This window comes from uncultured Acidovorax sp. (genome assembly GCF_964021665.1).
GTDB classification, from domain to species: Bacteria; Pseudomonadota; Gammaproteobacteria; order Burkholderiales; family Burkholderiaceae_C; genus Acidovorax; species Acidovorax temperans.
This window is the reverse complement of sequence record NZ_CAXIAK010000015.1, coordinates 1-57,128: the sequence shown is the minus strand read 5'-3', so window position 1 is coordinate 57,128 and position 57,128 is coordinate 1. Positions and strand designations below refer to the sequence as shown.

Annotated in this window: 53 protein-coding genes and 1 pseudogene (1 of these 54 running past the window's edge); 20 read left to right on the top strand and 34 right to left on the bottom strand. The window is 62.2% G+C overall.

The genetic code is table 11. From position 1 onward, the window contains the following. The 6 genes from AADJ04_RS05530 to accD all read left to right on the top strand — a co-directional run. Positions 1 to 72, top strand: partial view of a FimV/HubP family polar landmark protein gene (locus AADJ04_RS05530; protein ID WP_341238997.1) — the end only. 2,475 nt of this gene lie to the left of the window's left edge; the window shows 72 of its 2,547 coding nt (coding positions 2,476-2,547); the start codon falls outside the window, past its left edge; its stop codon occupies positions 70 to 72. A 56-nt stretch (positions 73 to 128) separates the two neighbouring features. Next, positions 129 to 947, top strand: a complete 819-nt coding sequence (gene truA, locus AADJ04_RS05525; protein WP_066694916.1) for a tRNA pseudouridine(38-40) synthase TruA — start codon at positions 129 to 131, stop codon at positions 945 to 947. 68 nt (positions 948 to 1,015) lie between these two features. Further along, on the top strand, positions 1,016 to 1,744 hold the full coding sequence (locus AADJ04_RS05520) for a phosphoribosylanthranilate isomerase (RefSeq protein ID WP_341239002.1): 729 nt from the start codon (positions 1,016 to 1,018) through the stop codon (positions 1,742 to 1,744). Beyond that, complete coding sequence (gene trpB / locus AADJ04_RS05515) at positions 1,722 to 3,005, top strand: tryptophan synthase subunit beta (protein WP_341238996.1); 1,284 nt, start codon at positions 1,722 to 1,724, stop codon at positions 3,003 to 3,005. The genes AADJ04_RS05520 and trpB overlap by 23 nt, the downstream gene beginning before the upstream one ends. Continuing rightward, entirely contained in the window at positions 3,002 to 3,826 is an 825-nt protein-coding gene (gene trpA / locus AADJ04_RS05510; protein WP_341238995.1) for a tryptophan synthase subunit alpha, read from the top strand. The genes trpB and trpA overlap by 4 nt, the downstream gene beginning before the upstream one ends. 171 nt (positions 3,827 to 3,997) lie before the next feature. Next, positions 3,998 to 4,870 (top strand): acetyl-CoA carboxylase, carboxyltransferase subunit beta, encoded by an 873-nt coding sequence (accD, locus tag AADJ04_RS05505; RefSeq protein ID WP_066784768.1) that lies wholly within the window; start codon positions 3,998 to 4,000, stop codon positions 4,868 to 4,870. 219 nt (positions 4,871 to 5,089) lie between these two features. Here accD and AADJ04_RS05500 read toward each other — a convergent pair whose 3' ends face one another. Beyond that, positions 5,090 to 5,653, bottom strand: coding sequence for a YggT family protein (locus AADJ04_RS05500; RefSeq protein WP_207373478.1), 564 nt, complete (start codon positions 5,651 to 5,653; stop codon positions 5,090 to 5,092). Between the two features lie 192 nt (positions 5,654 to 5,845). Between AADJ04_RS05500 and AADJ04_RS05495 the strand changes: the two genes are divergently transcribed. The 8 genes from AADJ04_RS05495 (at position 5,846) to AADJ04_RS05460 (ending at position 14,544) form a co-directional block, all read left to right on the top strand. After that, a complete protein-coding gene (locus tag AADJ04_RS05495; protein ID WP_207373477.1) occupies positions 5,846 to 6,481 on the top strand; it encodes an LON peptidase substrate-binding domain-containing protein in 636 nt (211 codons plus the stop codon). A 40-nt stretch (positions 6,482 to 6,521) separates the two neighbouring features. Then, the gene (locus AADJ04_RS05490) at positions 6,522 to 7,655 is read left to right on the top strand and encodes a glycosyltransferase (protein WP_341238994.1); all 1,134 of its coding nucleotides are present in this window, start codon (positions 6,522 to 6,524) and stop codon (positions 7,653 to 7,655) included. Next, the gene (locus AADJ04_RS05485) at positions 7,652 to 8,974 is read left to right on the top strand and encodes an exopolysaccharide biosynthesis polyprenyl glycosylphosphotransferase (protein ID WP_341238993.1); all 1,323 of its coding nucleotides are present in this window, start codon (positions 7,652 to 7,654) and stop codon (positions 8,972 to 8,974) included. The genes AADJ04_RS05490 and AADJ04_RS05485 overlap by 4 nt, the downstream gene beginning before the upstream one ends. Before the next feature lie 49 nt (positions 8,975 to 9,023). Beyond that, a complete protein-coding gene (locus AADJ04_RS05480) occupies positions 9,024 to 10,046 on the top strand; it encodes a glycosyltransferase family 4 protein (protein ID WP_341238992.1) in 1,023 nt (340 codons plus the stop codon). Next, positions 10,046 to 10,966: a glycosyltransferase gene (locus tag AADJ04_RS05475; RefSeq protein ID WP_341238991.1), complete on the top strand. Its 921-nt coding sequence runs from the start codon at positions 10,046 to 10,048 to the stop codon at positions 10,964 to 10,966. The genes AADJ04_RS05480 and AADJ04_RS05475 overlap by 1 nt, the downstream gene beginning before the upstream one ends. Then, positions 10,963 to 12,183 (top strand): hypothetical protein, encoded by a 1,221-nt coding sequence (locus tag AADJ04_RS05470; RefSeq protein ID WP_341238990.1) that lies wholly within the window; start codon positions 10,963 to 10,965, stop codon positions 12,181 to 12,183. The genes AADJ04_RS05475 and AADJ04_RS05470 overlap by 4 nt, the downstream gene beginning before the upstream one ends. Positions 12,184 to 12,332: 149 nt before the next feature. Then, positions 12,333 to 13,889: a lysine--tRNA ligase gene (gene lysS / locus AADJ04_RS05465; protein ID WP_341238989.1), complete on the top strand. Its 1,557-nt coding sequence runs from the start codon at positions 12,333 to 12,335 to the stop codon at positions 13,887 to 13,889. Positions 13,890 to 13,908: 19 nt separating this feature from the next. Further along, positions 13,909 to 14,544 carry a mechanosensitive ion channel family protein gene (locus AADJ04_RS05460; protein WP_341238988.1) on the top strand — a complete coding sequence of 212 codons (636 nt, stop codon included), beginning with the start codon at positions 13,909 to 13,911 and terminating at the stop codon, positions 14,542 to 14,544. A gap of 34 nt (positions 14,545 to 14,578) precedes the next feature. Here the strand turns inward: AADJ04_RS05460 and nagZ are convergent, their stop codons facing one another. The 21 genes from nagZ to AADJ04_RS05355 form a co-directional block, all read right to left on the bottom strand. Further along, positions 14,579 to 15,670, bottom strand: coding sequence for a beta-N-acetylhexosaminidase (nagZ, locus tag AADJ04_RS05455; RefSeq protein ID WP_341238987.1), 1,092 nt, complete (start codon positions 15,668 to 15,670; stop codon positions 14,579 to 14,581). A gap of 48 nt (positions 15,671 to 15,718) precedes the next feature. Further along, the gene (acpS, locus tag AADJ04_RS05450) at positions 15,719 to 16,141 is read right to left on the bottom strand and encodes a holo-ACP synthase (RefSeq protein ID WP_341238986.1); all 423 of its coding nucleotides are present in this window, start codon (positions 16,139 to 16,141) and stop codon (positions 15,719 to 15,721) included. A gap of 57 nt (positions 16,142 to 16,198) precedes the next feature. Beyond that, complete coding sequence (locus AADJ04_RS05445; RefSeq protein ID WP_341238985.1) at positions 16,199 to 17,002, bottom strand: pyridoxine 5'-phosphate synthase; 804 nt, start codon at positions 17,000 to 17,002, stop codon at positions 16,199 to 16,201. After that, positions 16,999 to 17,763: a DNA repair protein RecO gene (gene recO, locus AADJ04_RS05440; protein WP_066696437.1), complete on the bottom strand. Its 765-nt coding sequence runs from the start codon at positions 17,761 to 17,763 to the stop codon at positions 16,999 to 17,001. Before recO ends, AADJ04_RS05445 begins: the two co-directional genes overlap by 4 nt. A 116-nt stretch (positions 17,764 to 17,879) precedes the next feature. Further along, positions 17,880 to 18,917, bottom strand: a complete 1,038-nt coding sequence (gene era / locus AADJ04_RS05435; RefSeq protein ID WP_066696434.1) for a GTPase Era — start codon at positions 18,915 to 18,917, stop codon at positions 17,880 to 17,882. Continuing rightward, positions 18,914 to 19,597, bottom strand: coding sequence for a ribonuclease III (gene rnc, locus AADJ04_RS05430; RefSeq protein ID WP_044397894.1), 684 nt, complete (start codon positions 19,595 to 19,597; stop codon positions 18,914 to 18,916). The genes era and rnc overlap by 4 nt, the downstream gene beginning before the upstream one ends. Positions 19,598 to 19,600: 3 nt before the next feature. Continuing rightward, positions 19,601 to 19,966: a DUF4845 domain-containing protein gene (locus tag AADJ04_RS05425; RefSeq protein WP_341238984.1), complete on the bottom strand. Its 366-nt coding sequence runs from the start codon at positions 19,964 to 19,966 to the stop codon at positions 19,601 to 19,603. A 39-nt stretch (positions 19,967 to 20,005) separates the two neighbouring features. After that, positions 20,006 to 20,980, bottom strand: a complete 975-nt coding sequence (gene lepB, locus AADJ04_RS05420; RefSeq protein WP_198846617.1) for a signal peptidase I — start codon at positions 20,978 to 20,980, stop codon at positions 20,006 to 20,008. Next, entirely contained in the window at positions 20,980 to 22,788 is a 1,809-nt protein-coding gene (lepA, locus tag AADJ04_RS05415; RefSeq protein WP_044397890.1) for a translation elongation factor 4, read from the bottom strand. Before lepA ends, lepB begins: the two co-directional genes overlap by 1 nt. Positions 22,789 to 23,206: 418 nt before the next feature. Continuing rightward, positions 23,207 to 24,667 (bottom strand): DegQ family serine endoprotease, encoded by a 1,461-nt coding sequence (locus AADJ04_RS05410; RefSeq protein WP_341239001.1) that lies wholly within the window; start codon positions 24,665 to 24,667, stop codon positions 23,207 to 23,209. 184 nt (positions 24,668 to 24,851) lie between these two features. Continuing rightward, entirely contained in the window at positions 24,852 to 25,757 is a 906-nt protein-coding gene (locus tag AADJ04_RS05405; protein WP_341239000.1) for a MucB/RseB C-terminal domain-containing protein, read from the bottom strand. 184 nt (positions 25,758 to 25,941) lie between these two features. Continuing rightward, entirely contained in the window at positions 25,942 to 26,541 is a 600-nt protein-coding gene (locus tag AADJ04_RS05400) for an RseA family anti-sigma factor (protein ID WP_044397889.1), read from the bottom strand. Between the two features lie 66 nt (positions 26,542 to 26,607). Beyond that, a complete protein-coding gene (gene rpoE / locus AADJ04_RS05395) occupies positions 26,608 to 27,234 on the bottom strand; it encodes an RNA polymerase sigma factor RpoE (RefSeq protein WP_341238983.1) in 627 nt (208 codons plus the stop codon). A gap of 759 nt (positions 27,235 to 27,993) precedes the next feature. After that, positions 27,994 to 29,238: a beta-ketoacyl-ACP synthase II gene (gene fabF / locus AADJ04_RS05390; RefSeq protein WP_066696426.1), complete on the bottom strand. Its 1,245-nt coding sequence runs from the start codon at positions 29,236 to 29,238 to the stop codon at positions 27,994 to 27,996. Between the two features lie 47 nt (positions 29,239 to 29,285). Continuing rightward, on the bottom strand, positions 29,286 to 29,525 hold the full coding sequence (gene acpP, locus AADJ04_RS05385) for an acyl carrier protein (protein ID WP_044397886.1): 240 nt from the start codon (positions 29,523 to 29,525) through the stop codon (positions 29,286 to 29,288). Positions 29,526 to 29,628: 103 nt separating this feature from the next. After that, complete coding sequence (gene fabG, locus AADJ04_RS05380; RefSeq protein WP_066696424.1) at positions 29,629 to 30,375, bottom strand: 3-oxoacyl-ACP reductase FabG; 747 nt, start codon at positions 30,373 to 30,375, stop codon at positions 29,629 to 29,631. Further along, complete coding sequence (fabD, locus tag AADJ04_RS05375; RefSeq protein WP_338820687.1) at positions 30,372 to 31,316, bottom strand: ACP S-malonyltransferase; 945 nt, start codon at positions 31,314 to 31,316, stop codon at positions 30,372 to 30,374. The genes fabG and fabD overlap by 4 nt, the downstream gene beginning before the upstream one ends. Positions 31,317 to 31,480: 164 nt before the next feature. Further along, on the bottom strand, positions 31,481 to 32,458 hold the full coding sequence (locus AADJ04_RS05370; RefSeq protein ID WP_066784720.1) for a beta-ketoacyl-ACP synthase III: 978 nt from the start codon (positions 32,456 to 32,458) through the stop codon (positions 31,481 to 31,483). Further along, complete coding sequence (gene plsX, locus AADJ04_RS05365) at positions 32,458 to 33,510, bottom strand: phosphate acyltransferase PlsX (protein WP_288481803.1); 1,053 nt, start codon at positions 33,508 to 33,510, stop codon at positions 32,458 to 32,460. Before plsX ends, AADJ04_RS05370 begins: the two co-directional genes overlap by 1 nt. Positions 33,511 to 33,614: 104 nt before the next feature. After that, positions 33,615 to 33,797 (bottom strand): 50S ribosomal protein L32, encoded by a 183-nt coding sequence (gene rpmF, locus AADJ04_RS05360; RefSeq protein WP_044397881.1) that lies wholly within the window; start codon positions 33,795 to 33,797, stop codon positions 33,615 to 33,617. Positions 33,798 to 33,898: 101 nt separating this feature from the next. After that, positions 33,899 to 34,450, bottom strand: coding sequence for a YceD family protein (locus tag AADJ04_RS05355; RefSeq protein ID WP_066696462.1), 552 nt, complete (start codon positions 34,448 to 34,450; stop codon positions 33,899 to 33,901). Between the two features lie 25 nt (positions 34,451 to 34,475). Here AADJ04_RS05355 and AADJ04_RS05350 point away from each other — a divergent pair, with 25 nt between their 5' ends. Then, positions 34,476 to 35,075 (top strand): Maf family nucleotide pyrophosphatase, encoded by a 600-nt coding sequence (locus tag AADJ04_RS05350; protein WP_066696412.1) that lies wholly within the window; start codon positions 34,476 to 34,478, stop codon positions 35,073 to 35,075. Beyond that, complete coding sequence (locus AADJ04_RS05345) at positions 35,072 to 35,896, top strand: SAM-dependent methyltransferase (RefSeq protein ID WP_198846623.1); 825 nt, start codon at positions 35,072 to 35,074, stop codon at positions 35,894 to 35,896. Before AADJ04_RS05350 ends, AADJ04_RS05345 begins: the two co-directional genes overlap by 4 nt. A gap of 92 nt (positions 35,897 to 35,988) precedes the next feature. Here AADJ04_RS05345 and AADJ04_RS05340 read toward each other — a convergent pair whose 3' ends face one another. From AADJ04_RS05340 to AADJ04_RS05325, 4 genes are all read right to left on the bottom strand, one after another. After that, a complete protein-coding gene (locus AADJ04_RS05340; protein WP_341238982.1) occupies positions 35,989 to 37,056 on the bottom strand; it encodes a S49 family peptidase in 1,068 nt (355 codons plus the stop codon). Positions 37,057 to 37,144: 88 nt separating this feature from the next. Beyond that, positions 37,145 to 37,513, bottom strand: a complete 369-nt coding sequence (locus AADJ04_RS05335) for a Rieske 2Fe-2S domain-containing protein (RefSeq protein ID WP_207373463.1) — start codon at positions 37,511 to 37,513, stop codon at positions 37,145 to 37,147. A 43-nt stretch (positions 37,514 to 37,556) separates the two neighbouring features. After that, positions 37,557 to 38,228: an HAD-IA family hydrolase gene (locus AADJ04_RS05330; RefSeq protein ID WP_207373516.1), complete on the bottom strand. Its 672-nt coding sequence runs from the start codon at positions 38,226 to 38,228 to the stop codon at positions 37,557 to 37,559. 11 nt (positions 38,229 to 38,239) lie between these two features. Further along, a complete protein-coding gene (locus tag AADJ04_RS05325; protein WP_207373462.1) occupies positions 38,240 to 39,250 on the bottom strand; it encodes an RluA family pseudouridine synthase in 1,011 nt (336 codons plus the stop codon). A gap of 582 nt (positions 39,251 to 39,832) precedes the next feature. On the opposite strand from AADJ04_RS05325, the gene AADJ04_RS05320 reads away from it, so the two are divergent. The 4 genes from AADJ04_RS05320 (at position 39,833) to queF (ending at position 45,811) form a co-directional block, all read left to right on the top strand. Then, positions 39,833 to 42,901, top strand: coding sequence for an Rne/Rng family ribonuclease (locus AADJ04_RS05320; protein ID WP_341238981.1), 3,069 nt, complete (start codon positions 39,833 to 39,835; stop codon positions 42,899 to 42,901). A gap of 281 nt (positions 42,902 to 43,182) precedes the next feature. Further along, positions 43,183 to 43,959 carry a peroxide stress protein YaaA gene (yaaA, locus tag AADJ04_RS05315; protein WP_066789301.1) on the top strand — a complete coding sequence of 259 codons (777 nt, stop codon included), beginning with the start codon at positions 43,183 to 43,185 and terminating at the stop codon, positions 43,957 to 43,959. 45 nt (positions 43,960 to 44,004) lie between these two features. After that, positions 44,005 to 44,901, top strand: a complete 897-nt coding sequence (locus AADJ04_RS05310) for a 2OG-Fe(II) oxygenase (protein WP_066789299.1) — start codon at positions 44,005 to 44,007, stop codon at positions 44,899 to 44,901. 61 nt (positions 44,902 to 44,962) lie between these two features. Further along, the gene (queF, locus tag AADJ04_RS05305) at positions 44,963 to 45,811 is read left to right on the top strand and encodes an NADPH-dependent 7-cyano-7-deazaguanine reductase QueF (protein WP_066789296.1); all 849 of its coding nucleotides are present in this window, start codon (positions 44,963 to 44,965) and stop codon (positions 45,809 to 45,811) included. 80 nt (positions 45,812 to 45,891) lie between these two features. Here queF and AADJ04_RS05300 read toward each other — a convergent pair whose 3' ends face one another. The 8 genes and pseudogenes from AADJ04_RS05300 to AADJ04_RS05265 form a co-directional block, all read right to left on the bottom strand. Beyond that, the gene (locus AADJ04_RS05300; RefSeq protein ID WP_066789293.1) at positions 45,892 to 47,454 is read right to left on the bottom strand and encodes a PAS domain-containing methyl-accepting chemotaxis protein; all 1,563 of its coding nucleotides are present in this window, start codon (positions 47,452 to 47,454) and stop codon (positions 45,892 to 45,894) included. 238 nt (positions 47,455 to 47,692) lie between these two features. Continuing rightward, a pseudogene (locus AADJ04_RS05295) lies at positions 47,693 to 49,252 on the bottom strand (methyl-accepting chemotaxis protein). Positions 49,253 to 49,435: 183 nt separating this feature from the next. Next, positions 49,436 to 50,647 (bottom strand): DNA polymerase IV, encoded by a 1,212-nt coding sequence (locus tag AADJ04_RS05290; protein ID WP_341238999.1) that lies wholly within the window; start codon positions 50,645 to 50,647, stop codon positions 49,436 to 49,438. Positions 50,648 to 50,790: 143 nt separating this feature from the next. Further along, entirely contained in the window at positions 50,791 to 51,831 is a 1,041-nt protein-coding gene (locus AADJ04_RS05285; RefSeq protein ID WP_044395424.1) for an IS630 family transposase, read from the bottom strand. A 218-nt stretch (positions 51,832 to 52,049) separates the two neighbouring features. Next, positions 52,050 to 53,735 carry a thiamine pyrophosphate-binding protein gene (locus AADJ04_RS05280; RefSeq protein WP_207375280.1) on the bottom strand — a complete coding sequence of 562 codons (1,686 nt, stop codon included), beginning with the start codon at positions 53,733 to 53,735 and terminating at the stop codon, positions 52,050 to 52,052. A 29-nt stretch (positions 53,736 to 53,764) separates the two neighbouring features. Further along, positions 53,765 to 54,991, bottom strand: a complete 1,227-nt coding sequence (locus AADJ04_RS05275) for a pyridoxal phosphate-dependent aminotransferase (protein ID WP_207375279.1) — start codon at positions 54,989 to 54,991, stop codon at positions 53,765 to 53,767. 77 nt (positions 54,992 to 55,068) lie between these two features. Continuing rightward, complete coding sequence (locus AADJ04_RS05270) at positions 55,069 to 56,262, bottom strand: FAD-dependent oxidoreductase (protein ID WP_341238980.1); 1,194 nt, start codon at positions 56,260 to 56,262, stop codon at positions 55,069 to 55,071. A 35-nt stretch (positions 56,263 to 56,297) separates the two neighbouring features. After that, positions 56,298 to 57,128, bottom strand: an 831-nt coding sequence (locus tag AADJ04_RS05265) for an aldehyde dehydrogenase family protein (protein WP_341238979.1), incomplete at its 5' end; no start/stop codon positions are given.

Genomic DNA, 57,128 nt, shown 5'->3' with positions numbered 1-57,128 from the left:
GAGGAAGTGGTGGCAGAGGCAACAGGCGCACTCAAAACCCGCGCCCAGCGCTTGCTGGCTGATCTGGGCTGATGCCGCCAGAGCTGACACCCGAGAGCCCGACCAACGCCTCCTCCTCCAACGCCACCGTGAGGATGGCGTTGGGCGTCAGCTACAACGGGCAAGGCTACAACGGCTGGCAGAGCCAGTTATCTGGCAACACTGTTCAAGACAAGCTCGAAGCAGCCCTGGGCCGCTTTGCTACGCATACAGTGAGCACCCTGTGTGCGGGCCGCACCGACAGTGGGGTGCATGGGCTGATGCAGGTCGTGCACTTCGACACCCCCCTGCGCCGCCCCAACGCATCGTGGGTTCGGGGCACCAACACCTTTTTGCCACCCGACATTGCGGTGCAATGGGCACAGCAGGTGCCTGACAGCTTTCACGCGCGCGCCAGTGCAACGGCCAGGCGCTACGCTTACGTGCTGCTGCAGTCACCCGTGCGCCCCAGTGTCGAGTCTGGTCGCGTGGGCTGGGTACACACGCCACTCAACGGCGATGCAATGCGGCAAGCCGCCAGCATCTTGCTCGGTGAACACGATTTCACATCGTTCAGGGCATCTGCCTGCCAGGCTAAGACGCCGGTCAAAACGATCAAACGCATAGAGATCACTGACAGCCGTGCAGTAGCGCCGCACCCCGAACTGGGCTGGAGCCCCTGCTATTGGCGTTTCGAGTTCGAAGCCAACGCCTTTTTGCACCACATGATCCGCAACATCATGGGCTGCCTGATCGCCGTCGGAAGTGGCAAGCAGCCAGTAAGCTGGATGCAGAGCGTGCTCAATGCGCGGTCGCGCGATGCGGCAGCACCCACCTTTTCCCCAGACGGGCTGTATTTTCTGGGCCCGGTCTACGATGCGCAGTGGAAGCTTCCTCAAAGCACCCCTCCCTTTGCCTGGCTGCCATGACCACCCACCACTCTGCTGAAACCGCCTCCACACCCCACCCGCATGGCTTCGCAACGAAACCCCGTGCCATGACCAGCGAGCGCACGCGAATCAAAATCTGCGGCCTGACCCGGGAACAGGATGTGGATGCCGCCGTGGCGGCGGGTACCGACGCTGTGGGTTTCGTGCTGTATGCACCCAGCCCCCGCGCAGTCACCCCTGAGCGCGCTGCGCAATTGGCACGCAGACTCCCACCATTCGTCACCCCCGTGCTGCTGTTCGTGAACGAAAGTGCTATTAAAATAATAGCTACTAGCGCAATGGTGGCGGGCGCTATCGTGCAATTTCATGGTGATGAAGCGCCGGCCGATTGCCTGCTGGCCACAGGCCACGGGTTGCGTCCATTTTTGCGGGCAGCGCGCATACCCCTAGGCGATGGGGCTGAACGCTTCGACCTCGTAAAATACGCGCAGGATTTTTCACACGCCCAGGCCATCCTGCTCGACGCCCATGTCGACGGTTATGGTGGTGGCGGCAAGGCATTCAATTGGTCACTCCTTCCACCAAGCGTCAGCTCTCACCTCGTTTTGTCTGGTGGACTCACGCCTGCAAACGTGACCGATGGCATTTTGCAAGTCCGCCCGCGAGGCCTCTCGCTGGCGGTTGATGTCAGTTCCGGCGTTGAAGCCGATGGCCCCGATGGCAAACCCATCAAGGGCATCAAAGACGCCGAAAAAATCCAACGCTTCGTTGCCGCCGTGCGTGCGGCCGATGCCCAACTTGCAAAGAATCCCCATGAGCTCTTATCAGCAACCTGACGCCTCCGGGCACTTTGGCCCCTACGGTGGCAGCTTCGTCAGCGAAACCCTGACCCACGCCATCCAGGAACTGCGCGAGGCGTACGCCCGCTACCAGAACGACCCAGAGTTTCTGGCGGAATTCCAGTACGAACTCAAGCATTTCGTGGGCCGCCCCTCGCCCATCTACCATGCCGCGCGCACCAGCCGTGAAATGGGCGGTGCGCAGATTTACCTCAAGCGCGAAGACCTGAACCACACCGGCGCGCACAAGATCAACAACGTGATTGGCCAGGCCATGCTGGCCAAGCGCATGGGCAAGCCCCGCGTGATTGCCGAAACCGGCGCAGGCCAGCACGGCGTGGCAACGGCCACCATCTGCGCCCGCTACGGCCTGGAATGCGTGGTGTACATGGGCGCCGAGGACGTGAAGCGCCAGAGCCCCAACGTGTACCGCATGAAGCTGCTGGGCGCCACCGTGGTGCCCGTCGAATCTGGCAGCAAGACCCTGAAGGACGCCCTGAACGACGCCATGCGCGACTGGGTGGCCAATGTGGACAACACCTTCTACATCATCGGCACCGTGGCGGGCCCACACCCCTACCCGATGATGGTGCGCGACTTCCAGAGCGTGATTGGCAAGGAATGCATTGAACAGATGCCCGCCATGCTCGCTGAGCAAAAAGTGCTGGGCCAGCAGCCCGACGCCGTGATCGCCTGCGTGGGTGGCGGCAGCAATGCCATGGGCATTTTCCACCCCTACATTCCGTTCGAGAAAACCCGTCTGATTGGTGTGGAGGCTGCGGGCGAGGGGCTGGACTCTGGCCGCCACTCCGCATCGCTGCAAAAAGGCAGCGCCGGCGTGCTGCACGGCAACCGCACCTTCATCCTGCAGGATGACAACGGCCAGATCACCGAAACCCACAGCATCAGCGCAGGCCTGGATTACCCCGGCGTGGGGCCAGAACATGCGTGGCTGCAGGAAATCGGCCGCGCCGAATACGTGGGCATCACCGACAAGGAGGCGCTGGACGCCTTCCACTACCTGTGCCGTACCGAAGGCATCATTCCCGCCCTTGAATCGAGCCATGCCGTGGCCTATGCCATGAAACTGGCCAAGACCATGCGCCCTGACCAATCCATTCTGGTCAACCTCTCAGGCCGTGGCGACAAGGACATCGGCACCGTGGCCGACCTCAGTGGTGCCGATTTCTACTGCCGCCCCAGCTGCCAGGGGCAGTCCGTCAAGGGCGGCGAGCAACATGTCAAGGTGGTCAAATGAGCCGCATCGAAGCAACGTTTTCCGCCCTCAAGGCCCAAGGCCGCAAGGCTCTGATTCCCTATGTGACCGCCGGCTTTCCGTTCGCCGACATCACGCCTGCCCTCATGCACGGCATGGTGGAAGCGGGCGCTGACGTGATCGAACTGGGTGTGCCTTTTTCAGACCCCATGGCCGATGGCCCGGTGATCCAGAAGGCGGGCGAGAAGGCTCTGAGCCTGGGCGTTGGCATGGTGCAGGTGCTGGACCAGGTGCGCGAATTCCGCAAACGCAACAACACCACCCCTGTAGTGCTGATGGGCTACGCCAACCCCGTGGAACGCTACGACCAGAAGCACGGCACCCCGGGCACAACTGGCAGCGCCTTTGTGCGCGACGCCGCCGCAGCCGGTGTGGATGGCGTACTGATCGTGGACTACCCACCCGAGGAATGCGAGGCCTTCGCCGCCGATCTGCGCGCCCACGGCATGGATCTGATCTTTTTGCTAGCTCCCACTTCTACCTCCGAACGCATGGCCCAGGTGGCACGGGTGGCCAGCGGCTACGTGTACTACGTGTCGCTCAAGGGCGTCACAGGCTCGGGTGCGCTGGACACAGCGGCTGTCGAACAGATGCTGCCCCGCATTCGCCAGCACGTTCACATTCCGGTGGGCGTGGGCTTCGGCATCCGCGACGCAGCCACCGCCCAGGCGATTGGCAAGGTGGCTGATGCCGTAGTGATCGGCAGCCGCATCATCCAGCTGATTGAAGACCAGGAACACGCCAAGGTCGTCCCCATGACCATAGATTTCCTGCGCGGCGTGCGCAAGGCGCTCGACGCATAATAGAGGGCATCCCCCTGAGCGGCTTTGCCGCTTCCCCCTTCTCCTTGTGCTGCGCACAGGAAGGGGGACGCTCCCAGCGCGGCGGGGCGGCCCTTGCGCGGGAGCCCTGATTGATGGGCAGCGCTAGCGTTAAGGCCGCGCCGCCACAGGCTCATTCATACAGAGGAAACCATGTCCTGGCTCGAAAAACTCCTGCCCTCCAAGATCCAGCAAACCAACCCCACCGAGCGCCGCCAGGTACCCGAAGGGCTGTGGATCAAGTGCCCGAGCTGCGAAACCGTGCTCTACAAGGCCGACCTGGAGCAAAACCAGAATGTCTGCCCCAAGTGCAGCCACCATCACCGCATTGGCGCCCGCGCACGGCTGGACGCCTTTCTGGACGCCGAAGGCCGCTATGAAATCGGCCAGGAAGTGCTACCCGTGGACGCCCTCAAGTTCAAAGACAGCCGCAAGTACCCCGAGCGCCTGAAGGAAGCCCTGGAGAACACGGGCGAAACCGATGCCCTCATCGTGATGGGCGGCGCGGTCAAGAGCATCAACGTGGTGGCCGCCTGCTTTGAGTTCGACTTCATGGGCGGCTCCATGGGCTCTGTGGTGGGCGAGCGCTTTGTGCGCGGTGTCGAAACTGCCATCGAACAAAAGGTGCCTTTCATCTGCTTCACCGCCACCGGCGGTGCCCGTATGCAGGAAGGCCTGCTGTCGCTCATGCAGATGGCCAAGACCAACGCAGCGCTGACCCGCCTTGCCAAGAAGGGGCTGCCCTACATCAGCGTGCTGACCGACCCGACCATGGGCGGCGTGAGCGCTGGCTTTGCCTTCGTGGGCGACATCGTGATTGCCGAGCCCAAAGCCCTCATCGGCTTTGCCGGCCCCCGCGTGATCGAATCCACCGTGCGCGTGACCCTGCCCGAGGGCTTCCAGCGTGCTGAATTCCTGCAGACCAAGGGTGCTGTGGACTTCATCTGCGACCGCCGTGAACTGCGCAGCACCGTGGCCAGCAGCTTGGCCATGCTGCAGCGCCTGCCAGCCGACGCGGTGGTGTAAGGCCACGCTACTGCGGTGCGGGGCGATTTTGAGAGATCGCCCTACCGCAAACGCTATTAAATTCATAGCTGCTAGCGCTTATCCAGTAAGCGCTAGCAGCTATTTTTATTGATATTCAGGGAAAGGAGTCGCAAAGCGTCAACCAAGCGCCTTTGCGACCAAGCAACCGATGGCCATACATCGGTTGAAGCAGCAGGGCAGCGTGGCCCCTGCCCAGACTCAGCCCTGCAAGGCCCCCGTCAACACCGCTGCCTGCAAGTGGCCCAGCACGATCATGGCGATCTGCAGCAGCACCAGCAACACCAGGGGTGACAGATCCAAACCGCCCACCAGCGGCACGACCCGCTGCACAGGCCTGAGCAGCGGTGCGCACAGCCGCCCAATCACATCCGACATGGGAGAGCGCGTCTGCACCCAGGACAGGATCGCATGCACGATCAGCAGGCCGATCAAGCCCGAAATCGCGACCCGCACCAGACCGAAGGCTGCCAGCAAAGGCACCACTGCGCCAGAGATGGCGCCGCCCGCAATCAGCCACAGCAGGCCATATTGCACCTGCTGCACCAGCAAGCCCCCCACCAGGCTGGAGACGTCCCACTGGCCTGTGGGCGGAATCAGCCGGCGCAGCGGCATGATGAACCAGTCGGTCAACGCAAACACCAGAGCCCCCACCGGATTGGAAAAGGGCACACGCTGCCACTGCATGTACAGGCGCAACAGGCAAGCACCGGTCAACAGCCCACCAATGACATCGAGCAGCAAAGTAGCGATTTGATACAACATGGAAATCCACAAATGAAGGGGTGCCCCGGCGGAAAACCGGCTGCGCCGTGGGATGATAGCGGCCCAAGATTCAGCGCCAGACCGCCTGGGGGATTGGGCCGTGGGCCCCACCCCATTCTGACCGCTGGGCAGCCCAGGGCCAGTAACCCTGCCAGGCCCGGCAGATCTTGACCAGGCGTTCCACCCCGGCCCATGACCCAGACCCTGACCCTTTCATCCCTGCCCTTGTTTCCCCTGGCGTCGGTGCTGTTCCCCGACGGGGTGCTGGCCTTGCGCGTGTTTGAGGTGCGTTACCTCGACATGGTGCGCAAATGCCACCAGACGGGCGCCCCATTTGGCGTGGTGTCCTTAACCCAAGGCAGCGAAGTGCGCCGGGCTGGAGCCCCGGATGAACAATTTCACGACGTGGGCACACTGGCGGTCATCGAGCAACTTGCAAGCCCCCAGCCAGGGTTGATCACCCTGGTGTGCAAAGGCACGGAGCGGTTTCGGATCACCCAGCGCAACCACCTGGTTCACGGCCTGTGGATTGCCAGCGTGTCGCAACTGGACAGGGATTTGTCCATCCCCATCCCTGAAGACCTGAAGAAAACTGCCACGGCCCTGACCCAGGTTTTACACACCCTGCATGCGCGTGATGCGCTGAACCCCGCAGCCGCCCTGCCCACCCCGGAACAACTCGACGACTGTGGCTGGGTGGCCAACCGCTGGTGTGAACTGCTGCCCGTGCCCATGGAGTTGAAGCAGCGGCTGATGGAACTGGACAACCCGCTGGTACGGCTGGAGCTGGTGGGCGATGTGCTGGAGCGCACGGGAATTGCACAGTGACCGCACGCAGGGCAACGGCCTTGCCCGCAGCCCCGGTGCCATGAAAGTGCTTCAGGTCATCACCAAAGGAGAGGTGGGAGGCGCCCAAAGCCACGTACTGACGCTGTGCCGCGAATTGCGCGACCGACAAGGCATCGACGTGCAGGTGGCCATCGGCGGTGACGACGGCCTGCAGACCCCTCTGGCGTGCGCGCTGAACGCTGCGGGCATTCGGGTGCATTCCATTCCTTCACTGGGCAACACGGCAGGCGTCGCTGGCTTGGCGCAAGCCGTAGGGCACCTGCAAGCCATCGTGCGAAAGCAGTCTCCAGACCTTGTGCACGCCCACAGCGCGATGGCGGGTGTGGCGGCACGACTGGCGGGAGCGCGAACCCGCAAGCCGGTGATTTACACCGTGCACGGATTTGCGTTCAAGGCAGGAAACCCCTGGAAGCGGCGCGTGGCCGCTTTTGCCGTCGAATGGCTGCTCGCCCCCCTGGCACGGCGCATGGTGTGTGTGTCGGAACACGAGCGCAGGCTGGCACGCGCACTGCCACTTCCATCCGGGCGGGTGGTGGTCGTTCACAACGGTATTGAAGAGGTACCCGCATCCACGCACCTTGCCACCGAGCTGGCGGTCGCACCACCCCGCATCGCCATGGTGGCGCGCATGGCGCCACCAAAGCGCCCTGACCTGCTACTGCAAGCGCTCGCACGTTTGCGAGATGATTTGGGGTGTGAAGTGCCAGCCACGTTTTTTGGAGGAGGCCCTCAACTTGCCAGCCACCAGGCCATGGCCAGGCAGCTGGGACTGCAATCCGTTGTGTTCGCTGGAGATGTGGGCGATATTTCTGTACAGCTGATGAAGCACGGCATTTTTGTGCTGACCTCGGACCACGAAGGTTTACCCATTTCCGTGATCGAGGCGATGCGCGGTGGGCTGGCCATTGTGGCCAGCGACCTTCCCGGCATGCGCGAGTTGTTGCCTGACGCCACCCAAGCACGCCTGGTTCCCAATGACGCAACAGCATTGGCGCGGGCGTTGCGACAACTGGTAGAGTCGCCCGCGCTACGCACCAGCCTTGGCCGCGCTGCAAGACAACGCTACGAACAGCACTACACCGCACAACGCATGGGCATGGAGGTGATGGCCATCTACCAGAGCGCCCTCTCCCCTTCTCCAAGCCATCCATGAAGAGCCACTCTCACAGCCCCCTCGACTCTTCCACAGCACACCGCCAAAGTGCCGTGCTGGGCTGGGCGTTGAAAGGCATCTTGGTGCTGCTATTGAGCTACGCCATCGGATGGGTGCTGGAGCAATACCAGTGGGCAACGTACCAGTTCCCTCAGACGGTCCTGTGGTGCAGCGTGCCTTACGCCATTACTGCTTACTGGCTGTACAACGGAGCGTACCTGCCCCAGTTTGAAGAACGGCGCTTTCTTCTGGTGGCCACGGCGGCACCGTATCTGGCTGCCCCGCTGGGCTTTGCTCTTCTGCAACAACCCTATTCACGCGGCGCTGTGCTGCTGGTCTACCTGCTGTCTGCCGCCTGGTTTGCTTTGGGGCATTGGCGAGAGCGAGGGCGCTATGCGTTGTCACTCGCCTATCTGGATTCCTCTGTACCCATGCGGCTGAAAGAACTGCTGGGAGATGCCTCGGAATTCAGCCAGCAAGACATCAAGCTGCGGCCCTTGGCCATTCCAGCCTCATCGAATCCAGTCCCCCAGATGACGGATGCCCAATCTGCCCTGGCTGGCGTGGTGATCGACCCGCAAGCGCCCACCGACGTGGCTCGCGAACGCTTGATCAGCGACTTGCGCCTGCAGCATGTGAGGCTCTACAGCGTGGAAGCCGTGGCAGAACTGATCAGCGGCCGAAAAATGTTGTCCAACCTGCAAGCCCGGGACTTATGGGCGCTGGACGGCAATCCGGCATACGACACCGTCAAGCGCCTGACCGACATTGGCTTGACGCTTGCTGCGTTGCCTCTGTGGCTTCCGCTGTGTCTGGCGGCAGGCCTGGCCGTGAAGCTGAACACGCCAGGACCTATGCTGTTTTCCCAAATTCGCATCGGGCGCAATGGCCGCGAGTTCCGCATCTGGAAACTGCGCAGCATGCGGCACGAAGAGGCCACCACTGCCCGATTCGCCCAACCCAACGATGACCGGGTGACTTCCGTGGGCAAATTCATCCGCAGAACCCGCCTGGACGAACTGCCTCAACTCTGGAATGTGCTCAAAGGTGACATGAGCCTGATCGGCCCCCGACCGGAACAGGCCGAGTTTGTTCGGGTGTTCGCCCATCGGATTCCAGCCTATCCCTACCGCCATCTGGTGCGCCCCGGCTTGACGGGTTGGGCACAGGTGCAGCAAGGTTACGCGGAAGGAGAGGAGCAGACTGCAGTGAAACTGAGCTACGACCTGTACTACGTGGCCCACTATTCGCTGGCGTTGGATCTGCTGATCGCCTACAAGACCGCACGTATCCTGTTCACCGGATTTGGTGCACGGTGACACACTCGCCCTTCCATCCCGCCCTGTGGCCCATGGGGTGAGCATTTCGATGTTGCCTCTCCACACGCACCGCCGCATCCTGCTGCTGAAGGAAAATCTCGAAACGGGAGGAGTGCACACTGTTTCCGATGCGCTCGCGCACGCGCTGGAAGTGGCAGGACACCGCTGCGACAGCCAAGTGATTCGCGCCACACCTCTGTCCCGCCTGTGGAAAGCTGCCAGCCAGGCCGATGTGATCATTGCCACGCACAACTTCCTGCCAGCCTATGTCGCCTGGCTTCTGGGCCAATGGCACCGAAAACCGGTGATCACCTGGTTCCATGGCCCGCTGCTGGAGGTCCTTGACAGAGCCCATGCTTCCGCCGCCAAACGCCGCTGGTTACGCTGGCTGTATCGGCGGCTGCCTTGGCGGGTTTTTGTTTCCCACCAGGGGGGCGATTCCTTCATGCAATTCATGGGTGGCGGCGCGTCAGCACACCAGTGTCTGCAGGTCATTCCCAACCCGCACCCTGCCTGGCCCACTGCGCATCCATCGCATCCATCCGCCGCGCCGCAATCCGTGCGATGCGGCTATGTGGGCCGCCTGTCGCCAGAAAAGCGCCCCGAACTGCTGATCGACACGTTGACCCAGTTGCCGCAGCACTACGCGTTGCAGATCACTGGGGAGGGCCCCTTAGAAAGGGCTCTGCAACATGAATCTGCGGTTCGAGTCCCCGGACGGATTCAATGGCAAGGCTTCCAACCCGCAACACCGGCGCTGTACCAGGCCCACCATGTGACGCTGCTGACGTCTGCGTATGAAGGCTGCCCCATGGCCGTACTGGAATCGCTGGCGGCCGGCGTGCCCTGCGTTGGTGTGCCGATCCCTGCACTGCGCGAAATGCTGGGCGGCCACATGCCCTACGCCTTGGCGGAAGACCACAGCGGTAGCGCACTGGCCCAGGCAGTGCTTCGCGTGACGTCCACACCGGCCGAACTTCTCCAGCGGGATATGACGCAGGTGCTTGCGCAATACACGCCCCAGCGGTTTGCCAGTGCCTGGGCTCACCTCATTGAACAGGTGACTGCCTGATGCAAGTGCATTTCATCCATCCCGGTCACTCCCACCTTCCGGAGCTGGAGGCCTACGCCGCCCACTTGCGGCCGTGGGGGCATGAGGCCTGCACGCACCAAAATGCCAGCACGGTGCCCGCAGATGCGCGCGTCGTGTGGTGGATGTGCGGCCGGGTGCGCACAATGGACCACCAGCGCTTTGCCCAGGCCTTTCAGGTGCATGAATATGCCTCGGCCTCCGTCCCCCCTTTCGCCTGGGCCAAGGACCGAATCAAGCGCTGGACCCAGCCCAAGCCCGATTACCGACTCTTCCAGAACAAGTGGGTCCGGCAGCGCCTGGGCTTTGCCGACGATGTTCCGTGGGAGTTCAGAGAGATGGGCGTTTCGTCCACCTTTCTGACGCAACCCCAGCCAGAGGACGCCGCAGTATTTGACATGGTGTACCTGGGTGACATGGTGCGGCTACGGCACTTTCTCCCCGTCTTTGAGGGGCTGGAGCAGGCGGGCATGCGCACCTTGCTGATCGGCAGCATGCCCACACCGTTGCAGCGCAAGTTCCGAGCTTTCAAGCACATCACCGTGACGGGCAAGGTGCCACACCACGAGGTTCCCGCCCAATTGCGACGGGCACGCTGTGCCCTCAACCTGGTGCCCGACCAGATTCCTTACAGTGAGCAGACCTCGACCAAGCTGCTCGAATACTGCGCCATCGGTTTGCCAGTGATCAGCACGGACTACCGCTGGGTGCGTAACTTTGCAGCGTCAAACCCGGCCGCCATCGCGTATTTGCCAGCCCAGGCCAGCGCCAGCGCTTATGCAGATTTCTTTCGTAAAACGAGAGACATGGCGAGCGGGCCATCCCCAGACATGGGAGGCTGGGCCTGGCCCCACACCCTGGCTCGACTGAACATCTGGAAAGCCGCAGGACTAGCCCCGTGAAGCAGCCGTACCGCTTTGCATCCACCTCCGTCATCATGGCCTTGGGCAGCATGGTGTCGCTGGCAGCCCAGGCCCTGGTGGGCGTGGCCATGCTGCATTTTTTTACCCCCCAGGCTGCCGGTGGTTTTGCCATCACGGCGCAGGTGGCATTTTTCTGGGTGTCCCTGTCGCTCGCGCAAGGGCCTTTGCAGTTCCTGGCAGACGCCCACCATCCGCCCCGCGCGGCGCTGCGGGCGGTTCTTCGCTCCAGCCTTTGGCGCTGGTTGGGGCTTGCACCGCTGGTAGCGCTGGCCGTGTGGTGGTCTGCCATGGCGACCCCATTCACCCTGTTGGGCTGGGCCGCCTTGCTGGCTCTGTTGCAACTCGCCTGGTACCTGGCCCAGCCCTGGACGTTGAGGACGGCATCGCCCCTGTCGGCCGCGCTGGTTCGCGCAGGCCCACCCGTGGTGGCGCTGGTGCTGACCGTGACCGCGGCACGGGCTTGGCCAGCAGAAAGCCCGCACGGTCTTTTGTTGGCGGCCGCCTGCGGCTACGCGGTGGGTGCCTTGTGGCTGCGGTCAGCACGCCTTGAGGGCCGCACTACGCAACCCCCACAGCAGCATTCCCCAGAGCCCCCCGCCACCACCGCGCAGGCGGATCGCCGCAGCACCAGCCTGCGCCTGGCCCACACCGCGATAGACGCCATCGCAGGTACGGCATTGCTTTTGGTATGGCAACGCTTGCACGGGCTGGCCGATGCCAGTTATCTGGCCATGCTGCTGCGATTGTTGGGGTTTATTCCCGCCGTCGTTCACACCGCCTGGGCGCAGGTGCTGCTTGCCCGGGTGGAAACCGCTCAGTGGCGATCACTGGCGGTGGGCCTGGGCGCCGCCACTACCGCAGCTTTGGCAGGATGGGTGGGCTTTTTGGTGCTGGACGCCACTTCGCTTGCCACCGCGTGGCAGGGCATGCGCCCCTACCTCCTGCCTCTGGTGCTGTGGCAGGGAAGTGCCTGTATTTCCGCTGCACTCAGCCACCGGCCATTCCAGCACGCCCAAGAGCGCCAGTACTCGTGGCTGGCCATGGCGCTGCAGGCTTTGCAACTGGTGGTGTTGGTGGCGCCGTTGTGGGCGCCTCAGGGATGGAGCGCGGAAGTCCACCTTTGGTGGCTGGCGGGCACCTCCGCCATCGGCTTGCTGGTGCTGTCCGCCTGGATGCTGGCGCTGCCACGGCGCTAAGCCGCTTTTCGTGGGCTCAACCTGCTCATTTTGGGTCTGAAAGCGCTGGGTACGCACCTTTTCTGGCGCTCAAAGGGCCATGAAACCGGCGCCGGGCTGCGTTAAACCTAAAATAGAAGGTTTCCCCCCACCAACCCTGGTCCCGCTCTATGTCTGACGCAGTCAACGCCGCCGCAGCTCCCTTGTCCCCCCAGGACGACAACCAACTCATCGCCGAACGCCGGGAAAAACTCCGCGCTCTGCGTGAAGCCCAGGCCCAGGGTGGAGGCGTGGCGTTTCCCAACAACTTCAAGCCAGCCCACAAGGCCGCCGACCTGCACACCACCCACAGCCATGTAGAAGCCAGCGTGCTGGAGACCCACCCCGTCAGCGTGAGTGTGGCAGGGCGCATGATGCTCAAGCGCGTGATGGGCAAGGCCAGCTTTGCGACCGTGCAGGACGGCTCGCTGGGTGAAACGGGTGGCCGCATCCAGCTCTACATCACGCGCGACGCGGTGGGTGAAGAGTTGTACGCTGCCTTCAAGCACTGGGATTTGGGCGACATCGTGGGCGCCGAAGGCCTGCTCATGAAAACCAAGACCGGCGAGCTGTCGATCAAGGTCACAGCGCTGCGCCTGCTCACCAAGAGCCTGCGCCCCATGCCAGACAAGTTCCACGGCATTCACGACCAGGAAGTGAAGTACCGCCAGCGCTATGTGGATTTGATGACCGACGAAGCGGCCCGCAAGCGCTTTGCCGCACGCAGCAAGGCCGTGAGCGGCATTCGCGAATTCATGGTGCACCACGGCTTCCTGGAAGTGGAAACGCCCATGCTGCACCCCATTCCCGGCGGTGCCAACGCACGGCCTTTCATCACCCACCACAACGCGCTGGAGCAGGAAATGTTCTTGCGCATCGCGCCCGAGCTGTACCTCAAGCGCCTGCTGGTGGGCGGTTTCGAGCGGGTGTTTGAGATCAACCGCAACTTCCGTAACGAAGGCATCTCGGTGCGCCACAACCCCGAGTTCACGATGATGGAGTTCTATGCAGCGTACTGGAACTACCAGGACCTGATGACCTTCACCGAAGCCCTCGTCCGCGACGCCGCGATGAAGGCCGTGGGCACCCTGCAACTGACTTACCAGGGCCGCGAGGTGGACCTGAGCCAGCCCTTTGCCCGCCTGACCATTCGCGAAGCCATCTTCCAGTACACCGAAGCCGGTGCCCATGTGGACGATGCCGAGTGGCTGATCAGCGCCCTCAAGAAGCTGGGCATGTCGGAAGCCAAGAACAAGCTCTCTACCCGCAGCCTCGCTGGCCTGCAGGTGCTGTACTTTGAAGAGACGGTGGAAGACAAGCTGTGGCAGCCCACCTTCATCATGGAGCATCCCACCGAAATCAGCCCGCTGGCGCGCGCCAACGACGCTCGCCCCGAAGTGACCGAGCGCTTTGAGCTGTACATCACCGGCCGCGAATTCGGCAACGGCTTCAGCGAATTGAACGACGCCGAAGACCAGGCCGCACGCTTCCACGCCCAGGTGGCCGCCAAGGACGGTGGCGACGACGAAGCCATGTACTACGACCACGACTTCGTGCGTGCGTTGGAATACGGCATGCCCCCTGCCGGCGGCTGCGGTATCGGTATCGACCGCTTCATGATGCTGCTGACCGACAGTCCCAGCATCCGCGACGTGATCCTGTTCCCGGCGCTGCGCCGCGAAGGCTGACCGACTGCCCACGCAATCCATGGCGATTCCCAAACACCGCCTGCCGGAGTGGGTGCAGGACTGGCTGGACGTGATCGTGCCCGGCAGCCAGATTCTGGGCATCTTGCTGGTCGCGTACCTGCTGCAGCGCCTGCTGCGGCGGCTGGTGCGCAAGGCGGCCGTGCGCTACCAGTTGCCAGGGCAACTGGTGGTGCCCATCAACGGGCTCATCCGCTGGACCATCATGGCCAGCGCACTGCTGTTGTCGCTGGAACGGCTGGGCGTTTCTGCCGCTGTGCTGTGGACGGCATTCACCGGGTTCGCCACGGTGGGCGCCGTGGCGTTTTTCGCGGCATGGAGCGTGCTGTCCAACTTGTTCTGCGCTCTGCTCATCTTCACCGCGCGACCGTTCCGCATTGGTGACCATGTGGAGATTCTGGACACAGCCGAAAAGCCGGGCGCCAAAGGCCGCGTGGTGGACGTGAACCTGCTCTACACCACACTGGAAGAGTTCAACACCCCGCCCGGTAGTGCGTGGATACAGATCCCGAACGCACTGATTTTTCAGCGCGTGCTGCGGCGCTGGAGCGGGGAGCCCCCTGCCCCAACGCCCCTCACGGCGGAGCCAGAAGCCCAATCAGCGGCTACAAAGGCCACGGTCTCGCCCATGCCTTGACCCTCTCGGGTCTGCACGGCGCGAGACTCCCCCATCAGGGCAAAAGGTCGAGCGCCTGCATGTACGCAGGCTGCAGCATCAATTCATCCCAGGGCTGGGGCAGGGTTTCGGGCAGCAGCGCCAGGCGGCGCGATTCGCTGTCCACGTTCGGCTGCCAACGGCCTTTTGCCTGCGCGGCGGCCAGCCCTTCGATCAGCTCGTCCACCGCTTTGCCTTCGCCCAGGCTCTGGTTGCACAGCAGCACCAGGTCGCAACCTGCCTCCAGCGCGGCCAACGCCGCGTCGGTGTAGCTCACCACCTGGCCGTCAATGCGCCGCGCGCCTTCCATGCTGAGGTCGTCGCTGAAGATGGCGCCGTCAAAGCGCATCTGGCAGCGCAGGATGTCTTGCAGCCAGCGCTGCGAAAAGCCTGCTGGGCGGCTGTCTACCTTGGGGTAGATGACGTGGGCGGGCATCACGCTGGTGAGCGTGGTGCTGAGCCAGGGGTACGGCGCCGCGTCTTCGGCCAGGATGGCTTTGAGGCTGCGCTTGTCCACCGGCACTTCGGTGTGCGAATCGGCCTTGACGAAACCGTGGCCTGGAAAGTGTTTGCCGCAGTTGGCCATGCCCGCTTGCAACAGGCCGTGCATCAGGCTCTTGGCCAGCAGGGCCACGACGCGGGGGTCGCGGTGGAAGGCGCGGTCGCCAATCACGCCACTTTCGCCCCAATCCAAATCAAGCACAGGGGTGAAGCTGAAATCCACCCCGCACGCACGCAGCTCGCTGCCCAGCACATAGCCTGCTGCGGTGGCCGCATTGGTGGCGCGCAATGCACCGCTACCGGGCACGGCTTTGGAGCCCTTGCCGTCATCCATCCACATCTCGCCCAGCGCGCGCATGGGCGGCAGGTGGGTGAAGCCATCGGTGCGAAAACGCTGCACGCGGCCGCCTTCGTGGTCCACGCAGATCAGCAGGTCGTCACGCACCGCCTTAATGCTGCTGGTGAGCTGCAGCAACTGGGCGCGGTCCACCCAGTTGCGGGCAAACAGGATGATGCCGCCCACCAGTGGGTGGACCAGGCGGCGGCGGTCGGTGGCGGTGAGTTCGGTGCCAGCGATGTCAATGATGAGGGGGGCGTGTTCGGTCATGGAAGATCGGAGGGGATAAATTGCTATCAAATCAAGAGCTGCTTGCGCTTATGGGGTAAGCGCTGGAGGCTGATTTGCCTCCAAACGCTCCACCACGCAGAAGCTGGCGGCGTAGTCGGTTTCGTCGGTCACGCTCAGGTGGGCGCGCAGGCTGCGTTCTTCAAACCAGGCTTTCAGGGCCCCGTGCAGCACGATGACGGGCTGGCCACTGGGCAGCTTGGCTACCTCGCAGTGCCGCCAGGTCATGGGCATGCGCATGCCCAGCCCTACGGCCTTGCTGAAGGCCTCTTTGGCAGAGAAGCGAGTGGCCAGGTAGCGCAGGCCGCGGTCGGGCCAGCGCTCGGTGCGCTCGCGCCACACGGCCAGCTCGCCGGGGGCCAGCACCTTCTCGGCAAAGCGGTCGCCGTGGCGCTCCAGGCTTTCGCGGATGCGGCGCACATCGCAGATGTCGGTGCCAATGCCGTAGATCATGGTTTTGAGTGAAATAAGCCTTTAGCGCTTGATAGATAAGCGCTAGCAGCTATCAAATCAGGAGTTAACCGCTGGAACAAAGCCTGCATCGATGCATGCTTGGTAGGCCTGCACGGTGGCGGCGTAGCCCAGCTCCAGCGCGTCGGCAATCAGCGCGTGGCCGATGGAGACTTCGAGCACACCGGGCACTTCGCGCACAAAGGCGGCGAGGTTGTCGCGGTTCAGGTCGTGCCCGGCATTCACCCCCAACCCAGCGTCTAAAGCGGCCTGGGCGGCGGCGGCATAGCGGGCCAGTTGCTCGGCCTGCTGCGCGGTGCCCCAGGCGGCTGCGTAGGGTTCGGTGTACAGCTCCACGCGGTCTGCGCCCACAGCCTTGGCGGCGGCCATCTGCTCGGGCACCGGGTCCATGAACAGGCTCACGCGCACACCCAGGGCCTTGCACTCGGCCACCAGCGGGGCCAGGTGCTCGGCGTCTTGCGGAAAACTCCAGCCATGGTCGCTGGTGAACTGGTCTTCGCTGTCGGGCACAAAGGTGGCTTGGTGAGGGCGCATGCCCTGGCCCGCAAGCTCGCGAATGAACTCCATCAGGTTCTGCGAGGGGTTGCCCTCGATGTTGAATTCGCGGTCAGGCCAGGCCTTCATCAGCTCGGCCAGCTCATACACATCGTGCGCGCGGATGTGGCGCTCATCAGGCCGGGGGTGCACGGTAATGCCTTGCGCACCAGCCTGCAGGCACAGGGTGGCGGCACGGGTCACGCTGGGGATGCCCAGGTGGCGCGTGTTGCGCACCAGGGCCACTTTGTTGACATTGACGGACAGGGCGGTACGGTGACGCGGGTGTTGAAGGGGTCGGGTGTTCATAAGCTTTGCAAGTCCATCATGAGCTGGCGGGTGCGCAGCACCGGACTGCCGCAATGGTATTGCAGCACCGCCCGCAGCTGGGGTTTGAGTTCGGCCGCCACGGGGGCGCAGGCACGCAGCGTGGCGGTGTAGCTGGCGGCTTCGTCCAGCGCCTCTTGCAGCGCACGCCACTGGCTGCCCGCTAGGCTGGCACGATCGGCCTGCGAGGCGGTGCGCAAGCCGCCTTCGGCCACCAGCGTGTAGCGGCCCTCGGGGCGCAGATTGGCCAGCGTGGCGGTTTCGGCATCCAGCGTGGGCAGCAGGCCCAGGTCGCGCAGCAACAGCAGTTCAAAGCTGCGCAAAACCGGCTCCAGGGCGTCGCCATGCTCGCTGGCCAGCACACGCACCACACCGGCGTACACGTCAAACAGCCCCGCATGGGCATCGGCCCGCGCCAGCAGGCGCAGCAGCAGTTCATTGAGGTACAGGCCCGACAGCAGCGCGTCGCCCGTGGGCATCACATGCCCGCCCACCCACTCGGCGCCTTTGAGAGTGTGGATATCGCCCGCGCCATCGCCCGCCAGGGTGTAGGTGAGCAGCAGCGGCTGCAGGGGGAGCAGCACGGGGCGGAAGTTGGAGCTGGGCTTTTTAGCCCCCTTGGCCACCAGCGCCACGCGGCCCTGGCGGCGGCAGAACACCTCCAGGATCAGACTGGACTCGCTCCAGTCGTAGCTGTGCAGCACGTAGGCGGGTTCGTCGGAGATGCGCTTGGCGGCGGCCACGGCAGGAAAGCGGTGAGGGGTTGAGCGGGGTATGTGACTTTGAGCGCGCAAGCCAAGCCCTGTGGGGGCCCGGCGATGAACGGGCTGGTGCAGCGCGCAACAGCCCTGCCCACCGCTTACTCGTAGCCGAAAGAGCGCACGCGGGCTTCATCGTCGGCCCAGCCAGAGCGTACCTTCACCCACACTTCGAGGAACACCTTGGCATCGAGCAGCTTTTCCAGCTCTTGCCGCGCATCGGTGCTGATGCGCTTGAGGCGCTCGCCCTTTTCGCCAATCACCATGGCCTTGTGGCCATCGCGCTCCACCACGATGGTGGCGGCCACGCGCACAAAGCGCTTGTGGGTCTTGCTGGGCTCTTCGTCAAACTTGTCGATGACGACGGTGGAGGTGTAGGGCAACTCGTCGCCGGTGAAGCGAAAGAGCTTTTCACGCACGGTTTCACCGGCCAGGAATTTCTCGCTGCGGTCGGTCAACTCGTCCTCCGAGTACCACCAGGGCTGCTCGGGCAGGTATTTTTCGCAGATGCCGAACAGGCGCTCGATGTCGCCCTTGTTCTTGGCCGACATGGGTACGAATTCGGCAAACGGGTGGCGCTCCTGCATGCTCTTGAGCCAGGGGGCCAGCTCAGCGCGGCGGTTGACCATGTCCAGCTTGTTGGCCACCAGCAGCGTGGGAATGCCGGATTTGAACAGCGACAGCACCTTGGCATCGGCCAGGGTGAAGCTGCCTGCTTCCACCACAAACAGGATCAGGTCCACATCACCAATCGCACCCATCACGGTCTTGTTGAGCGACTTGTTCAATGCCGTGCTGTGCTTGGTCTGAAAACCAGGCGTATCCACGAACACAAACTGCGTAGCCCCCAGCGTGCGGATGCCGGTGATGCGGTGGCGCGTGGTCTGCGCCTTGCGCGAGGTGATGCTGATCTTCTGGCCCACCAGCGCATTCATCAGCGTGGACTTGCCCACATTGGGCTTGCCCACGATGGCAATCACGCCGCAGCGCTGGCCTTCTACCGGCACAGAAGGGTTAGCCCCCGCCGCCTTGACAGCGCCTGCCGTGCGCGCTGCCGCAAGCATCGCATCCAGATCATTTTGGCCTTGAGCGCTTGCTGAATCAGCGCTACCAGCTACATTTTTGGTAGCATCATTCATAGTTTTTTCGCTTTCAGTGTGGCCAGCATGGCAGCAGCAGCGGCCTGTTCACCCGCCCTGCGGGAACCACCGATGCCACGCTCGGTCAGCCCCAACTCTGCAATATCGCATTCCACGTCAAAGGTCTGGCGATGGGCTTCGCCCACGGTGCCCACCACGCGGTACTGCGGCAGCTTCATTTTGCGGCCCTGCAACCATTCCTGCAAAGCCGTCTTGGGATCCTTGGCCACGGCCTGCATGTGGGGGTTGATCTCCACTTCCTGGAACAGCCTGTGCACCAGCGCCTCGGCCTGTTCGTAACCGGCATCAAGGTACACAGCGCCGATCAAGGCTTCCAGGGCATCGGCCAGGATGGACGGACGCTGCTGCCCCCCGGACTTGGACTCGCCCTCGCCCAAGCGCAGAACTTCCGACACCTTCAAACGCAGCGCCAGCTGGTGCAAGGTGTCTTGCTTGACCAGATTGGCCCGCACGCGTGACAAATCACCTTCCGGCAACTGCGCCAGCCGCTCGTAAAGCAGACTGGCCACCGCCAGGTTCAACACGGAATCCCCCAGGAATTCCAGCCGCTCGTTGTGGTCGGCTGAAAAACTGCGGTGGGTCACAGCCCGCTGCAAGAGAGCGGGATTCGAAAAGACATGCTGCAGACGGGTTTGCAGCGAAGAGAGACTGGGATGCACTAATTAATCGGTCTGGTATTGGAAACGGTAAACGAGGAAGGCTGGTCCTGCCAATTCAATCTCGCGAGAGTATTTCAGACTCACAATGGTTTTGTCTCCGCGTTTGGTGATCTCCAGGTCCTTGCCTGCAATGGAACTGATGTTGTCGATAGCACCTGCGCGATCAAAAGCCGCTTGAATTTCACCCACGGTAGAGCCCTCTTTGGAAGCCTTCAGCGCTGCCTTGCGAATGGCCTGGTATTCCAGAAAGATCGGAATCGATTGCCCGCCAATGGCAAAGGTAGCCACCGCCAGAAAACCAACAAAAATCAAGCTGATAAACGACAGGCCACGCTGCCGCGAGCGAAATGTTGTGCGTTGCAACTTCATGGTTCGCACCCTCCTGTTTTATAGATTGCTACTGGCCATTCAGTTGAATGGCCCAATGCGTTTGAAATCGCCAAAGTTCATCCAGACAAAGAAAGCCTTGCCCACGATATTCCCTTCGGGCACAAAGCCCCAGTAACGAGAATCGAGGGAATTGTCCCGGTTGTCGCCCATCATGAAATAGTGGCCTTCGGGCACTTTGCAAACGACCCCTTCGACACTGTAGCGACAGTTTTCCCGGTAGGGAAAATTGGTCACGCCCTGGACAAATGCGGGGGCGTCAGCGTTGTTCAGCAGCCGGTGGGAATGCTCACCCAGGGTTTCTTCAAATTGCTTGAAGTACCGCATACTTTCTTGTTCCAGAAAGTCGGGCTGCGCAGAGATTGGCACCGGCTTGCCATTGATGATGAGGCGCTTGTTCAGGTACGCCACTTCATCCCCCGGCACACCCACCACCCGCTTGATGTAGTCCAGGCTCGGCTGTGGTGGGTAGCGAAACACCAACACATCCCCGCGCGCAGGCTTATTGCCTTCGATGATTTTGGTGTGGATGACGGGCAGGCGCACCCCGTAGGTGAACTTGTTCACCAGGATCAAGTCACCGACCCGCAGCGTCGGGACCATCGAGCCCGAAGGAATCTTGAAGGGTTCAAAGAGGAATGAGCGCAGCACGAACACAGCCGCGATCACGGGAAAGAGGCCCGCCGTCCAATCCAGCCACCAGGGCTGCATAAGTATGCGGCTTTTGGCTTCCTGGGCATCCACATCCACTTTTTGGATGCCCATGCGGTCCAGTTCGGCACGTCGCTGGACAGCGGCGTCTTCCAGTGCCTGGGCAGCTTTGCGCCGCTGCGGCAGGAAGTAAAAACGCTCACCCAGCCAATAAACCCCAGTCACCACGGTGGCAAGGAACAGCAGGAGTGCGAAATTGCCCTCCAGAGCACCAAAGTACCAGGCACCGATGTACCCGGCAAACGCCGCCAGCAGCAACGACGTGATCACTTGCATGAACTGCATCAATCTTCCACCTGCAAAATCGCAAGAAATGCTTCTTGCGGCACTTCCACCGAGCCAATCTGCTTCATCCGCTTCTTGCCGGCCTTCTGCTTTTCGAGCAGCTTGCGTTTGCGGGTGATGTCACCGCCGTAGCACTTGGCGAGCACGTTTTTGCGCAGCGCCTTGATGGTCTCACGCGCAATGATGTTGGCGCCAATCGCAGCCTGAATCGCCACGTCGAACATCTGGCGAGAGATGATCTCGCGCATCTTCGCCGCCACGGCACGCCCGCGGTAGGCAGCCTGGGTGCGGTGAACGATGATGGAGAGCGCGTCCACCTTTTCGCCGTTGAGCAGGATGTCCACCTTCACCACGTCCGAGGCGCGGTATTCCTTGAACTCATAGTCCATGGAGGCATAGCCACGCGATACAGATTTGAGCTTGTCAAAGAAGTCGAGAACGATTTCGCCCAGGGGCAACTCGTAAGTGAGCATCACCTGGCGACCGTGGTAGGCCATATTGATCTGCACGCCCCGCTTCTGGTTGGCCAGTGTCATCACCGGGCCCACATAGTCCTGGGGCATGTACAGGTGCACGGTGACGATGGGCTCGCGAATCTCCTGTATCTTGCCCTGATCAGGCATCTTGGAGGGGTTCTCCACCATGATGACTTCGCCGTCGCCCTTGACCACTTCGTACACCACACTCGGCGCGGTGGTGATCAGGTCCTGGTCAAACTCGCGCTCCAGACGCTCCTGCACGATCTCCATGTGCAGCAGACCCAGGAAGCCGCAGCGGAAGCCAAAGCCCAGCGCTTGCGACACCTCCGGCTCGTAATGCAGGGCTGCATCGTTGAGCTTGAGTTTTTCCAGGGCATCACGGAGTGAGTCGTATTGATTGGCCTCGGTGGGGTACAGGCCTGCAAACACCTGGGGTTGTATTTCCTTGAAACCAGGCAACGGCTCGCTGGCAGGGCCGAGATTGTTGGGCAGCTTCTTTTCCAGGGTGATGGTGTCGCCAACCTTGGCAGCCTGCAACTCCTTGATGCCTGCAATGATGTAACCCACCTCGCCCGCCTCCAGCGATTCGCGCGGCAGGTTGGCAGGTGTAAAGACGCCCAGGTTATCGGCGTTGTAAGTGGCATTGGTCGCCATCATCTTGAAACGCTCGCCCTTGGCCAGGCGCCCATCCACGACACGCACCAGCATCACCACACCAACATAGGTGTCGAACCAGCTGTCAATGATCATCGCTCGCAGCGGCGCATCGGGATTGCCCTTGGGCGCCGGCACCTTGGCAACGATCAGCTCCAGGATGTCATCAATGCCCATGCCGGTCTTGGCAGAGCAAGGAATCGCATCAGCAGCATCGATGCCGATCACATCCTCAATCTCGGCCTTGGCGTTATCAGGATCAGCATTGGGCAGATCCATCTTGTTGAGCACGGGCAAGACTTCCACGCCCAAGTCCAGCGCGGTGTAGCAGTTGGCAACCGTCTGGGCTTCCACACCCTGGGATGCATCCACCACCAGCAACGCACCTTCGCAAGCAGACAACGAGCGACTCACTTCATACGAGAAGTCCACATGCCCGGGCGTGTCGATGAGGTTCAGGTTGTAGACCTGACCATCCTTGGCCTTGTATTGCAGCGCCGCTGTTTGTGCCTTGATGGTGATGCCCCGCTCTTTCTCGATGTCCATCGAGTCAAGCACTTGGGCTTCCATATCGCGGTCAGCAAGGCCACCACAACGCTGGATGAGTCGGTCTGCCAGTGTCGACTTACCGTGGTCGATGTGCGCAATGATGGAGAAATTTCTGATGTGATTCATCAACGAAAAGCGTCAATTAATTGAAGGAGAACGGCCCGCACAAGAAAAAAGGGCGCGTCGAATGGCGACGCGCCCTGAACCAACAATCATTGGCAACTGCGATGGCTGGACCTGCATTGTAGGCAAAAAGCCTTCGTTACAGACTCCGCACCAATGCACTCTGGGGTCGTTGCCGCAGTGCAACAGATCGCTTATGCACAACTTATTCACAGAGCAAGACTGCCTGAGTGGACAAGATGTGGTGGAACTTTGGAGCTGCTGCGCACAAAACCGGCTACCCAACTCGATGATTGCAGTAGCCGGTGGTCGGTCTGTATTCTATCGAAATCGGCCGATGCATAAATTACAGGTGTGCACACACTAACTTTCAAGTCACCACAAGGCTCCGCGACCCTGCAGTGACTTGGATATCCCAGCTTCAGCGAGCAGGACGGATCAAGGCGTACTGGGCCCATTCCCCGCGGCGGAACAGCACGCTCAGGGTTTTGCTTTTATCCACCTTGCCCAACACCGCTTCAAAGTCTTTGACGCTCAGCACTTCAGAGTTCGCCAAAGCCAGAATGATGTCTCCCTCGCGCAAACCCGCGCGCGCAGCACCTTCCGACGCAGCCGTGACCACCACGCCCCCCTTGAGCTTGAGCTCACGCTTTTGCGCATCGGTCAGATCCCTCACCGCCAAGCCCACATGTTGCCCCGCATTGGACGACTTGACGCGCTCTTCCTTGTCAACCGTTTTTGTTGCCACCTTGTCAGGCTCAATCTCGGCAATGGTGACAGCCAGATCTTTACTTTGACCACGACGGAACACCGTCAAGCTGCTCTTGCTGCCAGGCTTGGCATTCCCTACCAGCCGAGGCAGATCAGCCACCTTTTCGATGGGCTTGCCTTCAAACTTGGTGATGATGTCACCTGCCTCCACACCTGCTTTTTCAGCGGGCGAGCCAGACTCCACCCCAGTGACGAGCGCCCCCTGGGCTTTGCCCAACCCCAGAGACTCCGCCACATCCTTGGTCACCGGGCCGATCTGCACACCGATCCGACCACGTGTCACGCGCCCGGCAGTCCTCAGCTGATCGCTCACGCGCATGGCTTCGTCTATCGGAATGGCGAATGAAATTCCCATGAACCCGCCCGAGCGGGAATAGATCTGGCTGTTGATGCCGACCACCTCGCCACGCATGTTGATCAGTGGCCCCCCTGAGTTTCCAGGGTTGATGGCAACATCTGTCTGGATAAATGGCAGATAGTCCCCCGTATCACGCTGCTTGGCACTGACGATCCCTGCCGTGACCGTGTTCTCCAAGCCGAAGGGCGAACCAATGGCCATGACCCACTCGCCCGCCTTGAGGCGACTAACGTCGCCCACTTTGACCGCTGGCAGTCCGGTGGCGTCAATTTTCACCAGTGCTACATCGGTGCGTTTGTCAGAGCCAACAATCTTGGCCTTGAACTCACGCTTGTCGGTCAGGGTGACGATCACCTCATCAGCGCCTTCCACCACGTGCGCATTGGTCATCACCAAACCATCGGGTGTAAGAATGAACCCGGATCCCACCCCTCGGGGCTGATCTTCTGGCTGTTGCTGAGGCCGCTGCTGACGAGGCATGTTCGGGATGGGAACACCAAAGCGACGAAAGAAGTCAGCCATCTCTTCGTCCATGGCTGCGCCACCTGCGCGGCCCAGCGACTTCTCAGTGGTACGAATATTGACCACCGAAGGGCCGACCTGCTCTACCAAATCGGTGAAGTCAGGCAGATTTCGAACCACCGCAGTTTGCGCCAGGGCCACCGAGGGAGAGACAGCGGTCCATCCCGCAATGCTGGTGAACACTCCCGCCAGAGCGACAGAACGGAGCAATTTCCAATTCAAAACGGACATCATTGGCCTTTCAAAAAAAGGTGACAGGGCGTTATACGAATGATGCTGTGAAAGGCGTGGGCAGCGTTTGGTTCCCTTGATGTACGCAAGTTTTCGCGTTAACCCAGCTGGCGGCGACGTTTGACTCACCACCATCTCGCTCAAAAAAGTGAGCACCTGTATGGAACAGCCGCCGCCCCGCTCGTCAGCGCAACCTTACCCAAGCCTGAGAGAACCTGTACAGCGTTTTACGGGGCACCTCGCCGACCACGGTGAGCCAGGCATCTTCACCCACTTTGCGGCCAAGCAACTGGGTCGCCCCCATGCTCACTTCCTGCGATTGCAGGTCGGCATGCCGAACCGCATCGAGTGGCTCCAGAAACAGCGAAACGGAAGCCAGCCCATCAGAGTACGAGCACTGCAAAACACTTCGCGTATCGGCCTGAGTCGCCAAAGTGCGGCGATAACATTGCACAGGCACAAATCCTTCGACCGGCTGGCGCAGCCCCCATCCCTCAGACTGTGCAGAGGTTTTTCGCACATTGACGGTAACTACTTGGAAGCCGGCGATCGCATCCATGGAGCGAGAAAGATCCTCAGCCCGCACTGGTGCATTCCAGTCGATCTCAGAAAATGCCGCCTGCTCCACCACTCGGCCATCAACCGCCAGAGTTTGCAGCTTCATCACCAAGCCCGTGGCTTGATCAGACCAGATGCGATAGCCCAGGCGCAAATCATCCTGCGGTTTGAACCAGAGTACATCAGCCATCCGGCCCGCCACCCGCTCTGAGCCGAGCCGCTTGGCAGAGTAATACTGCGATAGCTGAGCCCCAGGCACTACGGAAGGCTGTGGAAAGACCGCCAGGTTATCTGCACGGTCGGTACGCACAGTGCGGGTGGAGCCGAAAAAGGTTCTCATCTCGCCGTTGCGCCGGTACACCGTTCGCGGGGCGCCCGTCAGGCTCTCTACCTTCTCAATTTGCACACCGCCATCGCACGCCTGGGTGATGCGCGAACTCGACATGGCCCCTGAGGCAGACATCACCACGAAAGTCCCGGAGTAGGGGCTTTGACACACCGCCCCTCGCATGTGCTCGACCCATTGAGACACATCGCGGTTGGGCTGCGCAGGGGCAGATGCTCCCTCACTGGGGGCGTGGGCGTGGGCATGCGCTCCGATGACCACACCCGCTACCAGCACCAAGCCTCGCATGCGAGAGGCTAAGGTGAGTAAAAAACTGGCCGATGGGCGGTCTGCGACCAAACGTTTTTGCTGGCCGAATACCATGAGCAACTTATCGGGAAGGCTCTTCAAAGGTGGCATTGCGCAGGAAGCCAGCAGGCATCTGCAAAGCGGAGGTGCTGCCGAACTGCTTATGAGCCTGCAGCAACTCATCCAGACGGGGATCACGCAACATCACAGGCTGACCTGCGCCCTCGGACACAGCCAACACCTCCGTCGGTTGCGGTACCGGGGCCGCTGCAAGCTGCTTGCCCTGCCCTTGCAGAGCGCTGAGAGAATTCCAGCCAATGGCTGCCACGGCAGCCAATGACGCGAAACCGGCGACCATCTTCCAACGAAATACGGAGGAATTGGCAGCAGGACGCTCCGTGTTGACGACAGCGCTGTGCGTTACAACCACTGCTTCTTCAGGTTTTTGCACCGGGAACCGGGGTTCTTGCGCTATTTGCTCACGCAGACGGCCGAGCAACGGGCTGGTGGCGTGGGCAGCCAGTTCAGGCGAGCGCAACACATCACCAACCAAATGGTAAAGCTCCCAAGTAGCTTGCCCTTTGTCTGCAGCGAAAGACAGCGCCTCCGCCAACGAAGCATCGTCAAGCTCTCCGTCCATCAGCGCCGACAACTGTTCATCCTGCGTCAAATCTCTGTCCATGATTTCACCTGTCAAACAACCAGCAACCACACAAAATACGTTCTAGGGCCTGCTCACTCACGAGCACTACCACCGCTTGCCAGATTGATTCTCCAGCAAGGGGCGTACCTTCGCCGAGATTGCCTCTCGCGCCCGAAAGATGCGGGATCGTACGGTTCCGATAGGGCAATTCATGGCACTGGCGATTTCTTCGTAACTGAGACCTTCGATTTCACGAAGGGTGACCGCCTGTCGCAAATCCTCAGGCAGAGCTTCCATGGCGGCGTTCACCACATGGGCAATCTCCTGGGCCGCCAAAACGGTTTCCGGGGTCTCTTGTGTGGTTAGTTCATGATCCACACGGGAAGTTTCATCTTCTTCGTCACCACCGCGCAGAGCGTTCTCAGAAACGACCGGATTGCGCTTCATGTCCATCAACGCCTTTTTGGCCGTGTTGACAGCGATCCGATAAAGCCAGGTGTAGAACTGGGCATCACCCCGAAACTGGTGAAGGGCGCGATAGGCGCGAATGAAGGTTTCCTGGGCAATGTCCTGCACCAGGTCAACATCACGCACCATCCGTCCGATCAGGCGCTCAATGCGCCGTTGGTATTTGATGACCAACAGTTCATATGCTCGCTGATCGCCCGCAACTGTGCGCTCCACCAGTTGGATATCGCTGTCAGTAGGGGAAGAAGGCGGGGTTGCAGTCATGGACACTCAGGAATCACGCCTCAGGGCTCCCGGCCTGGGGCCGGATGGAATAGGGAAGCCGGGGCGGCTGCCTGCATGGCGGGCGAATATACCGCACGCCGTAAATCACCCCAGCGCTCGGTTTGACGAGAACGCTCAAGCCAGATCCAAGAGCGGCGCAAGTCTCCATGCACTACCATGACCCAGAGCCAAGCTTGCATATCCACCAAGACCTGAGGCGCGCGCCTCAAAGCGAGAGGTTCTTCGTCGGCGACAAAATGAATTGCCCAAACCTGACCGTCCCACACCAGCTCACCCAAAGGGGCACACCACCAGTACCGCAGTGCACAGAGAGAAGCTATCACCCAGGCAGCGAGTGCCAACACGCCAGTCCATTGGAGCCCTGCGCCAGCCCTTCCCTGCGCTACCGCAAAGGCAAACACACCAGCACCAGAAGCAGCCGATATCAGCAAAACCAAGATGGCAAGTACCACGCTGCGCGCGAATGGATAGCGCACCGCAGGAGCGGTATATCTGACGAAGCCTGTCATCGACAGAAAGGATAGAGCTGCAGGATTTGGGAAGCCAAAGCTAACCTGCACCGAGAAAATTCAGCGATCAAGGCTGCTATCGGGGGCACTATGTGACTTGGAACTTGCTGGGGAGCACCGGGAATGCTGACCACTTTGTCATCAAGCATTACCCTGCGCACACCGAAGCCCGTAAAGACTAGCAATCTAACAAAGCCAGTACGGCAATGTAAACGCCGCGCTAGCTCGTTCAGATCCGCTTGAATACCAAAGAGCCATTGGTGCCACCAAAACCAAAATTGTTTTTGAGGGCCACATCAATCTTCATATCACGCGCCGTGTTGGCGCAGTAGTCCAGATCGCACTCTGGATCCTGGTTGAAGAGGTTGATCGTTGGGGGCGCCTTCTGGTGATGCAAAGCCAGCACCGTGAAGACGCTTTCGATGCCGCCGGCCCCGCCGAGCAAGTGACCGGTCATCGACTTGGTCGAACTCACCACCGTACGTTTGGCGTGATCGCCCAGCGCAGCCTTGATGGCGTTGGTTTCGTTCAAATCGCCCAGGGGCGTTGAAGTGCCGTGGGCATTGAGGTAATCAATCTGATCAGCGTTGACACCCGCATTGCGCATCGCACTGATCATGGCTCTGCGAGGACCATCCATATTGGGAGCGGTCATGTGCCCTGCGTCAGCGCTCATGCCAAAGCCACCGACTTCAGCGTAAATCTTGGCACCGCGCGCCTTGGCGTGTTCGTACTCTTCCAGCACCATGACACCAGCGCCTTCGCCGAGCACAAAACCGTCACGGTCTTTGTCCCAGGGGCGAGAGGCCGTCTGCGGGTCATCATTGCGCGTTGAAAGCGCACGCATGGCCGCAAAGCCGCCAATGCCTAACGGAGAGACGGTGGATTCAGTGCCACCAGCAACGACGATATCGGCATCGCCGTACTCGATCATGCGTCCGCCCTCGCCAATGCAGTGCAAACCGGTGGTGCACGCAGTCACGACGGACAGATTCGGCCCCTTGAAGCCAAAACGCATGGAAACATGACCAGCCACCATATTGATGATGGAGGCTGGCACAAAAAATGGGGTAATCCGCCGAGGGCCTCGGGCGGCATACTCGATATGGGTGTTCTCGATCAGCGGAAGCCCGCCAATTCCAGAACCAATAACGCAGGCAATGCGGGTGGCCAACTCATCGTCGAGCGCCTCGCCTGTGGGCAAGCCCGCATCCTGCACAGCCTGCGCTGCCGCAGCGATCCCAAAATGAATGAAGGAGTCCATCGCACGCGCATCTTTTGCGCTGATGTACGACTCCAGGTCAAATCCCTTGACCTCACCCGCTATCCTGCAGGCGAAGTTCGACGCATCGAACTTGGTGATGAGGTCAATGCCGGACTTGCCGGCGAGGATGTTGGCCCAGGCATCAGCCACCGTGTTACCCACGGGGCTGACGCAACCCAGGCCGGTCACGACAACGCGACGACGGCTCATGCGTGAAAACCTTCTACTGATCGCTCGAGTCAGGCGCAGGGCGCCGCTCAGGCCTTCTGGTGATTGTTGGCGTAGTCGATGGCGTTTTGCACCGTGGTGATCTTTTCCGCGTCTTCGTCGGGGATCTCGATGCCGAACTCGTCTTCCAGTGCCATCACCAGCTCCACGGTGTCGAGGGAGTCAGCGCCGAGGTCAGCCACGAAGGACTTCTCGTTGGTAACTTGGGACTCTTCCACACCGAGTTGTTCGGCAATGATTTTTTTGACGCGTGCTTCGATATCGCTCATGGTTTCCCTCTGGGGGTTGTGAATGAATCCGCGATTCTAGCCGCTAAGGAGATTCCCCCTTGGCAGCCCGCCGTCCGGATGAACCGGCGTTAACTTGTCTCAATTACATGTACATGCCGCCATTGACGTGCAATTCCTGCCCCGTCACATAGCCAGCCTCATTGGAAGCCAGGTAGGCCACTGCATGCGCGATGTCCTGCGGCTTGCCCATATGGCCCAACGGGATCTGCGCATTGAGGGCTTTTTGCTGGTCTTCGGGCAGCACAGAGGTCATATCGGTCTCAATAAAACCGGGCGCCACGCAGTTGACGGTGATGTTGCGACTCCCCAGTTCGCGAGCCAGCGCACGGGTCATGCCCGCCACACCTGCCTTGGCGGCCGCATAGTTGGCTTGCCCTGGGTTGCCCGAGGCGCCCACCACGCTGGTGATGCTGATGATGCGGCCAAAGCGCTGCTTCATCATGGGGCGAATGGCAGCACGGCTTACTCGGAATACGGCCTTGAGATTGGTATCCAGCACCGCATCCCAGTCCTCATCCTTCATGCGCATGGCCAGCGTGTCACGGGTGATACCCGCGTTGTTCACGAGCACATGCAGGCCGCCTTGCTGCTTGACGATGCCGTCGATCAGGGCTTCCACCGCGGCGGCATCGTTCACATTGAGATTGGCACCCCGGCAACCAGGGTAAGCGGCCAGTGCCTGACCAATGCGCGCAGCGCCTTCGTCAGTGGTCGCGGTGCCTACCACCTGGTAGCCGCGCACGGCCAATTCCAGGGCGATGGCGGCACCGATACCGCGCGAGGCACCAGTTACCAGGGCCACCTGGGATGTCTTTGTCGAATCCGTCATTTCAATGCCTCCATCACTTCAGCCAACGTGGCAGGGTCAAACAAAGGCAGGCCTGTGAGTTCAGCGTCAATCCGCTTCGTCAGCCCTGCCAATACCTTGCCCGGCCCCGCTTCCACCACATGGGTGATGCCACGCGCCTTCAAGGCCTGCACACACTCGACCCAGCGCACAGGCCCGAACGCCTGGCGATAGAGAGCGTCGCGAATCTGTGCCGCATCCGTGCGAACCGCCACGTCGATGTTGTTGACAACAGGAATTTGCGGCTCAGCCAGCACAACAGATTCCAGAGCCACGCGCAGCTTTTCAGCGGCCGGCTTCATCAGGCTGGAGTGGAATGGAGCAGACACCGGCAGTGGCAACGCACGCTTGGCACCCGCAGCCTTGAGCACCTCACAAGCCTTCTCAACCCCGGCCTTGGTACCTGCAATCACCGTCTGGGCGGGGTCGTTGAAATTGACCGCCTCGACCACTTCGGCACCGCCCAGAGAGACCACAGCCTCCGCACAGCCAGAAATCACCTTTGAAGCCTCGAGCCCCAGGATGGCAGCCATGGCGCCGGCGCCGACCGGCACAGCCTCCTGCATGGCAGCCGCGCGCAGGCGCACCAAAGGCGCAGCCTGCGCCAGGGTCAGCACACCTGCTGCCACCAGCGCCGAATACTCACCCAATGAATGACCCGCCAGAGCTGCGGGCTTGGCACCGCCAGCCGCACACCACACGCGCCAGGCTGCCACACCAGCCACCAGCATCACGGGCTGGGTATTGGTCGTCAGGGCCAGCACTTCCTTGGGGCCTTCGTGGATCAAACGGGCCACATCCTCGCCCAAGGCCTCAGAGGCCTCTTGCAGCGTCTGCTGCACAGCAGGATGGTCGCCCCAGGCGTCGAGCATGCCCACAGCCTGCGAGCCCTGCCCCGGAAAAACAAATGCGAATGACTTCATAATTTTCTAATCAAAACAGGCTCTTCTAGCGAATAGTAGTGATGGAAATCGCCGCACGTCTGTAAACGACGATTTCGACGTACGACATTTATCGAGTGCATCACTAGCATTCGCTAGAAGAGCCTCAAAACATGCTCTAGCGCTTATACAGCAAGCGCAAGCAGCTACATTTTCAATAGCACAGCACCCCAGGTGAAGCCACCACCCACGCCTTCTAGCAGCACCGTCTGACCGGGCTTGACCTGACCATTGCGTACCGCATGGTCCAGCGCCAGAGGGATCGATGCCGCGGAGGTGTTGCCATGCTGGTCCACAGTGACCACAACCTTGTCCATGGAGAGCTTCAGCTTGCGGGCCGTGCCCTGCATGATGCGGATGTTCGCCTGGTGCGGAATCAGCCAATCGATGTCCGACTCCGTCAAACCAGCCTTGGCAAGCGCTGCATGGGCCGCCTTTTCCAGCACCCCCACCGCCAGCTTGAACACTGCCTGGCCGTCCATCTTCAGCAGAGGATCACCCAAGACTTGTCCACCCGACACATTGCCGGGAACGCACAGAATGCCCACATGCTTGCCGTCGGCATGCAGGTCACTGGACAAAATACCGGGGGTTTCAGACGCCTCCAGCACCACAGCGCCTGCACCATCGCCAAACAGCACGCAGGTCGTGCGGTCATTGAAGTCGAGAATGCGGCTGAATACTTCAGCGCCCACCACCAGGGCCCGGCTGGCAGCGCCAGACTGGATCATGGCGTCGGCCACCGACAGCGCATAGACAAAGCCGCTGCACACCGCCTGCACATCAAAAGCAGGGCATCCGTTGGCCCCCAGCTTGTTTTGCAAGATGCAGGCCGTGGAAGGAAACACCATGTCTGGCGTGGAGGTCGCAACAATGATCAGGTCAATATCTTGGGGCTGAACACCAGCGGCTTCCAAGGCGTTGCGGGCGGCTTCCAGACCCAGGTCGCTGCTACCCACCTCGGGGTCAGCAAAGTGCCGGGCACGAATACCCGTGCGTTCCACAATCCATTCGTCAGAAGTTTCAATACCGCGCTGCGCGAGCTCGGCCACCAGATCGGCATTGGTCAGGCGGCGAGGGGGCAAACTGCTGCCGGTGCCGGTAATGCGGGAATAACGTCTCATCAATGTGTCGTCGCCGAAACACCGGTCTTGGCTTGCGCATCTGCGGGCGCCAGAAGGGGCGCTGCATGCGCAATCCGCGTCCGGACACGGTCGAGCAGGTTGTTGCGGGCTGCATCATACGCCCGGTTCAAAGCCTGCTCGAACGCGAGAACATCCGCCGATCCGTGGCTCTTGAAGACCAGACCCCGCAGGCCCAACAGCGCTGCGCCGTTGTAACGACGGTAGTCCATGCGCTTCATCAACGCTTTTAGAACCGGATAGGCAATGATCGCAGCAGCTTTGGTCAAGATATTGCGAGAAAACTCGTTTTTCAAGCCGCCAATGACCATGGAGGCAACACCTTCGCTGGCCTTGAGGGCCACATTGCCCACAAAACCGTCACACACCACGATGTCCACGGTGCCCTTGAAGATATCGTTGCCTTCCACATTGCCGTAGAAGCTCAAATCACCGGAACCTGCTGCTGTTCGCAGCAATTCGCCCGCTTTTTTGATGACTTCGCTGCCTTTGATAATTTCTTCGCCGATGTTGAGCAACCCCACAGTGGGCTCGCCCCCCTCCTGCAAAGCAGAAACCAGGGCAGAACCCATCACGGCAAACTGGAGCAAGTGTTCTGCGGAGCAGTCCACATTCGCACCCAAATCCAGCACCGTGGTGGCGCCTCCCTGGGCGTTGGGCAATTGCGTGGCGATAGCTGGGCGATCAATGCCATCCAGCGTCTTCAACAGATAACGGGCAATGGCCATCAAAGCGCCCGTGTTGCCTGCCGATACCGCGGCGGCGGCAGCGCCATCCTTGACCTGCTGGATGGCTACGCGCATGGAAGAATCTTTCTTCTTGCGCAAGGCCACTTCCACGGGGTCATCCATGGCGACGACCTCAGAGGCAGCCACGATGGTGGCACGGTCGTGCGCGAACGATTGAAGGCTTTGAGGCAAGCCCACCAACAACAAACGCGCCTGGGAATGGGTTTCTAGAAACTGGCGGCACGCCGCGAGCGTGACGCGGGGGCCGTGATCGCCCCCCATGCAGTCAACAGCCAGTGTGATCATGGGCGACTTGTCCAGCCAACGGCCTTGGCCGGAAGATAAATACGACGGTCAAAACAAAGGCCCGCACTACAAGATGTAGTTGCGGGCCTTGAATGCAGCTGAAATCAGGCTTCAGACTTGTTCTTCAGCACTTGGCGGCCACGGTAGAAACCGTTGGGGCTGATGTGGTGACGCAGGTGTGTTTCACCGGTGGTGGGTTCCACAGCGGTGCCTGGCACATTCAGTGCATTGTGCGAACGGTGCATGCCGCGCTTGGAGGGAGACTTTTTGTTTTGCTGAACTGCCATGATGGCTCCTGGTCTTGAATAGGGTTGGTAAAAACGCGATCAGCCCAATAAGACACGAGGGGGATTCGCGAGAAGCCCTCGATTATAGCCCAAACAAAAATTTATGTCCCTTTTCCGTCCTTGCGCAGAGCAGCCAGCGCAGCGAACGGGTTGGGTTTTTCTGAGCTGGCCGCCTCAAAGTCGTCATCGGACGAGGCCAGGGGAACAGACGTAGGGCACTCCTCGTGGCGTGGCACCACGGGCAGAGCCATCAGCAACTCGTCCTCGATCAGCTCGCGCAAATCGAACTCCCGGCTCAGCGCCAACAGATCCTCATCACACTCTTCATCCAGAGCTTCGGCCGTGGCTTCATCTGCCACAAACCGGAAGGAGCGCTCCACATCCAGAGGGACATCGACCGGGGTGAGGCAGCGCTGGCATTCCATGGGAAAGCTGGCGTGCACAGACAAATGAAGCCAGATTTGCCCTGGACCTCCTGCTTCGGGCCGGATTTCGGAAGCCGCTTTCCAGTCCACGAGCAGATCTGGGTGCAAGCCTTTTGCCTCTTGCGCCAAGCGCTCATATTTCAGGAGCGAATCATGACCTGACAGATGGCCTCCCGCTTGGGCGAAAGCCTTGATGTCAAGCCGGTCGGGGGAGTATTCCTTGGTCATGGCGGCAGTGTAAGAGAATTGGCGCATGCATGAATCCTCCACCCTGCCACGCCCTCTGGTATTGGGCTCCACCTCCCGCTATCGGTGCGAACTGCTTTCACGCCTGAACCTGCCTTTTGATGTGGCCGCTCCCCAAGTCGATGAAACCCCTCACGACCGAGAGCCTCCCAAAGAGCTTGCCCTTCGGCTTGCACTGGCCAAAGCACGGGCGGTCGCAGCACTCCACCCTACCGCCGTGGTCATTGGCTCCGACCAGGTGGCCGACTTGGCGGGGCACCCCTTGGGCAAGCCGGGCAACCACGAAAGAGCCACGCAGCAACTCCAAGCCATGAGCGGCCAAACCGTCATCTTTCAAACGGCTGTTGCTGTGGTTTGCGCGGAAACGGGTTTTGAACAGGTGGATCTGGCGCCGGTGGAGGTGAAATTTCGCCACCTCAGCTCCGCAGAAATTGAAAGGTATCTGCGCACAGAAGAGCCCTACGACTGCGCGGGCAGCGCCAAAAGCGAAGGGTTGGGCATCAGCCTGCTGGATGCTATCCTGAGTGACGACCCCACCGCCTTGATCGGCCTGCCCCTGATTCGCACTTGCCGCATGCTGCGCGCCGCCGGGCTGGTGCTGCCATGAGCGAAGCCACCACCCCCTCGCCGGTCGCTGCGGCCACAGCCTCTTCCGACCCAAAACGGGGCCGACTGCTCCTGGTGCCCGCACCGCTCGACTTTGGCTGCGAACAGCAAGCGCCGCTGGAAGATGCCCTGCCGCGCGCCACGATTGGGCAAGCAGCCCAGCTCAGCCACTGGATCTGCGAAAACGCCAAAAGCACCCGCGCGTACCTCAAACGCGTGGACGCCATCCAGGCGCTAGCCACCCCCATTCAAGCCCAGCAGATCACCGAACTCCCCCGCGAAGTTCACAAAAAGGGAGACCATGGCGACAAAGGCGCCCCGGTGTTTGACGCGCGCCCGTTGCTGGCGGCAGCCCTGCAAGGGCACGATATGGGCCTGGTCAGCGAAGCGGGCATGCCCGCAGTGGCCGACCCCGGCTCCTCCATCGTGCGGGCTGCCCACGACCTGGAAATCCCGGTAGTTCCGCTGGTCGGCCCGGTTTCGCTGCTACTGGCCCTGGCTGCCAGCGGCATGAACGGACAAAACTTCGCCTTTGTGGGCTACCTGCCCCAAAGTGGACAGGAACGCACCCAACGCATCCGCGAGCTGGAGTCATTTGCCCTCAAAACTGGGCAGACACAGGTATTCATCGAGACGCCTTATCGCAATGCAGCACTGTGGCAGGCGCTGACCCAGACACTGCAAACCAATACCCGGCTGGCCATGGCTGCAGGGCTCACACTGGAGTCCGCCAAGCTGTGTAGCTTGCCCGTAAAGCAGTGGCGGCAACGAGAGATACCCGTGGACAACCGCACTCCGACGGTGTTCCTCATCGGCCGGTAATCCTCGCCGTAACCGCCCAACCCTGATAAAAAAGCCCCGGCAGCCCCAACAAAAGAGGCTGCCGGGGCTTTTTTAAACCCGCGCCGCTGCGCTTAACGCAATTGCGGTGCGGCTATAGAAGTCGCAGCTTTGGCTGCGCCTGCCCCCATGGCCGCGCCAAAGCGTTTGACCAGACGCTCGGCCACGTTATCGCGGCGGGTGTAGTCGATGATGTCTTCCGCCTTGACCACTTCACGCGCCACATAGTCCAGGTTGCCCAGCTTGTCTGCCAAGCCCATTTCCACAGCCTGCTGCCCGGTCCAGAAAAGCCCGCTGAACGTTTCAGGCGTCGTCTTCAGTCGGTCGCCCCGCCCGGCCTTCACCACTGCAATGAACTGCTGGTGGATTTGGTTCAGCATGGCTTGCGCATAGGTGCGCTGCTGCTCAGTCTGGGGGCTGAACGGGTCCAGAAAACCCTTGTTTTCCCCGGCCGTGAGCAAGCGACGCTCCACGCCCAGCTTTTCCATAGTGCCGGTAAAACCGAAACCATCCATGAGGACACCAATGCTGCCGACGATGCTGGCCTTGTCCACGAAGATTTCATCAGCAGCGGCAGCAATGTAGTAAGCCGCCGAGGCGCAGGTTTCTTCCACCACCGCGTACACCGGCTTGTTGTGCTTGGCCTTGAGGCGGGTGATTTCGTCATTGATGATGCCCGCCTGCACCGGGCTGCCCCCTGGGGAGTTGATCAGCAAGACCACCGCCTTGGAGCCCTCGTCTTCGAAGGCACTGCGCATGGCAGCCACCACAAACTCGGCGCTCGCCTCTGCACCCGAGGCAATTTCACCCTTGATGTCCACCACCGCTGTATGCGGTGCGCTCTTGTTGGCACTGGGCGACCCTTGCAGCATCGCTCCCCAGAAAATGGCAACCACCAATAGCAGCCACGTGAACCGGAAGAAGATCTTCCAGCGCCTGGCAGCCCGTTGCTCTGCCAGGGACGCCATAGCGAGCTTTTCCAGCACTACACGCTCCCAGCCCGGCTCACCCACCGGGGCGTTTTTAGGGCCTGCCGCGGCGGGCGCAGGCGCTGTGGCCTGCGCAGCCCACAGATCAGACGCAGGCAACGAATCTGGCGCACCGCCAGGGGTAGGGGATGGAGGGGTATTTGGTTCAGTCATGCAAAGCCTCCCGCTGCCTGACCAGTCCTAGGAAAAGCGCTGGACAGCACAGCGGACAAAAAAATCAAGATACGACGCAAAGTACACATCACAACACCACGGGTTGTAGGTTGTAAGCAGTATGCCAGCGCACTACGCCATCGCTTTCCGATAGGGGAATTTTCACCAAACCGCCACGGCACGGGCCGCCAGCACACGACCCCGTATCGGGCGCGTACGCAGCACCGTGGGTTGCGCACAACAACCATTTCCCGGAATCATCGAAAAAACGATTGGGTTGGTAATCCATTTCCATGGCCACATGGGTGCAGCGGTTCAGATACGCATGGGCAACGCCCTGGTAGCGAATGGCAAAAGCCCGGCAGGTCTGCCCGCCGTATTGCACATCGAAGGGCACGGCCAAGCCGCCCTCCTGCAGATCGGCGCTGGCGCACAGGGCGATCACAGGCTCAGACATGATTGCCCTTTGCAGCGAAACCAATATTGCGCTGCCACATCGCTCAGGCTTCCTCCAACAGCCAGCCATGCAACTGCGCCACTGAGTGCGCAACAAACAACGGCTTGAGCTCATGGAAAGCATCCGGCTCGTGGGCGCCGTAGCTGACCCCCACGCTGGCACAACCCGCATTCAGCGCCATTTGCAGGTCATGGGTGGTGTCACCGATCATCAGCAGCCGCTCGGGCGGCACGTCGAACTCGGCCATCAGCTCCTGCAACATCAGCGGGTGGGGCTTGCCAGCCGTCTGGTCTGCCGTGCGGGAGCCGTCGAACATGCCGCGCAAGTCCACGGAATGCAGCACCTCGTCCAGGCCACGCCGGCTCTTTCCGGTGGCGACCGCCAGCAGATGGCCGCGCTGGCGCAAGTCGTTCAGCATGGGCAACACCCCGGCAAACAAGCTCAGGTCGTTCTGGTGCTGCAGGTAATGAAAGCGGTAGCGGTTGCCCAGCTCCTGGTATTTTTCTGGCGGCACATCAGGCGCAGCATGTGCCAGCGCTGGAATCAATGCCATGCCAATGACATAGGCAGCCTCCTTGTCAGAAGGCACGGTGCCGCCCACATCCCGCACCGCTTCCTGGATAGAGCGCACGATGATGGCAGTAGAGTCGTACAGCGTGCCATCCCAGTCGAAGGCAATCAGGTCAAAACGGCGCGAGCGGGCGGGGGACGGCATGGCGGGTGTGATCAAGCGGAGGGAATGAATTCTGCCAACTCGGAGGGCAGCGGCGCGTTCAAGGTGATGCGCTCGGCGGTGGCGGGGTGGCTGAACTGTAACCGCCAGGCGTGCAAAAACATGCGCTTGAGCCCAAGCTTCTGCAACCGCTTGTTCAGGTCAAAGTCCCCGTACTTGTCGTCGCCCACGATGGGGTGCCCCTGGCTGGCGAGGTGAACCCGAATCTGGTGGGTGCGACCGGTTTTGATGGTCACCTCCAGCAGCGTCATGGCGGGCAATCCTTGCAGGGGCCGCGCAGGCACGGCCTGCCGCACCTTCACCAAAGTAATGGAGCGCATGCCGTCCGGGTCGTCTGCAGTGGTGACGCGCACGCGGCGCTCACCGTCCGCCTGCAGGTATTTGTGCAGAGGCAGGTCAATGACCTTGTTGCTGGGCGCCCATTGGCCCGTGACCAGCGCCAGGTAGGTCTTGCCCGTTTCACGCTCACGAAACTGGTCTTGCAAATGGGTCAGCGCGGACCTTTTCTTGGCCACCAGCAGGATTCCCGAGGTCTCCCGGTCCAGCCGATGCACCAGTTCCAGTAGCTTGGCCTGGGGACGGGCTTGCCGTAATTGCTCGATGACGCCGAAGCTCACGCCGCTGCCCCCGTGCACGGCCACACCAGCGGGTTTGTCGATGGCGAGAAGATGCTCGTCTTCCAGAAGAACCGGAAACTCGCGCGCCGGTGCCGGGCGCTCGGCTTTCTCGGCCACCTTGTCGGAGACGCGCACGGGCGGCAGACGCACCATGTCGCCCTGCTCGACGCGGGTGTCGGCACTGGCGCGGCCTTTGTTGATGCGCACTTCACCGCTGCGAATGATGCGGTACACGTGGGTCTTGGGTACGCCCTTCAAATGGCGTATCAGGAAGTTATCGAGCCGCTGGCCAGCGGAATCTTCATCGACTTCGACCAAGCGGACTGCAGGAGGGTTGGTAGCCGGGGCCCCGTCCAGCGGTGGTTTGCCCCCTATAATGTGTTTCACCTGCGCGTTGTTTTGTAAGTGGTTGATTTGTCTGGAGTTTAGTCCACTCAGCCTTGCTACTTGCGCAGGCAGGTCGATGCCAGCGGGTGTCGCACACGCAGATTGCGGGCCAGATGCTCGCAATGGCCTGGGCGGCAGTCGGCGGGCTGACAAATTGAAACACCGATACGGAATCCCCCAAACCGGCAGATGCTCCCTACCAGGGACAGGTCTGCCGGCGGATCAAAGCGAGCATGTGGTTGTTGATGGCTTGGATGGCGACTTTATGGCGGCGGCTCTTGCCCCCCGCCATGCGCATCCAATTGCCGCCAGCGCCCTACCAGCAAGCGCAAGCAGCTATCAAAAGCATAGCAAATCTGCGCCAATCCCACTCGCCCCCATCCACGCGCCTTTGCCTCCTGTGCTGAGCTCACCCTCGGCAGCCTGAGTCATCCCCGGCAATTCCCTTCGTTTCGATCCGTCAGTCCAGGCATTTACAGCTCCTGTAGAGCTTGTCATTGGTTTGGAACTGTGGGTGGCAGCCCGCTGCAGCAACTGAGCTGCGCCGCTGCCATTCGCAAAAAAACGAAAAGGAATCGCATCATGAAGCGGATGCTCATCAACGCCACGCAGCCCGAAGAACGCCGCCTGGCCATCGTCGACGGACAAAAGCTCCTCGACTACGAAATCGAAATCGAAGGGCGCGAACAGCGCAAGGGCAACATCTACAAGGCCGTCGTCACGCGCGTCGAGCCCTCGCTGGAAGCCTGCTTTGTGGACTACGGCGAAGACCGCCACGGCTTCCTGCCGTTCAAGGAAATCTCGCGCCAGTACTTCGCCCCCGGCGTCTCGCCCAGCCAGGCCCGCATCAACGAAGTCATCAAAGAAGGCCAGGAACTGCTGGTCCAGGTCGAAAAGGAAGAGCGTGGCAACAAGGGCGCGGCCCTGACCACCTTCATCAGCCTCGCCGGTCGCTATGTGGTGCTGATGCCCAACAACCCCCGTGGCGGTGGCGTGTCACGCCGCATCGAGGGCGAGGACCGCGCCGAGCTCAAAGAAGCGATGGACCAGCTCGAATACCCGAACGGCATGTCCATCATCGCGCGCACCGCCGGCATTGGCCGCACCGCGCCCGAGCTGCAGTGGGACCTGAACTACCTGCTCAAGCTGTGGAACGCCATTGACGGCGCCGCCAAGGGTGGCAAGGGCGCCTTCCTGATTTACCAGGAATCGAGCCTGGTGATCCGCGCGATCCGCGACTACTTCAACAACGACATCGGTGACATCCTCATCGATACCGACGACATCTACGAACAGGCGCAGCAGTTCATGGCGCACGTCATGCCCGAGCATGCCGCCCGCGTGAAGCGCTACCGCGACGACGCCGCCCTGTTCAGCCGCTTCCAGATCGAGCACCAGATCGAATCGGCCTATGCCCGCACCGTGCAACTGCCCTCGGGCGGCGCCATCGTGATCGACCACACCGAAGCACTGGTGTCCGTAGACGTGAACTCGGCCCGCGCCATCAAGGGCGGTGACATCGAGGAAACCGCCACGCGCACCAACCTGGAAGCTGCCGACGAAGTGGCCCGCCAGATGCGCCTGCGCGACCTGGGCGGCCTGATCGTGATCGACTTTATCGACATGGAAGAGTCGAAGAACCGCCGCGAAGTGGAAAACCGCCTGCGCGACGCGCTGCGCCAGGACCGCGCCCGCGTGCAGTTCGGCACCATCAGCAAGTTCGGCCTCATGGAAATGAGCCGCCAGCGCCTCAAGCCTGCGCTGTCCGAAGGCTCGTCCATCCCATGCCCACGCTGCGGCGGCGCAGGCCATATCCGCGACACCGAATCGTCGGCCCTGCAGATCCTGCGGATCATTCAGGAAGAGTCGATGAAGGACAACACCGCTGCCGTGCACTGCCAGGTGCCGGTGGAAGTGGCCTCGTTCCTGCTCAACGAAAAGCGCACCGAGATCGCCAAGATCGAACTCAAGCAGCGCGTGAGCGTGCTGATGGTGCCCAACAAGACGCTGGAAACCCCCAACTACCGGCTGGAGCGCTTGAAGCACGACGACCCGCGTCTGGACCATATCGACGCAAGCTACAAGCTGGCCGAAGACGTGGAAGACCCTACGGCTGTGACACGCCGTTCGCAGGAGCCCACCAACAAGCAGACTCCGGTCATCAAGGGCGTGCTGCCGGACGCACCCGCCCCCGTCGCCGAGCCCCGCCCTGAAGGCGCAGCCCGCCCCACCCGCAATGGCAGCGGCCAGGGTGCCCGCAATGGCGCCGCTGCAACCCCTGCGCCCGCACCGGCACCGGCACCGGCACCAGCACCCGTGCCGCAAGAGAAGGGCTTCTTCGCCTGGCTCAAGAGCCTGTTCGGCTTTGGCGCGGCACCGGCTCCAGCCCCCGTGGCAGCCCCTGCGCCAGCAGCCCCGGCTGAAGGCAATGCGCGCGGCGATGGCCGCCGTGATGGCCGAGGCGGTGAAGGACGTGGCCGACGCGGCGGACGGGATGGCGCCCGCGATGGTGCGCGCGACCCCGCCCGCGAAGGCAACCGTGACGCCGCAGGCAGCACCAGCGAAGGCCGTGGCCGCCGCAACGAACGCGGCACTGAAGGGCGCGCACCCCGCGATGGCGACCGCCGCCCCGAAGGTGAAAACCGCAACGGTGAGGCGCGTGAAGGCCGCAATGGCCGTGGCCGCCGCGACGCCGAAAACCGCAGCAATGCCGCACTGAACGGCGATGCCAACGCCGCACCCGCAGAAGCACTGGCCAACGTGAGCGCCGCCGCACCAGATGCGAATGGCGCGGCCCAGCCACGCAGTGAGCGTGCACCCCGCCGTGAGCGCGGTGAACGTGGCGAACGTGGTGAGCGCGCCGAAGGTGGCCGCCGCGAGCGCAGCCCACGCAACGGCGAAGGCCAGGAGCGCAATGCCGCCCCCATGGACTTTGCAGACACATCGCCCATGGCATCGCTGCCCGATCTGGACCTGACCGGTAACGAAGTCACGGTGCAAACGGCCGCACCTGCCACCGAAGAGCGCCGTGAACGACGTTCACGCGACCGTTACGGCCGCGACCGACGCGAGCGTGGCGAACGTGCTCCACGCGAGGGCGCCGACACCAACGCAGACGTGGCACCGCAAGACAACGCAGTCGCTGCGCCAGCAGCCGAGGTGGTACAGGACGAAGCCCCACGCCGCAGCTACTTTGCAGCGCCCGCCGCAGAAGCCCAGGCACCGGTAGCTGTTGCCGCAGCCGAGCAGGCGCCCGCACCGGTGGCAGCACCGGTGGCAGCACCGGTTGAGGCGCCCGTGGCGGCACAACCTGTGGCGCAGCCCGCCCCCGTGGTGGCGGCTCCGGTGGCAAAGCCTGTCGCGGCAGCCCCTGAAGCTGCACCCGCAGGCATGCCCCGCGTGCAACCCTTCACACTGCCGGTGGAAGCCCTGCAGGCAGTGGCCGCGGCCTCTGGCCTGCAGTGGGTGAATTCCGACAGCGAGAAGATCGCTGCCGTGCAAGCCGCGATTGCGGCAGAACCCAAGCCCGTGCACGTGCCACGCGAACGCCCCCCGGTGGTGGTGCTGGACGAAGGCCCGCTGGTGCTGGTGGAAACCCGCCGCGACCTGGCCGCTATGACGCTGCCTTTTGAGCAGACACCTTCTGCCTGACAGCAGAAGTGAGCGTGTGCCCCGCTGGGGCCATCCACAAAGGCGGCCAGGGCCGCCTTTGTGCTTTATGGGTGGCGCGAACACACCCTTGGCCAACCAAGTGCCTTGCACTGAACCGCACGTGCTGACCATGGTGGCAATTCGCATTGATGGTCAGGGCCTCTGGTGCACCCAGGGGCAGTGCCTGAGTGCATCGCTCAAAATAGAGCCGCCCTGCGCGGTGCGCTGACGAGTGTTCAACGCCACCGCGCAACCCCGCCGCTTTTCCAATTGAAAACCCCATGCTGTTTCTGCTGTCCCCCGCCAAATCGCTGGATTACGACACCCCTGTGCCAGAGAGCGTGCCGCACACCCGGCCGCAGTTTGTGCCCCAGTCCACCGCCTTGATTGAGGTGCTGCGCGAGAAGTCTGTGCAGGAGATTGCCTCCCTCATGGCCTTGAGCGACACCCTGGCGGCGCTGAACGTGGCCCGTTACCAGGTCTGGAAGCCGCAATTCACCGCCAGCAACTCGCGCCAGGCGGTGCTGGCCTTCAATGGTGATGTGTACGAGGGCCTGCAGGCCCGCAGCCTGAGCGCAGAAGACCTGGACTGGGCCCAGCGCCACATCGCCATTTTGAGCGGCCTGTATGGCGTGCTGCGGCCGCTGGACCGCATGCAGCCCTACCGCCTGGAAATGGGCACGCGCCTGGCCACCACGGCGGGCAACACCCTGTACCAGTACTGGGGAAGCCAGATTGCCGAGTACCTCAACACCCAGCTGCGCTCAGACACCACGCCCGTGATCGTGAACCTGGCCTCGCAGGAATACTTCAAGGCGGTAGACCGCAAGGCCCTCAAGGCGCGTGTCATTGAATGCGTGTTTGAAGACTGGAAAGGTGGCGCCTACAAGATCATCAGCTTCCACGCCAAGCGCGCGCGGGGGCTGATGGCGCGCTATGCCATCACTCACCGGGTCACCACGCCGCACCAGCTCGAAGGCTTTGATCTGGAAGGCTATGCGTATGACAAGCTAGCATCCGAGCCCGAGCGCCTGGTATTCCGGCGCAAGCCCGACTGATGTCTTCCCCTCTGTCCACACCTGCACACGTTTGAGGTTTTGAACATGGCCCTGTCTCCCACCCAGCAAAGCGCCACCAGCACCCGCAAGCCTTCCGCCCAGTCCATCACGCCAGAGCTGCGCCGCTGGATCATCGAGCAAGCCCAGGCGGGCTTTTCGGCCCCGGTAGTGCTGCAATCCATGCGCGATGCGGGCTGGGACGAAGACGTGGCCGCCGACGCCATGGAGACCACGCTGCAGGAGCACCTGAACGAGCTGGCCGTGCAAAAGGGCCAACCCAGCGCCGTGCCAGTGCCCGAGCCTTTGCTGGGCGATTCCCCCGCCCTGCTGAACGCAGGCGACCGCCAGGTGCAGGTGCTGATGCAACTGGCCAAACCCCGCGTGGTGGTGTTTGGCAACTTCCTCTCGCCCGAGGAATGCGATGCCCTGATTGCCGCCGCACGCCCGCGCATGGCCCGTTCGCTCACCGTGGCCACGCAGACCGGCGGCGAAGAAGTGAACGACGACCGCACCAGCGACGGCATGTTCTTCCAGCGCGGCGAAAGCGCTTTGGTTCAGACCATTGAAGAGCGCATTGCCAAGCTGCTGCAATGGCCCATTGAAAACGGCGAAGGCCTGCAGGTGCTGCACTACCGCCCTGGCGCCGAATACAAGCCGCATTACGACTACTTTGACCCCCACGAACCCGGCACGCCCACCATCGTCAAGCGCGGCGGGCAGCGCGTGGGCACGCTGGTGATGTACCTTAACACCCCCGAAAAAGGCGGCGGTACCACCTTCCCTGATGTGTTCCTCGAAGTGGCGCCCCAGCGCGGCAATGCGGTGTTCTTCAGCTACGAGCGCCCGCACCCCTCCACCCAGACGCTGCACGGTGGCGCACCGGTGATTGCGGGCGAGAAGTGGATCGCCACCAAGTGGCTGCGTGAGCGCGAGTTCAAATAAGCATCAAATCATGCTCCAGCGCTTTATGCAAAAGCGCTAGCAGCTATTATTTTTATAGCAAATGACCAATACTCCCGAACAATCCCAGCTGGGCAAAGCCTCGACCTACACCGACCAGTACGACCCGACGCTGCTCTTTCCCATCCCACGCGCAGGCAAGCGGGCCGAGATCGGCATTGCCGATGCCCCACCCTTCTTCGGGGCCGACCTGTGGACGGCGTTCGAGGTGTCGTGGCTCAACCTGCGGGGCAAACCCCAAGTGGCGCTGGTGCACTTCACCATCCCATGCGAGTCGCCCAACATCGTTGAGAGCAAGTCGTTCAAGCTCTACCTCAACAGCTTCAACAACACCCGCTTTGGCGATGCCAGCGAGGTGCAGGCCCGCCTGCGTGCCGACATCAGCGAAGCCGTGTGGCGCGGCGCGCCCCACCCCGCCACGGTGGGGGTCAAGTTGATTGCACCCGAGCTGTTTGACCAGGAACCCGTGCACGAACTGGACGGCCTGAGCCTGGACCGCCTGGACGTGGAATGCACCCGCTACCAACCTGCGCCCGATCTGCTCAAAGCCCAGTTTGACGAAACCCCGGTGACCGAGGTGCTGACCAGCAACCTGCTCAAGAGCAATTGCCTTGTCACCGGCCAACCCGACTGGGGCAGCGTGCAGATTCGCTACACCGGCCCCCAGATCGACCAGGAAGGGCTGCTGCAGTACATCGTGAGCTTTCGCAACCACAACGAATTCCATGAGCAGTGTGTGGAACGCATCTTCATGGATGTGTGGACGCACTGCAAACCCATCAAGCTGATGGTGTACGCCCGCTACACGCGCCGCGGCGGTCTGGACATCAACCCTCTGCGCACCAGCCACCCGCAAGCGTTGCCCGCCAACGTACGCACCGCGCGGCAGTAGGCGCTTTCCAGCGGCCTGTACACACGGTGCCGTCAGGAAAGAGCGCCATCCCGGCAGCATCAAGGCCGCCAGCCTGGCCCTCAGGTGTCCATGTGAAAGACCTTTACCGCGCGCGACAAGGTCTTGGTGCGCTCACTCAGCACCCGGACCTCTCCAGCGGTCTGCTCCACCATGTCGGCGTTTTGCTGTGTCACACCGTCGAGCCGGTTCACCGCATCGTTGACCTGGCCAATGCCGACAGACTGCTCGCCCGTGGCGCTGGTGATCTGCGACATCAGGCTGGTGACCTGCTTCACCGACCGCTCCACGCTCGCAATGGTGGCCTGCGCTTGTGCGGCATAGCCCGCGCCGCTGCTCACCTGTTCGGACGATTCGCTGATGAGCTGGTGAATTTCGCGGGCCGCCTGCGCACTGCGCTGGGCCAGCTCGCGCACCTCCGAAGCCACCACGGCAAACCCCCGCCCCTGCTCACCCGCACGCGCGGCTTCCACCGCAGCATTCAGGGCCAGGATGTTGGTCTGGAAGGCAATGCCTTCGATGATGCCAATGATGTCTGCCATGCGGCGCGACGAGGCCTCGATGGCTTGCATGGACGCATTGGCGCTGCCGACTGCGGTGCTGCCTTGTTGGGCAATGTCGCTGCTTTGCTGGCTCTGCGCGGCAATCTGGCGGGCGGCATCGGCGGTCTGCTGCACGGTGCTGGCCAGTTGCTCCATCGAGGCAGCGGTTTCCTGCAGGCTGCTGGCCTGGTCTTCGGTGCGGGCGGCCAGGTCTTGCGCGCTGGCCGAGATGCGTGCCGTGGCCTGCGAGAACACGCCCACCTCCGCGCGCACATCACCAATCACAGCGCGCAAATTGACCTGCACCTGCCATACGTTGCGCACCAAAGACGCCAGCACATGCGGGTGGGGCTTGATCATGGTGGACTTGAGGTTGCACGCCGCCAGCGCAGCGGAAAAATCATCCACCTGGTTGATCACGCAGGCCACGCTGCGGTAGAACCAGGCCAGCAAGCCCCCTGCAGCCACGGCAGAGCAACCCCACTGCGCCGCCATGGCGGCCCACCCCGTCATGCCCATTGCCGCAGGCGCCGCCCCTGCGGCCAATACGCCCGCCAGGCCCAATGCCAGCCGCTGGGTGAGGGACAGCCGGTGCAGCGGCCCGAAGGCGTCGCGCCAGCCCAGGGGGCGCACCCGGCCCGCGTGCAGCTTGAAGGTGTGGTGGCCGCTGGCACGCTCCTGCGCCACCTTGGCGTACAGCTCTTCGGCCGCAGCCACTTGTTCGCGGGTGGGCCGAAAGCGCACCGACATGTAGCCCACGGGCTTGCCGTTGTCGAGGATGGGCGTGACGTTCGCCTCCACCCAGTAGTGGTCGCCATTGGCGCGGCGGTTTTTCACGATGCCCGACCAGGGCCGACCGCGCCCAATCGTGGCCCACATGTCCTTGAACGCCTCCGGCGGCATGTCAGGGTGACGAATCAGGTTGTGCGGCTGGCCCATCAGCTCGTCGTAGCTGTAGCCACTCACCTCCGCAAACGCTGTGTTGCAATGGGTGATGTGTCCGCGCGCATCGGTGGTGGACACCAGCAATTGGGACTCGGGGAAAAAATACTCTTTGTGAGAGACAGGCAGGTTGGTACGCATGGTGGGCGAGGTCAAAAAATGCCCCGCCAACCGGGTTTGTTAGCAGATGCAACAACCCGCCAAGGTGCCAGAGAACACCCGTACCCGCATGACGGATTTGACCTCCGTCACCAGGCATTTGACCTACATCAACCGACCGCCACGCCAACGTTGCGCGAAGAAAACATCGCGCGGCGGAAAGGCCTTACCATCAACAGGGCTTTGCGCTAGCTGGCAACAATCCGCTAAAGATTCGGAATCAAGGCATCTTAAAAACATCCACCGACAGCCCCAGCGAATGGGCGCTGCTTTTGAGGTCCTGGGCAGAAGCGGTGGACTCCTCCACCAGCGCAGCGTTTTGCTGGGTCACGGTGTCCAGCTGGGTGACGGCCTCGTTCACCTGTGCGATGCCAATCGACTGCTCCTTGGTGGCTGCACTGATTTGCTGCACCAAAGAACTCACGCGCCGCACGGCATCCACCACGCTGCCGATGGTGGCGCCCGTGTGGTCCATCTGCCTGGCGCCGCTGGCAATCTGGTTGACGGTGGCATTGACCAAGGCGCTGATTTCCTTGGCAGCGCCCGCGCTGCGCTGGGCCAGGGCACGCACCTCGCCCGCCACCACGGCAAAGCCTCGCCCCTGTTCACCGGCGCGCGCGGCCTCTACCGCAGCGTTGAGCGCCAGCAGATTGGTCTGGAAGGCGATGCCTTCAATCAACCCGACGATTTCATTGATCTTGGCCGAGGACTGCTGCATCTCGCGCATGGCAGCACCCAGCTCCTGGACGGCCCGGCCGCCGCTGGCCGCCACCTGGCTGCCCCGCTCACTTTCCTGAGACACCTTGGCGGCAGTGTCAGCCGTCTGCCGCACGGTGCTGGCCAGCTGCTCCATCGATGCGGCGGTTTACTCCAGGCTGCTGGCCTGCGACTCAGTGCGTGCAGACAGGTCGTGGCTGCCCTGTGCGATTTCCGCAGCCGCTTCGGTGAAGTGGCGCACCCCGGTGCGCACATCGCCCACCACGGCCCGCAGGTTGACTTGCGTTTGTTGCAAGCGCTGCATCAGGCTCTGCAGGGGTTGGGGGAAGTCTGTGCTCACGGTCGAAGTGAGGTTGCAGCCAGACAAGTCGGCCCCGAAGCGGCTCGCCTCGGCAATGCCGCGCCCCACCACCGCCTGAAAACGCCACAGCACTGCCGCGCCGCCCAGCACAAGCAACACTCCGCGCACCAGCACAGCCGCCTTGCCCTGTATTCCGAGCGCATCGGGCACCAGGGCCACCAGCGCCATGCTAAACAGCATCAAGGCCATGCGCTGCATGAGCGTCAACTGCGCCACGCGCTGCACCATGCCGCGCCAGCCCGTGCGCTGAAGCACGCCGGCTTGCAATTGCAGGCTGGCGCGCCCGGCAGCCGCCTCCGCCCGCATTTGTGCGTAAAGCGCTTCAGCGGCCGCACATTCCTGCGCGCTGGGCTTGGTGCGCACCGACATGTAGCCACGCGGCTTGCCGCCTTCCATGATGGGCGTGACGTTGGCACGGACCCAGTAGTGGTCACCATTTTTGCGGCGGTTCTTCACCAGCCCCGTCCAGGGCTCGCCCCGCCCAATGGTGCGCCACATGTCACGGTAGGCCTCGGCCGGCATGTCGGGGTGGCGAATGATGTTGTGGGGCTGCCCGATCAACTCTTCCACGCCATAGCCGCTCACGCGAACGAAAGCCTGGTTGCAGTGCGTAATTTCGCCCTTGGTGTTGGTACTGGAGACCAACAACTCTTCACCCGGGTAATCGTAGTTTTGTTGCGTGACTGGCAGGTTGGTGCGCATGCGGTTTTCCCTTGGGTTGGGTGGCTGGACGTTGGCAACGGGCGGACTCGCACCCATCGCTGAAGCTCACCCTTTTTGCGCATGCATCCAGACGGAGGAATGCCCCGCCAGGACCCACGCGTTACGAATTGATACTAATCAAGTTTAACCACCCAACGGCACAGTTGACATTATTTTCGCACTTTAGAAGAGGGGTACTGTGTGGAGGTCCGCGTGACGGGCTTTGCGCGATGAAGACTGCAGCCCCGACGCGCTCTCTGGCGGCGGGGTGAGCGCATCGGCTGGCTGTAGTGTGCCCACCCGCACCCCCAGCAGCCGCAGCCGCTTGTCCAGGGGCACGCGCTTGAGACACAAGCCAGCCGTGCGCCGGATGACAGCCGCATCGTTGGTGGGCAAAGGCAGCGTGTGGTCCCGTGTGGCGGTCTTGAAATCTTCGTAACGCAGCTTGATGCCAATCGTCTTGCCCACATACCCCTTGCGCTGCAAATCCTGCGCCACGCGCACGCACAGGTCTGTGAAGATGCGGGACAACTCGGCTTTATCGAGTACGGCGTGCAGATCGCGATCAAACGTGGTTTCGCGGCTCATGCTCACCGGCTCGCTCTCGGTCACCACCGGGCTGTCATCTCGGCCCCAGGCCGCGCGGTGCATCCAGGCGCCGGTGGATTTTCCAAAGTGGCTGATGAGCCAGCGCTCATCCTGCGCGGCCAGTTGCCCAATGGTTTCAATGCCCAGCCGTGCCAGCTTTTCGCCCGCCTTGGGGCCAATGCCATTGATCTTGCGCACATGCAGCGGCCAGATCGTGCTCTGCAAGTCTTCCTCGTAAACGATGGAGATGCCGTTGGGCTTGTTGAACTCACTCGCCATCTTGGCCAGCAGCCGGTTCGGTGCCACACCGATGGAGCAAGTCAGCCCCGTCTTTTCAAAAATGCTCTTCTGGATGAGCCGCGCCAGCACCCGCCCCCCTTCGCGCTGGCCGCCGGGCACGTCGGTGAAGTCGATGTAAACCTCGTCCACCCCCCGGTCCTGCATCACAGGGGCGATCTCGGTGATGGCGTTTTTGAACATGCGCGAATACTTGCGCACCTCTTCAAAATCCACCGGCAGCACAATGGCCTGCGGGCACAGCTTGGCCGCTTTCATCATGCCCATGGCCGAGCCCACCCCAAACTGCCGTGCTGGGTAGGTGGCCGTGGTAATCACGCCCCGGCCCACGTAGTCCTTGAGCAAGGGAAATTCCGACACAGGAATGAAGCAAGGCTCCCGCGGCCCTGAGCCATCGGGGTGCTGCAACAAGGCATCGTCCACCTTGCGCCTGCCACCACCAATCACCACTGGCAAGCCCTTGAGCTGGGGGTAGCGCAGCAGCTCCACAGAAGCGTAGAACGCATCCATGTCCAGGTGTGCAATGCGGCGCTGCTTGCTGGCGCGAGCAGGCGAATTTGGCGACGCAGGGTCGGTTGGATCAGTCTCGGTAACGGCCACACCCTGTATTGTGCGTGGTCATCCCGCCATTATTGCTCCGGCCCCATGAAGTCTCAAGCGGCGGCATATTTGACGCGGGGATCCTGAAAGTAGCTCATCACCCGCTCGGGTGACTTCTCCAGCATGGCCATGTGTTCGTTGGCCGCATCGCGCAGTTTTGCCTTTGTTCTGACCGGGACCCGCTTGCCCATGGCCTGCTTGAGGTCGGCGTTCAAACGCTCTTCTGGGTTGAGTTCCGGGCTGTAGCTGGGCAGGTAGAACACCTCGATCTGTTCCTTTCTCTCTGCCAGCCACGCCTTGACCGGTTTGCTGTGATGTACACGCAGGTTGTCAAGGATCAGGAACACCTTCTTGCCCGCGTCCTTGATCAAGGCCTCCAGGAACTCAATCAACTTGTCGCTGTTGAAGGCCTCGTCAATGATCATCCAGCGTGCCTTGCCCCGGTTGGTCACCGTGGCGATCATCGACAGCTTCTGGCGTGTGCTGCCCACCGTGAACGCCACGGGTGTCTCACCTGCTGGTGCATAGCTCCTGCCGCGTACATCGGTGTTGACCAGTGCGGTCTCATCGCCCCAGTGGATTTCGCCGCCCTCAGCCTTGGCCTTGGCCTCGATGGCCGGGTAGTGTTCATCTAGCCAGGCCTTGACGGCTTCGGGGCGTTGTTCGTATGCCTTCTTGATGGGCTTTTGTGGGGTGAAACCCCAGCGTGCCAGGTATTTGCCCACGGTGCGCACACCCAATTTCAAGCCACATTCCTGTTCGATAAGCTGCATCACGGCGGCGCGACTCCACAGGAAGAAGTCCATCTTCAATTGCTCGGGACGTTTGTCGCAGATGGTCTTTTGGATGTGGACTTCTTGCTCGGGCGTGAGCAATCGGGCATCGCCTTTCGTGCGACCACGACCGGCTGGTTTGATGGCTGGCCAGCCGCCTTGCTCGAACAGATCAAGCACCTTGCGCACAGCCGGGTAGCTCAAGCCCGACATCTGCACCAGTTCCATGACTTTGATGCCCCGTTTGTGCAGTCGGATGACTTGCTTGCGCCGCTCGTGAAGCTGCTCCAGGGTTTGGTATCTCGCGTCTTCTTTGTCCATGCTGCTTCGAACGCGAAAATCAGCAGAAAGTTCAATCTTTATGGGGCCCGATCAATAGGACAAAGGAACGCTGCCCCTTGCGCCGGGCTCTGACACCGCCAACAACTCCTGCTCTGAGGCAGGCGCATCAAGACCAGTGCGCAGCCTGCGAACGCGGCAGATACCAGCCTTCGGCTAATCAGGCCGTACCCCGGCACCGCCTGAGCAGGCGCAACGCTTTACTTCCTGGCCAGCGCTGCGCTGCGAATGCCCTGCAACGTGCCCGTAGGCGTGATGGCCTCAGGGTCGATCAGGCAGTGCAGCACGCTGGGCAGGCCGCTGGCGCGGGCGCGGGCCAATGCGGGGGCAAAGTCTTCGGTGCGCTCCACGCGCTCGCCGTGGCCGCCAAAGGCCTGGGCATAGGCCTTGAAGTCGGGGTTCCTGAGCTGCGTGGCGCTGATGCGGCCGGGGTACTCGCGCTCCTGATGCATGCGGATGGTGCCGTACATGGCGTTGTCCAGGATCACCACGATGATGGGCAAGCCGTACTGCACGGCGGTCGCAAATTCCTGGCCGTGCATCAGAAAGTCACCATCGCCCGCAAAGATCACCACCTCGCGTTGCGGCCAAAGACGCTTGCCGCCCACGCCTGCGGGCAGGCCGTAGCCCATCGACCCACTGGTGGGTGCCAGCTGGCTCGCGTAGTGGGTGAAAGGCCAGAAGCGGTGAATCCAGGTGGCAAAGTTGCCCGCGCCGTTGCAGAAGATGGTGTCGGCGGGCAGCACCTCCTTCAGGTGCTGCATCACCTGGCCCATTTGCAGATTGCCAGGGATGCGAATGGGTGCCGTGTCGCTCCAGGCCAAGTATTCGGCATGGGCAGCTTCTGTGTGGGTCTTCCATGGCACAGCCGCCGTGGGGCGCACCATATTGAGCGCAGCAGCAAACGCCTGGGGCGTGGCGTGGATGGCCTGTGTCGGGCGGTAGAGCTTGCCCAGCTCATCCGCATCGGCATGCACATGCACCAGCGGCTGTGCAGGGGTGGGGATGTTGAACAACTCATAGCCTTGCGAGGGCACTTCAGACAGCCGCCCGCCCACCACTAACACCAAGTCCGACGCCTTGATGCGAGCCAGCAGCTTGGGGTTGACGCCCAGGCCCAGGTCGCCGCCGTAGCAAGCGTGCGTGGCCGGGAACAGCATCTGGCGGCGGAACGAGCAGTACACAGGAATGGACCAGGCTTCGGCAAACGCGGTGAACTCACGCACCGCCTGCTCAGACCAGCGGCTGCCGCCCAGGATGGCCACGGGGCTTTGGGCGGCTTGCAGACGCTGCGCCAGCTCGACCATCTGCGCGGCGCCGGGGTGCGTTTCTGTCATCTGGTAGGGCAGCGCATCGGCCACCGTGGCGGCCTCGGTCAGCATGTCTTCGGGCAGCGCCACCACCACGGGGCCAGGGCGGCCCGAGGTGGCAACGTGGAAGGCGCGCGAGATCAGCTCGGGCACGCGAGCCGGGTCGTCTATCTGCACCACCCACTTGGCCATGGTGCCGAACACGGCGCTGTAGTCCAGTTCCTGAAATGCCTCACGCCCCATGGCGTTGCGGGCCACCTGGCCCACGAACAGGATCATGGGCGTCGAGTCCTGGTGCGCAATGTGCACACCGGCCGACGCATTGGTGGCACCGGGCCCGCGCGTCACAAAGCAGATGCCGGGCTGGCCGGTGAGCTTGCCCTGCGCCTCGGCCATCATGGCTGCGCCGCCTTCCTGACGACACACGGTGACGGCAATGTTGGCATCGTGCAGCGCATCGAGCACCGCCAGATAACTTTCGCCGGGCACGCAAAAGAGCTGCTTCACGCCATGGGTGATGAGCTGCTGCACCAGGATCTGGCCGCCGGTGCGGGGGGTGAGGGAAGTCGTGTTCATGTCTGCAGTGACGAATCAATAAGTGGAAATCAGAACAGCGCCTGGCAGGCGCGCTGGATGCGCGCACAAGCCTCTTGCAAATCGGCGGTAGATGCGGCGTACGAAATGCGGAAGTACGGCGCCAGCCCCAGCACGCCACCGGGCACCACAGCCACATGGTGCTCGCGCAACAGGTAGGCGCAAAAGTCGGCATCGGTGCACAGCAGCATGCCGCCCGGCGTGGTGCGGCCCAGCACGCCTTCGCAGCTGGCAAAGGTGTAGAACGCACCTTCGGGCACACGGCAACGCAGGCCAGGCGAGGCATTGAGTGCGGCCACGACCAGATCGCGCCGGTCCTGAAAGGCTTGGCAGCGCTCGCGCACCACGTCTTGCGGCCCGGTCAGTGCCGCCACGGCCGCCGCCTGGCTGATGGACGACGGGCAGGATGTGGCCTGGCTCTGCACCACGGCCATGGCAGCGATCAGCGCCTTGGGGCCTGCTCCGTAGCCCAGGCGCCAGCCTGTCATGGCATAGGCCTTGGAGACACCGTTCACCGTCAGCGTGCGATCGCGCAGTGACGGCAACACAGCGGCGGGCGTGGCAAACGCACGGCCGTCGTACAGGATGTGTTCGTAGATGTCGTCCGCCAGCAGCCACACCTGCGGGTGGCGCTCCACCACTTCCAGCACCGGGCGTAGTTGCTCAGCGCTGTAAGCCGCGCCGCTGGGGTTGGAGGGCGAGTTGATAAACACCCAGCGCGTGCGCGGCGTGATGGACGCCTCCAGCTGCTCGGGCGTGATGCGAAAGCCGTTGGCCTCGGTGCAGGGCACCACCACGGGCACCCCACCCGCAATCAGCACCATGTCGGCGTACGAAGTCCAGTACGGTGCGGGCAGGATCACTTCGTCACCCGGATTCACCGACGCCATCAGCGCGTTGTAGAGGATTTGCTTGGCCCCGGCCCCGGCGGTGATTTCGTTGAGCTGAAAGTCCAGCCCGTTGTCGTGCTTGAACTTGTGCTGGATGGCGGCTTTCAGCTCGGCCGTGCCATCCAGCACCGTGTAGTGCGTCTCCCCCCGCGCCATGGCCTGCTGCGCGGCTTCGAGGATGTGCGCTGGCGTATCGAAGTCGGGCTCGCCCAGGCCCAGCACGATGACAGGCTGGCCCTGGCGCTTGAGCTGGTTGGCCTCTTGCGTCAGGCGCACGATTTCCGAGACGCCGATGGCGCCCAGGCGGTCGGCCGCGCGAAAAGCCGTGGCGGGGATGGGAGCGTTCATTGCTGGTAAGTCTCCGGGGGCTTATCGTTGGGCACAGACAGACGGACAAATGGGTCAACAAACTTCAACGGCCGCTTTCAAATCACGTTCCTTTCGAGCAGCGGTGCGTTGCGTGCAATGCGCTCGATGGACAGCGGCGACAGGTCCAGGCTTTGGTAGCTGCCCGTAAGCAACAGCTCGGCCACGCCTCGGCCCACGGCAGGGCACTGCTGCAGCCCGTGACCCGAAAAGCCGTTGGCAAACACCAGGTTGTCGCACGCCGGGTGCAGGCCCACGATGGCGTTGTGATCGAAGGTGTTCATCTCGTAATAGCCCGCCCAGGCACCCTGCATGCGCAGCGCCTCAAAGCCGGGGATGCGCTCGGCCAGCGTGGGCCAGATGTGGTCCTCGAACGCTGCGTACTCGGGCTCCAGCGGGGCAAAGTCGGCGTCGTTGTCCGCATCGGGCGCAAAGCCGCAGATGAAGCCCTTTCCCTCGGGCCGCAGCCAGATGCCGCTGGTGTCGATGAGCAGGGGGCAACCCGGCAGCGCGGCGGGGCTGGCCAGGTTGAACACCGTGCGGCGCTTGCCCACCACGGGCAAATCGATACCCGCCCAGCCCGCAATGGCCGCAGCCCACGGGCCACCGGCGTTCACTGCATAGCGGCAGGGCAGCACAGCGCCGATTTGCAGGTGCACCGCGTTGACGTGCAGCACGCCGTCGCTGCTCGCTGTATCGAACCCCACAGCCTCATCGACCACATAGCGCACGCCCTGGCTTTGTGCCTTTTTGCGCAGCGCCGCAAGCAGCAGGTAGCCATCGAACCAGCCTTCGCCCGACAGGCCCAGCGAGCCCAGCACCACATCCTGCAGAGCCAGCCAGGAAAAGCGCTCGGACAGTTGCTGCGGGCTCAGCAGCGCCACGTCGGCACCATGCTGTTTTTGCAGCGCGTGGTTCTCGCGCAGCGTGGCCTCGCCCGCCTGGGTGGCCAGGTACAGGTAGCCGCCTTCATGCAGACCGATGTCGGGCGCGTCGCCATGGCAAGCCAAGAGCGTGCCCACGTTGCGCAAGAAACCAATGCCGTAGGCCGATATCTGGATGTTGATGTCGGTAGAAAACTGCTGGCGGATAGAGCTGGCTGACAGGGCCGACGAGGCCCGCGCATAGGTCGGGTCGCGCTCAACCACCACCACCTCGCAGCCCGGCTGCTGCAGGGTGAGAAAGTAGGCAATGGCGCTGCCAATGACGCCACCGCCGATGATGACGATGGGCCCGCTTTGGAGTGCAGACATGATGGCTGGCGAAAAAAGTGGCTCTGGAATGCGGCTTAAACGTCGAACTTGACGCCTTGTGCCAGCGGAAGCGCGCTTGAATAGTTCACCGTATTGGTGGCGCGGCGCATGTAGGCCTTCCAGCTGTCAGACCCAGCCTCGCGGCCGCCACCGGTTTCCTTCTCACCGCCAAACGCACCGCCAATCTCAGCACCGCTGGGGCCGATGTTCACGTTGGCAATGCCGCAGTCAGAGCCCGAGGCAGACATGAACTGCTCTGCCTCGCGCATGTTCAGCGTGAAGATGGACGACGAGAGGCCCGCCCCCACCGCGTTGTTCATGGCAATGGCTTCGTCTAACGTGCTGTAGCGGGTGACGTACAGGACGGGGGCAAAGGTTTCGTGCAGCGCGGGGCCTTCGTGCTTTTGCAGCTCTACCAGCGCGGGGCGCACGTAGTAGGCATCGCTGCCGCCCAGGCCTTCCACGCGGGCGCCGCCGTGCACCTTGGCACCCAGCGCACGGCTTTGCTCCAGCGCCTTTTGCATGCCGTCAAACGCCATGCGGTCGATCAGCGGGCCCACCAGCGTGCCTTCGGTGCGCGGGTCGCCCACCTGCACGTTGCCGTAGACCTTGATGAGCTGGGGCACGAGCTGGTCGTAAACGCTTTCGTGCACAAACAGGCGGCGCAGCGTGGTGCAGCGCTGGCCTGCCGTGCCCATGGCCGCAAAGGCAATGCCGCGCAGGGCCAGGTCCAGATCGGCTGAGGGGGCCACGATGGCGGCGTTGTTGCCACCCAGTTCGAGGATGGCGCGGGCAAAGCGGGCTGCCAGGCGCGGGCCCACTGGGCGGCCCATGGCGGTGGGGCCGGTGGCAGACAGCACGGGTAC

Bases quoted from the DNA above. Each gene is read 5' to 3' on its own strand.
- AADJ04_RS05350 (WP_066696412.1), top strand. From the start codon at position 34,476: ATGCATGAATCCTCCACCCTGCCACGCCCTCTGGTATTGGGCTCCACC.
- AADJ04_RS05495 (WP_207373477.1), top strand. From the start codon at position 5,846: ATGACCCAGACCCTGACCCTTTCATCCCTGCCCTTGTTTCCCCTGGCG.
- nagZ (WP_341238987.1), bottom strand. From the start codon at position 15,670: ATGACCGAACACGCCCCCCTCATCATTGACATCGCTGGCACCGAACTC.
- AADJ04_RS05370 (WP_066784720.1), bottom strand. From the start codon at position 32,458: ATGAGACGTTATTCCCGCATTACCGGCACCGGCAGCAGTTTGCCCCCT.
- AADJ04_RS05500 (WP_207373478.1), bottom strand. From the start codon at position 5,653: ATGTTGTATCAAATCGCTACTTTGCTGCTCGATGTCATTGGTGGGCTG.
- AADJ04_RS05425 (WP_341238984.1), bottom strand. From the start codon at position 19,966: ATGAAGTTGCAACGCACAACATTTCGCTCGCGGCAGCGTGGCCTGTCG.
- AADJ04_RS05345 (WP_198846623.1), top strand. From the start codon at position 35,072: ATGAGCGAAGCCACCACCCCCTCGCCGGTCGCTGCGGCCACAGCCTCT.
- AADJ04_RS05285 (WP_044395424.1), bottom strand. From the start codon at position 51,831: ATGGACAAAGAAGACGCGAGATACCAAACCCTGGAGCAGCTTCACGAG.
- AADJ04_RS05335 (WP_207373463.1), bottom strand. From the start codon at position 37,513: ATGTCTGAGCCTGTGATCGCCCTGTGCGCCAGCGCCGATCTGCAGGAG.
- fabD (WP_338820687.1), bottom strand. From the start codon at position 31,316: ATGAAGTCATTCGCATTTGTTTTTCCGGGGCAGGGCTCGCAGGCTGTG.
- trpA (WP_341238995.1), top strand. From the start codon at position 3,002: ATGAGCCGCATCGAAGCAACGTTTTCCGCCCTCAAGGCCCAAGGCCGC.
- plsX (WP_288481803.1), bottom strand. From the start codon at position 33,510: ATGATCACACTGGCTGTTGACTGCATGGGGGGCGATCACGGCCCCCGC.
- lepA (WP_044397890.1), bottom strand. From the start codon at position 22,788: ATGAATCACATCAGAAATTTCTCCATCATTGCGCACATCGACCACGGT.
- fabF (WP_066696426.1), bottom strand. From the start codon at position 29,238: ATGAGCCGTCGTCGCGTTGTCGTGACCGGCCTGGGTTGCGTCAGCCCC.
- AADJ04_RS05480 (WP_341238992.1), top strand. From the start codon at position 9,024: ATGTTGCCTCTCCACACGCACCGCCGCATCCTGCTGCTGAAGGAAAAT.
- AADJ04_RS05340 (WP_341238982.1), bottom strand. From the start codon at position 37,056: ATGACTGAACCAAATACCCCTCCATCCCCTACCCCTGGCGGTGCGCCA.
- AADJ04_RS05270 (WP_341238980.1), bottom strand. From the start codon at position 56,262: ATGTCTGCACTCCAAAGCGGGCCCATCGTCATCATCGGCGGTGGCGTC.
- lysS (WP_341238989.1), top strand. From the start codon at position 12,333: ATGTCTGACGCAGTCAACGCCGCCGCAGCTCCCTTGTCCCCCCAGGAC.
- AADJ04_RS05520 (WP_341239002.1), top strand. From the start codon at position 1,016: ATGACCAGCGAGCGCACGCGAATCAAAATCTGCGGCCTGACCCGGGAA.
- AADJ04_RS05290 (WP_341238999.1), bottom strand. From the start codon at position 50,647: ATGGATGCGTTCTACGCTTCTGTGGAGCTGCTGCGCTACCCCCAGCTC.
- AADJ04_RS05485 (WP_341238993.1), top strand. From the start codon at position 7,652: ATGAAGAGCCACTCTCACAGCCCCCTCGACTCTTCCACAGCACACCGC.
- AADJ04_RS05330 (WP_207373516.1), bottom strand. From the start codon at position 38,228: ATGCCGTCCCCCGCCCGCTCGCGCCGTTTTGACCTGATTGCCTTCGAC.
- acpS (WP_341238986.1), bottom strand. From the start codon at position 16,141: ATGATCTACGGCATTGGCACCGACATCTGCGATGTGCGCCGCATCCGC.
- yaaA (WP_066789301.1), top strand. From the start codon at position 43,183: ATGCTGTTTCTGCTGTCCCCCGCCAAATCGCTGGATTACGACACCCCT.
- AADJ04_RS05475 (WP_341238991.1), top strand. From the start codon at position 10,046: ATGCAAGTGCATTTCATCCATCCCGGTCACTCCCACCTTCCGGAGCTG.
- AADJ04_RS05310 (WP_066789299.1), top strand. From the start codon at position 44,005: ATGGCCCTGTCTCCCACCCAGCAAAGCGCCACCAGCACCCGCAAGCCT.
- acpP (WP_044397886.1), bottom strand. From the start codon at position 29,525: ATGAGCGATATCGAAGCACGCGTCAAAAAAATCATTGCCGAACAACTC.
- AADJ04_RS05320 (WP_341238981.1), top strand. From the start codon at position 39,833: ATGAAGCGGATGCTCATCAACGCCACGCAGCCCGAAGAACGCCGCCTG.
- AADJ04_RS05275 (WP_207375279.1), bottom strand. From the start codon at position 54,991: ATGAACGCTCCCATCCCCGCCACGGCTTTTCGCGCGGCCGACCGCCTG.
- AADJ04_RS05355 (WP_066696462.1), bottom strand. From the start codon at position 34,450: ATGACCAAGGAATACTCCCCCGACCGGCTTGACATCAAGGCTTTCGCC.
- rpoE (WP_341238983.1), bottom strand. From the start codon at position 27,234: ATGACTGCAACCCCGCCTTCTTCCCCTACTGACAGCGATATCCAACTG.
- lepB (WP_198846617.1), bottom strand. From the start codon at position 20,980: ATGCAGTTCATGCAAGTGATCACGTCGTTGCTGCTGGCGGCGTTTGCC.
- rpmF (WP_044397881.1), bottom strand. From the start codon at position 33,797: ATGGCAGTTCAGCAAAACAAAAAGTCTCCCTCCAAGCGCGGCATGCAC.
- queF (WP_066789296.1), top strand. From the start codon at position 44,963: ATGACCAATACTCCCGAACAATCCCAGCTGGGCAAAGCCTCGACCTAC.
- AADJ04_RS05400 (WP_044397889.1), bottom strand. From the start codon at position 26,541: ATGGACAGAGATTTGACGCAGGATGAACAGTTGTCGGCGCTGATGGAC.
- AADJ04_RS05445 (WP_341238985.1), bottom strand. From the start codon at position 17,002: ATGAACACCCGACCCCTTCAACACCCGCGTCACCGTACCGCCCTGTCC.
- fabG (WP_066696424.1), bottom strand. From the start codon at position 30,375: ATGACGGATTCGACAAAGACATCCCAGGTGGCCCTGGTAACTGGTGCC.
- trpB (WP_341238996.1), top strand. From the start codon at position 1,722: ATGAGCTCTTATCAGCAACCTGACGCCTCCGGGCACTTTGGCCCCTAC.
- AADJ04_RS05490 (WP_341238994.1), top strand. From the start codon at position 6,522: ATGAAAGTGCTTCAGGTCATCACCAAAGGAGAGGTGGGAGGCGCCCAA.
- AADJ04_RS05300 (WP_066789293.1), bottom strand. From the start codon at position 47,454: ATGCGTACCAACCTGCCTGTCTCTCACAAAGAGTATTTTTTCCCCGAG.
- era (WP_066696434.1), bottom strand. From the start codon at position 18,917: ATGAATGATGCTACCAAAAATGTAGCTGGTAGCGCTGATTCAGCAAGC.
- AADJ04_RS05410 (WP_341239001.1), bottom strand. From the start codon at position 24,667: ATGTCCGTTTTGAATTGGAAATTGCTCCGTTCTGTCGCTCTGGCGGGA.
- AADJ04_RS05460 (WP_341238988.1), top strand. From the start codon at position 13,909: ATGGCGATTCCCAAACACCGCCTGCCGGAGTGGGTGCAGGACTGGCTG.
- accD (WP_066784768.1), top strand. From the start codon at position 3,998: ATGTCCTGGCTCGAAAAACTCCTGCCCTCCAAGATCCAGCAAACCAAC.
- AADJ04_RS05280 (WP_207375280.1), bottom strand. From the start codon at position 53,735: ATGAACACGACTTCCCTCACCCCCCGCACCGGCGGCCAGATCCTGGTG.